51 protein-coding genes, 6 pseudogenes and 1 riboswitch are annotated in these 50,308 nt (G+C 58.1%); of the genes and pseudogenes, 29 read left to right on the forward strand and 28 right to left on the reverse strand.

Annotation, left to right across the window (positions count from 1 at the left end; genetic code table 11):
- Positions 1-44 precede the first annotated feature (44 nt).
- Positions 45-269: riboswitch (cobalamin riboswitch) on the forward strand.
- A gap of 122 nt (positions 270-391) precedes the next feature.
- A pseudogene (locus tag NKH03_RS35035) lies at positions 392-565 on the forward strand (hypothetical protein); the annotation flags it as partial.
- A gap of 250 nt (positions 566-815) precedes the next feature.
- Here NKH03_RS35035 and NKH03_RS17785 read toward each other — a convergent pair.
- Genes NKH03_RS17785 through NKH03_RS17845 form a run of 13 tightly spaced genes read right to left on the reverse strand, consistent with a single transcriptional unit; the run spans position 816 to position 13,797 of the window.
- A complete protein-coding gene (locus tag NKH03_RS17785) occupies positions 816-2,957 on the reverse strand; it encodes a type IV secretory system conjugative DNA transfer family protein (protein WP_352969542.1) in 2,142 nt (713 codons plus the stop codon).
- A complete protein-coding gene (virB11, locus tag NKH03_RS17790; protein ID WP_352695708.1) occupies positions 2,954-3,970 on the reverse strand; it encodes a P-type DNA transfer ATPase VirB11 in 1,017 nt (338 codons plus the stop codon). Before virB11 ends, NKH03_RS17785 begins: the two co-directional genes overlap by 4 nt.
- Positions 3,951-5,177: a type IV secretion system protein VirB10 gene (virB10, locus tag NKH03_RS17795; protein ID WP_352607707.1), complete on the reverse strand. Its 1,227-nt coding sequence runs from the start codon at positions 5,175-5,177 to the stop codon at positions 3,951-3,953. Before virB10 ends, virB11 begins: the two co-directional genes overlap by 20 nt.
- A complete protein-coding gene (locus NKH03_RS17800; protein ID WP_352607705.1) occupies positions 5,177-5,986 on the reverse strand; it encodes a TrbG/VirB9 family P-type conjugative transfer protein in 810 nt (269 codons plus the stop codon). Before NKH03_RS17800 ends, virB10 begins: the two co-directional genes overlap by 1 nt.
- Positions 5,983-6,675, reverse strand: a complete 693-nt coding sequence (locus NKH03_RS17805; RefSeq protein WP_352607702.1) for a VirB8 family type IV secretion system protein — start codon at positions 6,673-6,675, stop codon at positions 5,983-5,985. The genes NKH03_RS17800 and NKH03_RS17805 overlap by 4 nt, the downstream gene beginning before the upstream one ends.
- 38 nt (positions 6,676-6,713) lie before the next feature.
- Complete coding sequence (locus tag NKH03_RS17810; RefSeq protein WP_352607699.1) at positions 6,714-7,745, reverse strand: TrbL/VirB6 family protein; 1,032 nt, start codon at positions 7,743-7,745, stop codon at positions 6,714-6,716.
- Between the two features lie 15 nt (positions 7,746-7,760).
- Positions 7,761-7,985 (reverse strand): hypothetical protein, encoded by a 225-nt coding sequence (locus NKH03_RS17815; protein ID WP_502899630.1) that lies wholly within the window; start codon positions 7,983-7,985, stop codon positions 7,761-7,763.
- Positions 7,975-8,679 (reverse strand): type IV secretion system protein, encoded by a 705-nt coding sequence (locus NKH03_RS17820; RefSeq protein WP_352607697.1) that lies wholly within the window; start codon positions 8,677-8,679, stop codon positions 7,975-7,977. The genes NKH03_RS17815 and NKH03_RS17820 overlap by 11 nt, the downstream gene beginning before the upstream one ends.
- Before the next feature lie 11 nt (positions 8,680-8,690).
- Positions 8,691-9,716 carry a lytic transglycosylase domain-containing protein gene (locus NKH03_RS17825; RefSeq protein ID WP_352607719.1) on the reverse strand — a complete coding sequence of 342 codons (1,026 nt, stop codon included), beginning with the start codon at positions 9,714-9,716 and terminating at the stop codon, positions 8,691-8,693.
- A gap of 56 nt (positions 9,717-9,772) precedes the next feature.
- On the reverse strand, positions 9,773-12,184 hold the full coding sequence (locus tag NKH03_RS17830; RefSeq protein WP_352607695.1) for a VirB4 family type IV secretion/conjugal transfer ATPase: 2,412 nt from the start codon (positions 12,182-12,184) through the stop codon (positions 9,773-9,775).
- Positions 12,185-12,187: 3 nt separating this feature from the next.
- A complete protein-coding gene (locus NKH03_RS17835; RefSeq protein ID WP_182574566.1) occupies positions 12,188-12,487 on the reverse strand; it encodes a VirB3 family type IV secretion system protein in 300 nt (99 codons plus the stop codon).
- A 2-nt stretch (positions 12,488-12,489) separates the two neighbouring features.
- Positions 12,490-12,834 carry a TrbC/VirB2 family type IV secretion system protein gene (locus tag NKH03_RS17840; protein WP_352607692.1) on the reverse strand — a complete coding sequence of 115 codons (345 nt, stop codon included), beginning with the start codon at positions 12,832-12,834 and terminating at the stop codon, positions 12,490-12,492.
- 12 nt (positions 12,835-12,846) lie between these two features.
- Entirely contained in the window at positions 12,847-13,797 is a 951-nt protein-coding gene (locus tag NKH03_RS17845) for a lytic transglycosylase domain-containing protein (protein WP_352607690.1), read from the reverse strand.
- 155 nt (positions 13,798-13,952) lie between these two features.
- On the opposite strand from NKH03_RS17845, the gene NKH03_RS17850 reads away from it, so the two are divergent.
- The 6 genes from NKH03_RS17850 (at position 13,953) to NKH03_RS17875 (ending at position 17,075) form a co-directional block, all read left to right on the forward strand.
- Positions 13,953-14,561: a hypothetical protein gene (locus NKH03_RS17850; RefSeq protein ID WP_292191178.1), complete on the forward strand. Its 609-nt coding sequence runs from the start codon at positions 13,953-13,955 to the stop codon at positions 14,559-14,561.
- 20 nt (positions 14,562-14,581) lie between these two features.
- The gene (locus NKH03_RS17855) at positions 14,582-15,103 is read left to right on the forward strand and encodes a thermonuclease family protein (RefSeq protein WP_502899629.1); all 522 of its coding nucleotides are present in this window, start codon (positions 14,582-14,584) and stop codon (positions 15,101-15,103) included.
- The gene (locus tag NKH03_RS17860) at positions 15,100-15,801 is read left to right on the forward strand and encodes a thermonuclease family protein (RefSeq protein ID WP_352607686.1); all 702 of its coding nucleotides are present in this window, start codon (positions 15,100-15,102) and stop codon (positions 15,799-15,801) included. Before NKH03_RS17855 ends, NKH03_RS17860 begins: the two co-directional genes overlap by 4 nt.
- Positions 15,802-15,909: 108 nt before the next feature.
- The gene (locus NKH03_RS17865) at positions 15,910-16,449 is read left to right on the forward strand and encodes a hypothetical protein (protein ID WP_352607684.1); all 540 of its coding nucleotides are present in this window, start codon (positions 15,910-15,912) and stop codon (positions 16,447-16,449) included.
- An 11-nt stretch (positions 16,450-16,460) separates the two neighbouring features.
- Entirely contained in the window at positions 16,461-16,877 is a 417-nt protein-coding gene (locus NKH03_RS17870) for a hypothetical protein (RefSeq protein WP_352969547.1), read from the forward strand.
- A 24-nt stretch (positions 16,878-16,901) separates the two neighbouring features.
- Positions 16,902-17,075 (forward strand): hypothetical protein, encoded by a 174-nt coding sequence (locus tag NKH03_RS17875; RefSeq protein ID WP_352607680.1) that lies wholly within the window; start codon positions 16,902-16,904, stop codon positions 17,073-17,075.
- 254 nt (positions 17,076-17,329) lie between these two features.
- On the opposite strand, the gene NKH03_RS17880 is transcribed toward NKH03_RS17875, so the two are convergent.
- Positions 17,330-17,641, reverse strand: a complete 312-nt coding sequence (locus NKH03_RS17880; protein WP_352607678.1) for a hypothetical protein — start codon at positions 17,639-17,641, stop codon at positions 17,330-17,332.
- A 112-nt stretch (positions 17,642-17,753) separates the two neighbouring features.
- Between NKH03_RS17880 and NKH03_RS17885 the strand changes: the two genes are divergently transcribed.
- On the forward strand, positions 17,754-19,367 hold the full coding sequence (locus tag NKH03_RS17885) for an RcgA family putative transporter (RefSeq protein WP_352969549.1): 1,614 nt from the start codon (positions 17,754-17,756) through the stop codon (positions 19,365-19,367).
- Positions 19,357-20,364 carry an RcgR family putative quorum lactone hydrolase gene (locus NKH03_RS17890; protein ID WP_352607674.1) on the forward strand — a complete coding sequence of 336 codons (1,008 nt, stop codon included), beginning with the start codon at positions 19,357-19,359 and terminating at the stop codon, positions 20,362-20,364. The genes NKH03_RS17885 and NKH03_RS17890 overlap by 11 nt, the downstream gene beginning before the upstream one ends.
- Positions 20,365-20,768: 404 nt before the next feature.
- On the opposite strand, the gene NKH03_RS17895 is transcribed toward NKH03_RS17890, so the two are convergent.
- Both NKH03_RS17895 and NKH03_RS17900 read right to left on the reverse strand, forming a co-directional pair.
- Positions 20,769-21,083: a hypothetical protein gene (locus NKH03_RS17895; protein WP_352607672.1), complete on the reverse strand. Its 315-nt coding sequence runs from the start codon at positions 21,081-21,083 to the stop codon at positions 20,769-20,771.
- Between the two features lie 129 nt (positions 21,084-21,212).
- Positions 21,213-21,491 carry a Y4lK-related protein gene (locus NKH03_RS17900; protein ID WP_352607670.1) on the reverse strand — a complete coding sequence of 93 codons (279 nt, stop codon included), beginning with the start codon at positions 21,489-21,491 and terminating at the stop codon, positions 21,213-21,215.
- Positions 21,492-22,412: 921 nt separating this feature from the next.
- Between NKH03_RS17900 and NKH03_RS17905 the strand changes: the two genes are divergently transcribed.
- The 3 genes from NKH03_RS17905 to NKH03_RS17915 are packed head-to-tail and all read left to right on the forward strand — an operon-like array spanning position 22,413 to position 23,806.
- A complete protein-coding gene (locus tag NKH03_RS17905; protein WP_352969552.1) occupies positions 22,413-22,862 on the forward strand; it encodes a DUF3846 domain-containing protein in 450 nt (149 codons plus the stop codon).
- A complete protein-coding gene (locus tag NKH03_RS17910) occupies positions 22,862-23,650 on the forward strand; it encodes a hypothetical protein (protein ID WP_352695704.1) in 789 nt (262 codons plus the stop codon). Before NKH03_RS17905 ends, NKH03_RS17910 begins: the two co-directional genes overlap by 1 nt.
- Positions 23,651-23,806 carry a DUF8626 domain-containing protein gene (locus tag NKH03_RS17915; RefSeq protein WP_352608088.1) on the forward strand — a complete coding sequence of 52 codons (156 nt, stop codon included), beginning with the start codon at positions 23,651-23,653 and terminating at the stop codon, positions 23,804-23,806. It abuts the gene before it with no gap.
- 150 nt (positions 23,807-23,956) lie between these two features.
- Here the strand turns inward: NKH03_RS17915 and NKH03_RS17920 are convergent, their stop codons facing one another.
- The 3 genes from NKH03_RS17920 to NKH03_RS17930 all read right to left on the reverse strand — a co-directional run bounded on the left by NKH03_RS17920 (position 23,957) and on the right by NKH03_RS17930 (position 28,207).
- Positions 23,957-24,637, reverse strand: coding sequence for a hypothetical protein (locus NKH03_RS17920; RefSeq protein ID WP_352608090.1), 681 nt, complete (start codon positions 24,635-24,637; stop codon positions 23,957-23,959).
- Entirely contained in the window at positions 24,634-27,933 is a 3,300-nt protein-coding gene (locus NKH03_RS17925; RefSeq protein ID WP_352969554.1) for an Eco57I restriction-modification methylase domain-containing protein, read from the reverse strand. The genes NKH03_RS17920 and NKH03_RS17925 overlap by 4 nt, the downstream gene beginning before the upstream one ends.
- A gap of 64 nt (positions 27,934-27,997) precedes the next feature.
- A complete protein-coding gene (locus NKH03_RS17930; RefSeq protein ID WP_352608094.1) occupies positions 27,998-28,207 on the reverse strand; it encodes a hypothetical protein in 210 nt (69 codons plus the stop codon).
- A 276-nt stretch (positions 28,208-28,483) separates the two neighbouring features.
- On the opposite strand from NKH03_RS17930, the gene NKH03_RS17935 reads away from it, so the two are divergent.
- From NKH03_RS17935 to NKH03_RS17985, 11 genes and pseudogenes are all read left to right on the forward strand, one after another.
- The gene (locus NKH03_RS17935) at positions 28,484-29,140 is read left to right on the forward strand and encodes a Fe(II)-2OG oxygenase family protein (RefSeq protein WP_352608096.1); all 657 of its coding nucleotides are present in this window, start codon (positions 28,484-28,486) and stop codon (positions 29,138-29,140) included.
- The gene (locus NKH03_RS17940) at positions 29,137-30,096 is read left to right on the forward strand and encodes a hypothetical protein (protein WP_352608098.1); all 960 of its coding nucleotides are present in this window, start codon (positions 29,137-29,139) and stop codon (positions 30,094-30,096) included. The genes NKH03_RS17935 and NKH03_RS17940 overlap by 4 nt, the downstream gene beginning before the upstream one ends.
- Before the next feature lie 454 nt (positions 30,097-30,550).
- Complete coding sequence (locus NKH03_RS17945) at positions 30,551-30,742, forward strand: Y4oE-related protein (RefSeq protein ID WP_502899639.1); 192 nt, start codon at positions 30,551-30,553, stop codon at positions 30,740-30,742.
- Between the two features lie 529 nt (positions 30,743-31,271).
- Positions 31,272-33,206, forward strand: coding sequence for a ParB/RepB/Spo0J family partition protein (locus NKH03_RS17950; RefSeq protein ID WP_352608102.1), 1,935 nt, complete (start codon positions 31,272-31,274; stop codon positions 33,204-33,206).
- A gap of 666 nt (positions 33,207-33,872) precedes the next feature.
- Positions 33,873-35,153, forward strand: coding sequence for a plasmid replication protein RepC (repC, locus tag NKH03_RS17955; RefSeq protein ID WP_352969557.1), 1,281 nt, complete (start codon positions 33,873-33,875; stop codon positions 35,151-35,153).
- 34 nt (positions 35,154-35,187) lie between these two features.
- Positions 35,188-35,667 (forward strand): thermonuclease family protein, encoded by a 480-nt coding sequence (locus tag NKH03_RS17960; RefSeq protein ID WP_352969559.1) that lies wholly within the window; start codon positions 35,188-35,190, stop codon positions 35,665-35,667.
- 397 nt (positions 35,668-36,064) lie between these two features.
- Entirely contained in the window at positions 36,065-36,397 is a 333-nt protein-coding gene (locus NKH03_RS17965) for a DUF736 family protein (protein WP_352608108.1), read from the forward strand.
- 119 nt (positions 36,398-36,516) lie between these two features.
- Positions 36,517-36,723: an antitoxin VbhA family protein gene (locus NKH03_RS17970; RefSeq protein ID WP_107652809.1), complete on the forward strand. Its 207-nt coding sequence runs from the start codon at positions 36,517-36,519 to the stop codon at positions 36,721-36,723.
- Between the two features lie 69 nt (positions 36,724-36,792).
- A complete protein-coding gene (locus NKH03_RS17975; protein ID WP_352608111.1) occupies positions 36,793-37,845 on the forward strand; it encodes a Fic/DOC family protein in 1,053 nt (350 codons plus the stop codon).
- 224 nt (positions 37,846-38,069) lie between these two features.
- Complete coding sequence (locus NKH03_RS17980; RefSeq protein ID WP_352608113.1) at positions 38,070-38,957, forward strand: ArdC family protein; 888 nt, start codon at positions 38,070-38,072, stop codon at positions 38,955-38,957.
- 267 nt (positions 38,958-39,224) lie between these two features.
- Positions 39,225-39,404: pseudogene (locus tag NKH03_RS17985) on the forward strand (plasmid partitioning protein RepA); the annotation flags it as partial.
- Between the two features lie 56 nt (positions 39,405-39,460).
- On the opposite strand, the gene NKH03_RS17990 reads toward NKH03_RS17985, so the two are convergent.
- From NKH03_RS17990 to NKH03_RS18010, 5 genes and pseudogenes are all read right to left on the reverse strand, one after another.
- A complete protein-coding gene (locus NKH03_RS17990; RefSeq protein ID WP_352969561.1) occupies positions 39,461-40,444 on the reverse strand; it encodes an IS5 family transposase in 984 nt (327 codons plus the stop codon).
- A 217-nt stretch (positions 40,445-40,661) separates the two neighbouring features.
- Positions 40,662-41,477 carry an AfsR/SARP family transcriptional regulator gene (locus tag NKH03_RS17995; RefSeq protein WP_352969563.1) on the reverse strand — a complete coding sequence of 272 codons (816 nt, stop codon included), beginning with the start codon at positions 41,475-41,477 and terminating at the stop codon, positions 40,662-40,664.
- A 40-nt stretch (positions 41,478-41,517) separates the two neighbouring features.
- On the reverse strand, positions 41,518-42,273 hold the full coding sequence (locus NKH03_RS18000) for an acyl-homoserine-lactone synthase (protein ID WP_352608220.1): 756 nt from the start codon (positions 42,271-42,273) through the stop codon (positions 41,518-41,520).
- Positions 42,274-42,375: 102 nt separating this feature from the next.
- A complete protein-coding gene (locus tag NKH03_RS18005) occupies positions 42,376-42,720 on the reverse strand; it encodes a hypothetical protein (RefSeq protein ID WP_352608222.1) in 345 nt (114 codons plus the stop codon).
- Positions 42,720-42,848 (reverse strand): annotated as a pseudogene (locus tag NKH03_RS18010) (IS5/IS1182 family transposase); the annotation flags it as partial. The pseudogene NKH03_RS18010 and the gene NKH03_RS18005, both read right to left, overlap by 1 nt.
- Positions 42,849-42,926: 78 nt before the next feature.
- On the opposite strand from NKH03_RS18010, the gene NKH03_RS18015 reads away from it, so the two are divergent.
- The 3 genes from NKH03_RS18015 (at position 42,927) to tnpC (ending at position 45,371) form a co-directional block, all read left to right on the forward strand.
- Complete coding sequence (locus tag NKH03_RS18015) at positions 42,927-43,313, forward strand: transposase (RefSeq protein ID WP_352969565.1); 387 nt, start codon at positions 42,927-42,929, stop codon at positions 43,311-43,313.
- The gene (tnpB, locus tag NKH03_RS18020; protein ID WP_023693549.1) at positions 43,310-43,654 is read left to right on the forward strand and encodes an IS66 family insertion sequence element accessory protein TnpB; all 345 of its coding nucleotides are present in this window, start codon (positions 43,310-43,312) and stop codon (positions 43,652-43,654) included. Before NKH03_RS18015 ends, tnpB begins: the two co-directional genes overlap by 4 nt.
- 76 nt (positions 43,655-43,730) lie before the next feature.
- The gene (gene tnpC / locus NKH03_RS18025) at positions 43,731-45,371 is read left to right on the forward strand and encodes an IS66 family transposase (protein ID WP_352969567.1); all 1,641 of its coding nucleotides are present in this window, start codon (positions 43,731-43,733) and stop codon (positions 45,369-45,371) included.
- Positions 45,372-45,538: 167 nt separating this feature from the next.
- Here the strand turns inward: tnpC and NKH03_RS18030 are convergent, their stop codons facing one another.
- Positions 45,539-46,171, reverse strand: a complete 633-nt coding sequence (locus tag NKH03_RS18030) for a 4'-phosphopantetheinyl transferase family protein (RefSeq protein ID WP_352608226.1) — start codon at positions 46,169-46,171, stop codon at positions 45,539-45,541.
- Between the two features lies 1 nt (position 46,172).
- Complete coding sequence (locus NKH03_RS18035) at positions 46,173-46,493, reverse strand: hypothetical protein (RefSeq protein ID WP_352608232.1); 321 nt, start codon at positions 46,491-46,493, stop codon at positions 46,173-46,175.
- Here NKH03_RS18035 and NKH03_RS18040 point away from each other — a divergent pair.
- Positions 46,476-47,171 (forward strand): annotated as a pseudogene (locus tag NKH03_RS18040) (IS6 family transposase). The gene NKH03_RS18035 and the pseudogene NKH03_RS18040 overlap by 18 nt on opposite strands.
- Before the next feature lie 637 nt (positions 47,172-47,808).
- On the opposite strand, the gene NKH03_RS18045 reads toward NKH03_RS18040, so the two are convergent.
- The gene (locus NKH03_RS18045) at positions 47,809-48,054 is read right to left on the reverse strand and encodes a phasin family protein (protein WP_352608230.1); all 246 of its coding nucleotides are present in this window, start codon (positions 48,052-48,054) and stop codon (positions 47,809-47,811) included.
- A 74-nt stretch (positions 48,055-48,128) separates the two neighbouring features.
- Between NKH03_RS18045 and NKH03_RS18050 the strand changes: the two are divergent.
- Positions 48,129-48,766: pseudogene (locus tag NKH03_RS18050) on the forward strand (IS6 family transposase); the annotation flags it as partial.
- A 44-nt stretch (positions 48,767-48,810) separates the two neighbouring features.
- Positions 48,811-48,948 (forward strand): annotated as a pseudogene (locus tag NKH03_RS18055) (ATP-binding protein); the annotation flags it as partial.
- A gap of 187 nt (positions 48,949-49,135) precedes the next feature.
- Here NKH03_RS18055 and NKH03_RS18060 read toward each other — a convergent pair.
- The coding region (locus tag NKH03_RS18060) for a thioesterase domain-containing protein (protein WP_352969569.1) at positions 49,136-50,308 on the reverse strand (1,173 nt) is incomplete at its 5' end.

Below are 50,308 nucleotides of genomic sequence, written 5' to 3' on the forward strand. Positions count from 1 at the left end.
AAACATCTCTTTATATCTTTCTTGACTTTGACTCTCGGATTGGCGGACCATGCAGCCGTCGTGGTTCTCTGGTGCTATCTCGAGAAGATGCCAGAGCTAAGAGGGAATCCGGTGAGCCAGGCCAGTGGTCATGGCGATACCGGAGCTGCCCCCGCAACTGTGAGCGGCGAGCCGCTGTCCAACAGGTCACTGAGGCGTTCTGCCTTGGGAAGACGGGCAGGAGCGACGACCCGCGAGCCAGGAGACCTGCCTCGACAAGCTGAAACGTCCACGGGCGGGGTGTCCCGGTGGTAGCTGCAATTGAGCCGCGTTGCGGCTTTCCATTGCACGCGTCCGCTTGACCCATGCCCCCAACCAAATGGGGTATGCCATGTCTATTGTTACAGTCCCGATCGCCACGCTTGGTGTTCCACGCATCGGCCGTCGTCGTGAGCTCAAGTCCGCGCTGGAAAGTTATTGGTCAGGCACGAGTTCGGCCGCTGACCTCCTCGATTCTGCCAAGAGGCTGCGTGCAGCCAGCTGGATTGAACAGCGCGATCGCGGCATGATGACGACGGCATCGAATTCATCGACGCCGAGACGAAGTCTGGTTCATTGTCTGAGCGTATCGCGGCGGCCGACCAGCACGACTCAATTGCGCGAACGGCGGTTCTGGAGAAGCGCCAGGAAGGTCAGCAAATGGCGCTTGCTCGTCCGATGGACGGGCTGAAACGGAGCTTTTCACGCTTGCGAAATTCCCTCCGCCGCTGGCATTGCCTTTCTGAGCGCTACACTTCGTTCGTGAATTCGCATAAAGCCCCGCAAATCGCGGCTCTTTATGCTGGGGCTTCCACGGCCTCCAAGCCGAGTTCGACGGGGTCGGGGACCGTCGTTGCGAAAATATCGAGATAGTTTCGCCGTTTCGTCGGCGACACTTGGCCGAGCTTTTCGACTTTCTGAGAAACCGTTTCCTTGAGGCGTTCAGCGCTAGGTTTCAGGCTTTCTTCGGCAAACTTAATCTGCGCGTCGATAGCCGCTACGTCCGGTGTCGCCTCCGCTTCGTTTCCAGATCCACCACTCGAAGCCGCTTTAGCGCGTTTCGGTTTCGGCAGGCTAACTTTGCGATTCACGGAGCGAGCTGCGGACTCCTTTGTTGCCGGCGGCGGTTTCACGGTCGCAGCGATAGTTGGGATTGCCTCAGCGCCATTAACTGGTGATGACATTCTCTTTTCGAAATCAGCCATCCCGGTAGTCGGGGCACCGACATCTTCGGCGGGCTGGCCTGCCCGGTTGTAATCGTCGGTCAAAGCCGGAACCGGCTGTACCGGGAGATATTCGATCGGTGGCACATCCGGCATGTGAGTCTGCGAAAAGGCTTCAGCTGACTTGAATGGCTGTGTCTCGAAATATCGCAGCTTGTCGCCGAAGATCGGGCGCTGGCCTTCAACAAGCAGTACCATCTTTCTCTCCGGCATCTGCCGGATTTCCTGCGGCATCATCAGGTCACGCTCGCGAATCTGTTCGACCTTGGTGCGCCTTGGCAGGCCGAAGAGCTCGATCGTGCGGGATTCCGACTGGTAGCGGATGGTCCGCTTGCCGAGCGCACGGGATGCATAGTCGGCGGTCGCCTGATCATTCGCGCCTAGAATGAGCTGATAACCACAATTGCCGAGCAGCGAATGCCGGGAGGTTTCGCCGTAAATCTCGTCGAGATTCTTCAAGTCCTGGATGATGATGGCGAGCTTGATATTATACCCTGCCACGTAGGGCAGTTTGGTCATGATTTCGTCCATCTTCTTCAACTGCCGAAATTCGTCGAGCAGGAAGTAGACCGGTAGTGAATTCGGATCGTGCTCGAGGGTAAGAATGTCCATTGTCTGTTGCACGAACAGCGTCAGGAGCGGCTTGAGCAGCGTGATATCCGTGATGTTGGGCGCGAGGTAGACGGAGATCGCCCGACGCTTCATCGCACGGAGATCCATGTCGGTGACGTTCGTCGCGGCAACGACACGCTCGTTCTTGAACGGGCGCATCGCCTTCTGGATGTCGAGCAAGGCTGAAGCGGCCGCGCGCTCGGAAAGGGCCAGATAAGCGTTGAAGCTTTCCAACGTGAATTTGGACAGGTACGGCTCTTTTGCCTTGATCAATTTCATCAAGGCCTGCAGGTCGACGCCGCTATTGAAGAACGAGTTGACCTCCCCGAGATTGCGCCGGCCGTTATAAAACGGGCTTTCCAGCACATAGCTGATAGCGCCTGCCATGACCTGTTGAGCGGTCGCCTGCCACACCGAGTTTTCAGATTCGGTGTTTTCGGGAACGAGAATACTCGCAGTGTTCTGGATATCGGTCGTGCGATTTCCACGTTCCTGGCGAATGAAGTCGAGAGGGTTGTAGCGGTTCGTCCGCTCCGCGCCTGGCGCGAAAAGGAAGACCTGGCTGCCGCTGCGTCGGCGATGTCCGGCCGTCGCCTTGAAAATCTCTCCCTTGAGGTCGGTAACAATCATCGACCCTTCATGCATCAGAGCATTGGGAACGACATAGCCGGCGCCTTTGCCCGATCGTGTCGGCCCGATGATCAGATGATGGCGATCATCCTTGGTGCGCAGGATTTTGCGGCCAATGCGGCCAAAGATATGACCGGACTTGCGAAACCACTTACCGCGGCGGAGAGCGGCGATGTCCTGAAAGGCCGCGTCACCGAGTGGGCTGCCTTGCGGCCGAAGGCCGAGCAATGCAGCTAGGCCGCCGGCAAGGAGGGCAGGGACGAGCGCCCCGATCGCGACCATCTGCAATGTGGTGTTGCTCTTGTAGAGCCAGAATTGTTGCAATGGGGCGAATGGATTGGTGGTGATCGTCGCTTCGAGAATGCGGCCGTCACGGAAAAAAATCTGGAGGCCAAGGCCATAGCCGAGAATCCAGACTGCAAAGACGATTCCGGTGCAGAAGAGCAGGTAAAAGGCCCTATAGCCCTGGCTCATGATTCATCCCGGGCAAAGAAGATTTCTGACACGCCGCGCTTGCCGCCGTCGCGGCGGAGCTGGATGACGATCGGGATGACCATCTGAATGTAGGACATCAGATCGGCCTTGGAATAACCTGACGACATGCCAGCCTGTTGCATCATCATGGCCAGTTGCTCGTAGGCACCCATCGGCGTGTCGGCATGGACAGTAGACATGCTGCCGGGGTGGCCGGTGTTGATCGCGCGGAGGAACGAGAAAGCTTCGGCGCCGCGGATTTCGCCGACAAACAGGCGGTCGGGGCGCATGCGAAGCGATGCTTCGAGCAGGCTTTGAATCGTCACGTCAGCAGTGCCCTGATCGCCCTTTGAGGCGAGGAGGTGCACCTTGTTGGCTTGGGGCGGTAACAGTTCGCGTGTATCTTCGAGCGTCAGTATGCGCTCATTGGCATCGATGCTTTTCAAACATGCGTTGAGAAACGTCGTTTTGCCGGAGGAAGTGCCGCCGCTGATCAGGATCGATACCCGTTTCGTGATGGCCGTATGGATGAAGTCATAGATACGGCCGCCGCGCAGATGGGCAATCAAGTCGCGATCGATGTCACTTAGGCCGCCGACGGCGACCGATACTCTGTCTAGCGAGCCGCTGTCGCGATACTGCTCGAGCGTGAAGTTGTTGACCACCTGCTTGCGGATCGAGATTGAGCCGCCTTCGGGAGCGGCCGGCGGCAGGACGACCTGAATGCGTTCGCCTGTCGGCAGCGCGGCGCTGAGAATAGGCTTGGAGTGGCTAATAAACTGACTTGTCGCGCCGGCGACGCGCTCACCGATGTTCTGGATTTCGGCGGCCGTCAGCTCATGAATCTCGTGGTGCTCCATATGGTCGGAGCCGAGACGTTCGACATAGATATGGCCGGGCTTGTTGATCGAAATTTCGACGACGCGCGGGTCTTCCAGGAATGGTTTCAGCGGCGCCAGCGCGCGATCGAGAAAATGATAAGGGTTGGGGGCTCTACCTACGGCGACGTTCACGTTGAATTTCCTTCATCGCCTCGGTGACGGGATCGTCGTACATGGCGCTGAAATCGAGATCCTGTCGGACATAAACAAAGATGCGCTCGCCTTGGCCAACGCTGATGGTCGGGGGGATGCGGAGATTTTCGCTTAAAGCCTGGTTGGCCATGTCGCTGAAGGTTTGAGCGATCGTGTCGCGCGCCAGCTCCTCGCCGCGTTTGGCATCGTCGTTGTTTTTGCCGGACGCTTGGTCGCTTCCGAAGCCGGTTAGGTAGCTGGCGCCGGCGCCGACGATGGAAAGGACGATGGCCGACCCGAAACGTTCGCGCCATTTGTTGTCGACATGACCGGTGAGACCGGAACGGCCGAGACTGTCGCTTCCGATCGAGTTCAGCCGGACACTCACGCCATCATCACGGATAAGCCGCGTCCAGATGACGAAGATACGTTTTTGTCCCCTGGTCACATCGGACTGATACTCACCGATCAGTCGCGTTCCCGTCGGGATGAGGATACGCCGGCCATCGAACGAATAAACATCCTGAGACGTGATCGCCCGAATCTGCCCCGGTAAGTCGCTGTTGATCGCCGTTTCGAGGATGCCGGGAATGAGAGTGCCTTCCGGGATCAAGGCATCAATGCGCTTGAGTTGGGTGGCTTTCGCACCACGGTCGGCCAGGCTCGATGCAGCAGCAAGGTACTTGCTGTTGCGGTCTTCGCCAGCGACTTTAGGGCCGCTGCCATTGGCGCCGCCGAGCCCGCCGGCGCCGTCCTCAGCCTTGGCCTGGTCAAGCGAGATCAGCCCTGATTTGTAGCGTTGCGGAAATTCTTCCGGTAGCGGTTCGTCCGCCGGGGGTGGCGCGACGGCCGGCTCAGCAACCGGGGGAGGCGGCGGTGGTACGTTGAATCCCGTCGTATCGACCTTGGGTTCAACCGGTTCGGGCGGTGGCGGAATATTGATGATCGCCGGGTCGGGTTGCGGCTCCGGCTTATCCTGCTCACGCACGAATGACGGGGGACGGAACGTCGTGGTCCGAAACTCCTCGTCGCCCTGGGTGATGTCATGAGAGGTTTCCTTGGCGGGCAAGAGGACGAAATAGGCGGCGACGACGCCACCGATTAGCAGCGCAGCACCGCCGAGCAGCTGATTGCGTTTGGCATTCTTGTTGGCGATGGCCGTATCGTCGCCGGCAAGCATGGCCTCTAGTTCTGGAGATTGCTTCATCAGTTGCCGCTCCTCCAGCGCTTCTTAGCCTGGCGGTCGGGAGCCGGGCCGAGGATGTCGGGGTCTGGGGTCCCGAAGTCGGGCTTTCGAAGGTTGAAAATGCACGTCCACTGATCGCCGTCGCGCAGCGTGTATTGAGTGGCGACGCCATCGACGACGAGATAGTCGCCCTCTTTGCGGAAATTGCGCAGCGTCTCGGAAAAATCCGATTGAACGGCAAAGATCGCCGGCACGCGGCCGTTGAATTTGAAGAAGGTCTTCTTGCCGTCATCGAAGACCATCGACGGTTTCAGGGCCGCGTCGCCTGAGAACGAGTAGTCAATGTTGACGTTGGCCTTGTCGATGTTCGAGACGTTGGGGTTTGCCGCTCTATATTCCGCCTCCTTGCGCAAGGCGGCGTTCAGATCCTTCTCTGGATAGACGAAGCGCACGCCAAAGACCTTGTGGCCTGCCTCAGGCGCATAGTCGTGCAGCTCGATGAAATAAATTCGTTTCGTCGTCACCACGTTCATATTGGTGGTGACGTTCTTGGCGACTGGTTTGACGAACAGGATGTTGCCCTTCTCGGAAGGCGCTACCTGCCAGCTTTCCGTATCACCGAGCGAGATCGTTTCGAATTTCTCGTCTTCGTCGAAAATGATCATGGTCGAAATGCCGTAGGTAGCATTGACCGTGACCACGTTGTTCGGCTGATACACGACACTGGTAACGCGCCCGTCGAGGTTGCCCGGACGAGGCGTTTGCGCACCATGGGCGTGAGTCAGGATGGCGACGGAAAACGCCGCCGAAAACAGCAGGCGCTTCATCATCCCTCGTCCCCCGGCGTAACCGTTTCCTGGTCGCGACGGTAGTTGTAGACTTGGAATCCGAGGGGGTTTTCAAACCGCCATTCATTCGTTTCCGGCGTGTCCGTGTAGCGGTAGCGCACAACCGAAATGTAGTGCCGGACGATCGAATCCGTGTCGGACTTTTCCGTTGTCGAGAACCGGACCAGCGCCGTGCTGGCATTCGAGAACGTCACGGACTTGACGTCGACCAGCACGCGCTTGTTTTTGCCGTAGACTTTGGTCGGATTGTTCGGATTGGCTGCGCTGTACTGCTCTGCCAACTCGCGTGCCGCATCCCCGGTTGACAGCAGAGCGGCAACGCCGAAAGTTTCTTCGATGGCGAACGGGTCATAGCCCTCGCGGTGGCGGATATAGCGCACCACATTGGCTTGCGTGATGGCTTGCGTCTCTGTCAGGGTCAACGGCTTGGTCAGGCCTGTCTTGACCTCGATATAGCCGGTGTTCTTGTCGACCTCGACGATATACGGCTCGAAGCTTTTCAGCGGGACCAAGAGAACGAGTGCTGCGAGCGCCAGCAACGTGATCGCGCCGAAAAGCAGCGCCATGAACCATGCAAGCGACCGGGAGCGCTTCGCCTTCTTGACGATCTCGTTTTCCCATCGATCGCCGTCCTGAAAATAGCTCCTCAGCGCACCTTCGTTGTCTGCCATATTGATCCAGCCCTTACTTTGCCTACCAGCGAGCCGCCTCAGCGAGGCATGCTGTTGTTGGAGATTCTGTTCTGCATGGCAGCGCGCTCATTGGCCGCGCGAATGTTGGCAACCATGCCGGATTGGATACGATCGCGTGCACGCATACCGGCATCTCCGACCACGCCTGCCGTGCCGCGCGCAACGTCGAGTGCCTTCGTTGGTGCCGTCATGCCGGAGTATTGCGCAACAGCTCTCGCGACGTTGCCGATGCCCGCCGAGACGCCGCCGACGATGCTTTGCGCCAACACCTGGATATGGAAAAGTACGAACGCCCCTGCGCAGCACAGCAGCAGGAAAGCCGACACGTCGCTGAGCTGCAGCCGGCGTTGGTTCGCTGCATTCGTAACCTTGGTTAGTTCGGGATCCATGGCGGCGATGAGGAAGGCGGCAACCACATAGATGAACAGCGGTATCAGCGCGTAGAGAAGGACCTGTTGGAACCAGGACACGCCGAGGCGTCGCGTCTGCTCGAACAGCATGCAGGCTATGAAGATCGGGGCCGTTCCGATGAGCACCCACATCATCACCTTCGCCAGCAACAGGATCGCCAGCGCGACGGCGATAAAGACTGCCACGCAAAGCATGATGAGAAAGCCGATCATCGACGGCAGAATGGCGAAGTAGCCCGACTGTTCCGCAAACGCCGCCGCTGCTTCATTGGCGGTCTTCCAGATCATCGACAGGCCATTTGTCGGTTCGGTGATGCCGGTTCCCGTGGCCGTCAGGATCGCGCGCCCGACATCCTCGGGCGTGTTGTTCAGCCAACTGTAAAACAGCGTGTCGAAATTGCTCCATTCTCTGACGATCAGTAAAATGACCACCATCCGGGCGACACGGCCGATGACTTCGGCAAGGCTGACCCTGGACGTTCCCATGAAGAGCTGCAGCCCGTAATAGGCGACGTAGGCCAGGAACAGGACATTGAGCAGCGGCGTGATTTCGCTGGCTACAATTCCATATGCCCTTTCCGAGAAGGTTCTCCCTGTGTCCTCAATTCGGTCGAGGATGTTGCCTAAGAAATCTTCCATTGCCGCCGATCGTCCTTACTGAGCTGCCATCGCCTCTATCGCGGCCATGGCCGTGGCCGGGTCGCCGTTGACGTACGACATCGGGCCGCATTCCTGGCGAGGATCGGCAGCGTAGGACGTCAGATTTGCGGGTCGCTTGCAGGGGGCCGTTTTCTCTCTGACCGTGCCGCAGCCGGCAACGCCGGTCGCGATCACGACGAGGAACAAGGCCCTGACTATGTGAGCAGGCTTAGTTACCACCGTAGGTCAACGCCTTCTTCGAGTTGGAAATGTCGGTGAGGCGGCGCTGGTTGTCGGCCTGCAGAGAACCGACAGCACCGTTCATCACGCCGATCAGCTCGTTGATGGTGAGGCCGGCCTGGACCTGCAACTGGGTGTTCTGATCGATCGACCCCTTGATGTCCTGAGCCTGGCCGATGCTCTGCCCGGCTTGCTCAAGGGCGCTCCGGCGTGTCGTCACGGCCTGCTGCGATCCGGTCACGAGGGCCGAAACGCCAAGGACCGTGTTCATCAGCTCTTCATAGGACTTGTCGCTGGAAAAGCCGCTGTTTGACTTGCCAGAGAGGCTTTTCACAAGCTGCAGGCCATTGATGAAGGTGGTCGCGATCTTGCTGATGTCGCCACCCATGCCGCCGAAGTTTGGCACACCGCCTGACATGATGCTGTCGAAGGACGGCATGGAGGACACGCTGAAACCGTTGCCAATCGCCAGATTCTGCATCTGGTTGGCATCACCGCCGCGATCGCCGGTGACGGCCTTCAACGTGTCTTCGACGGTCGAGAGGATGTCCTTGTTCGTGTTCAGGATCTTGTCGGTGGTCATGGCCGTTTCCTTGGCCACCTTGAGATTGGCACCGTCGATGACTGGTACGCCTGATGCCCATGCCGCGGAAGCAAAGAGAACCGAGCACGCAGTGAGAATAGAGCGCTTCATAGAGGGTGTCCTTATTGAGGTTTGAGTTGCAGGTTGAGGGTGGATTCACGCTCGCGCTTCTGGACACAGGCCTTGTCCGCCGGGCTCCATTCGAGCCCTTCGCGCGGGTCGCAAAGACCAGTGGCTTCGCGCGGCATTTCGCCTTTGTTTTTGTATCCAGATGACTGAGATGAGCCTGACGTTTCAGTCAGCTGCATCGTGTTTCTTGAATTGAACAGGTCTGCCATTGTCGTCCCGAGCAGGATGACCTGGTTCATCATTTCGAGATTGGCGTTTCGCGCACCGGAATTGTGGTCCCAACTGTCCTGAATGGTTCCAGTGGTCAGGCCGCCGAGCTGCTGCAGCCATGACGCAACGTTGGCGCCGCTCTCCTGCGTGGCTTGCGACGTCGCCATGGCGTTGATCGTCGAATCCCGCATGCCAGTGTACGATGTGCTGCCGCCGCCATAGTTGATCGGGATGTTCGCCCCATTCGCCCCACCGAGGGCTGGCAGCCACTGCTGCGTGATCTTTTTGACGTAACCCTGTGTTTCCTTAAACGGCGGGATGCCACCGTATTTCTGGACGTTGCCGTGACCAGAATTGTAGGCGGCAAGTGCCAGATTCACGTTGCCGCCGAACCGCTTGAGCTGCTGTTTCAGATAGCGGGCGCCGCCCCGCAAATTGGACTCGATATTGTAGCGATTGACGCCGAGATCGTTGGCCGTCCCCGGCATCAGCTGTGTGAGGCCATATGCGCCGGCGCCGGATTGGGCGCATGGATTGAAACGGCTTTCCTGGTAGACGAGAGCCATAAAAAGGTTCTCATCGACGCCTTCTTCCCTTGCGACCCTTTTGACCAGGCCGACGATTTCGGGGTTGGCTTGCGCGGCAGCGATCGGATCGTCCTTGCGACCTTCCCTGAAGACGGAGCAGGTCACGCCTTTGTTGATCGAAAACCGGTCTTTGTCGGTCTTGTCGATTTCGCCGGTCTTGTCCTTCCGATCCGTTTTTGTACCGAGGTTCGCTCCGTCGATGACGGGAACACCGGACGCCATTGCCGGAACGGGGGTGGCCAGGGTTGTCACCAGCAAACCAAGGGCCAGACGATTTCTCATTGAGCCACCTCCCATCCGCAAAATTCAGCCAGCCACTTTTGCGGCTCATCGCCGTATTGTTCCCGAAGTGCTGCGCACTCCTCGATCGTCTTCTTTCGGCCCGACAGGACCTTGACCATATCGGGCATCGACGACAGATCGAGCCGGGCAATGACCGAGTCATTCCCGTGCTTGACGAGAAAAGTGCGCTTCTCAGGCGGGGTGTTTTTGATGAAGTTGAATTCTTTGGCCGTCAGGCCAAAGCGGGTGATGTAGCTTTCCTCGTCCGCGCGCGGATTAGGGAAGTGGATGTTCGTTGCCGACTGCTCGATCAGCGTGTGGGATACGCGGGCCTTGGCGATGTCGGCCGCCGACTGCGTTCCGAAACCGACAATGCCGTTGAGCTTGCGGATGGTTTTCATCTTGTCGACGATGAACGCCGAAAAGGTCTCGTCCTGGAGCAGCTGCCAGCCTTCATCCATGAAAAACATGACAGGATCGCCATTCAGCAGCTCATCCAGCCGATGGTAGAGGTACATCAGCGCCGGTGTGCGCAACTCCTCATTTGCGAGGATGTTGGTCATGTCGAAGCCGAAGACACGATGCCCTGAGAACGACAGAACGTCGTGCTGAGCGTTGAACAGCCATGCCTTTTCGCCGTCGATCCATGGCCGCAGCCGTGCATGAAGGTCGTTGGCGTCTGCGCGAGAACGACCGACGAGCAGGGTCGACAGGTTCGCCAAGTTGCGCTCAGCCGCGGGCTCTTGCATGAGCCGAGCCAAGGCCTTTTCGAGTGTGTCTTCGTCTTCCTGGCCAAAGTCGCGACCATCGTTGGCGCGAAGCATTGCCTTTAGCAGCCGCAGGAGAAAATCGCGGTTCGCTCCGGTGTTCTCGAGCTGGAGAGGGTTGAAGCCGGTGGGTGTTTCCGGTGACAGCACCTCGTAGGTGCCGCCAACCGCCCGAATGAAGATCTCCGCACCGCGATCCTTGTCAAAGAAAACTGCCTTGGGAGCGGGATTGATACGCATAGCCTGGGCAAGCATGAACGTCAGGCAGACCGTTTTGCCCGAGCCGGTCGGACCCGTGACGAGGAAATGACCAATGTCGCGTTGGTGAAAGTTGAACCAGTACGGCGTTTGCGACGTCGTTTCGAGGATCGTGATCGGCAGGCCCCAATGCGCGCCGTCGGATTGCCCCGTCGCGAAATTGTGCATCGACGACAAACCGGCGAAATTGCCGCTCGACAGCAACGCCTTGCGGGCGATGTAACTGTGATTGCCCGGCAATTGCGCCCAAAAGGCTGCTTCGAGGTTCATATCCTCGCGCAGCCAGTTGATGTTCATGTCGGTAAGGCATGCCCCAAGCTCGGAGACCGCCTTGCTCACGCCCTCCAGATCGCGCGACAGGCACAACAGTGTCAGATGGTGGAAGCCGAAAACGGCTTCCTGGTTCATCAGGCTGTTAACGGCGAAATCGATGTCGTGTTCGACCGAGCTACCCGCTTCATCCGAGGCCTGGATTTGACGCTGCAGGCGGGTAATTCGCTCTTGAGCAATGGGCTTGTCCGCGATCGTGAACGATTGCGTCAGAATGAACTCGTGATTGACTTGCAACAGGCCGTCGAGCATTCCCGGCCCTGTGAAGGGGGGATATTCTTTTACCGACAGAAGCGCGCCGAAACGGCTGTCCTCGTCGACAGCGGCTTGTGCCTGCATGGTCCGCTTGCTGAAATGTAGGCGAGACGTGCCGACATAGTTGCTGATGCCCATGCGCGGGAGCCGCATCTTACGTGGCACGCCGCAGGTCAGGATTGTGTTGAAGAACTCGCAGGGTTCGGAATATGGCTCGCCGTCGCGGCGAACGATGCCGAGCGCACGCGCGCCGTATTTCTCGAGCTCGCGCGTGATGTTGGTAACCAGCTCCTCCAGTTCCGTCACGTCCTCGCGTGACTGCTGAGAGCGGCCGTCGTGGCTGGCGTTGTTGAGTATCCGTTTAAGGGTGTCACCGATGCCGAGCGCACCCCTCATGCCTGACCTTACGATGGTCAGGTAGATCTCGTTCGTGAACATGCGCTTGTGGCGCAACTGTTCCATGTAACGCTTGTTGAGCAGGTCGCAGAACGGATCATCAAAAGCGCCTCCGATCTCGGTCTCAACCGCGCGGCGAATGACCGTCGACCACAGCGAAAACCGGCTGGAACCGAGCGCACGGATCATTGTGTTCTGCACGACGGAGCGCATGTTTAGCGTGGCCTGGTCCTCAGTCTGGAAGAACAGGCCATCGAGCTTGATGGCGCTGATCAAGGCGCCATTTTCCAAGCCGATCACCGTATCGGAGACATGGCGCAAATACGGGATATGAGTCGACATAGGCCGCTCGTTTTGAGCGGCCTTGCCAAACCCAAGTTCTTCTGTGACGACTTTCAGCATCGGCTATGGTCCGTATGAATTGGCGCCCCAAAAACTCTTGTTGCGCGTGCGGGGCGTCTTGCGCGACGCAACCTGCATTACGTCGAGGATCTTGCTGTCCCAGGTGCACAGCGTGAAAAGGACGAGGTAGGCGACTGGTGCGGTCAGCAGTGCCCACAGGGAGTTGGAGCCCAACCAACCGATGATCGTACAACCGACGACGATAACGACGGCCATGTAGGGCACGCCCCAAAGCGTCGGTGAACGGGTCAAGCCGATCACCAACGGTGTCAGGGCGGGCTTTTCGTCCTCGAACTCAGCCATCGCTATTTGCCGACAGCGGCAATCATTTCATCGACAATGGTCGGCGCGCCGAAGACCAGGCCAATGCCGACGATGACGGCGCCTGCCGTGAACCACGACAGCCGACCGGCGAAGGCAAGGAAACCGAGGCCGATCACCGCAATGATCGCTAGCAGCCGGCCGAACGGGCCGGTGATGAAATCCACGATCATTTGAACGGCCGTCTGCAGTGGCGCGAAGGCGCCGCCACCACCACTTTGTGCCAAGGCTAGATCGACGCCGGCCATGTGCACGGCCGCAGCCAATCCAAGAACGGCTGCCAGCTTCCATGCGCCGACCCTCGGTCCCACAATTGCATTGCACTTCATGTGTTCTCTCCTTCAAAAGTGCATCACTCCACCGACAAACTTGCCGGTCTTCTTCACGGCGATGACACCGACGTCGCCGTGCTCGCCACCGTCTGCGATTGTTGTGGTCCCGGAGACCTTGGGCTTTGCCTTCGCCGCCGGCATGGGCAATCCGAGCTGGTAATTGACCACCTTGGCGACATAGCCGACGGTCTCCCGAAACGGCGGGATGCCGCCGTACGCGTAGATGCGTTGCTCGCCGCTGTTGTAGGCAGCGGCGACAAGCAGAGGATTTTGGAACTCGTCGAGCAGGACCCGCAGGTACTTCATGCCGCCTTCTATGTTCTGCTGCGGATCGCAAATGTCCTCGACCTTGAACCGTTCGGCGATGGCAGGCATGAGCTGCATGGGGCCGCGTGCGCCCTTGTCCGAATTGCGAGTTTGGTCGAAGCCGCTTTCCGCCCAGGCAATCGCCGTGGCGAAAACCTCGTCGACCTTGTGACGCCGCGCCGCATCGACGACTAATTTCTTGATTTCCGAAGGGCTTAGCGGTGACGGACCGCAAGCCTGCACGCCTGCCGTGCTGTCTTGAGCCGGGTTTTCTAAGCCATTTTGGGTAATCTGTTCTGTCGGTATCTTACCCACAATGGTATTTTCCGGAGTGTCGTCTTCCGTCGTGTAAGCCCCCTTCAGTGTACCAATATGGGTGTCTGCCTGGCGCCCCTTTTTGGCTGTCTTCTCTGGCGTGACAACGCCGTCCTCGCTGACGACGTAATGACCGCCGCTCAGGCTCCATCTAGAATCGAAAATTCTACTGATCGCAGCATCATTGACGCTTTCAGTTTGCGCGAAAATATTCACAAATTTGGCGGAGTTCTGCGCTTCCTGGGCCGTTGCGGCGCCAGTGGCGAGCACATTCAGCAGGGTCGAGCAAATCAGAGCCCCGCTGCCTGCAATGCTGCTCGTTCCAGCCCTTTTTGTCATCGCGACCCGCCCCATTTGCGGTGTTGAGATTGTGGTGAAAACCGATTAAGTTCGCCGTTGTATGAACCGATTTGGTGTAGCGATACAAGTTTTTGCGCCACACTTAAACCCCAAAAGTGGGAGTCGGCATGAACCAATATGGTAAAGGGCTGGAAATGAAACGGACCATCCTTGCTGCATTCGCAGGTTGCGTTATCGCAACGCCGGCCTGGTCGGTGGACAACGTCAACAAGGACTACATCAAGTCGCTGGCGGCACCGGGCAAGACGGTGCTGGTCGTCGAATACTACGACGGCAGCGGCAAAGCCGTGGACCGCAAGGGCTACGCGTCAGCATCCGGATATGTGGCGGTATCGCCCACGGATTTCCGGGTCGATGGCAAGACCAATCTTCACCTTTACGGCCTCCAGCCGTGCCAAGGTGAAGTGGTCAACCGGAAGGAAGGCTTTGCCGGCACTTGCGCCGACTTCGCGCAACAGCAGCTGCAAATCATGCTGAAAAGCCCGAAGGTCATCTTCTGCCGGGCCTTCGTCAGCGAGCAGTCGTCACCGACGCAGAATGCCACCTGCTATGGCTACTACAATTATCCCGGCAGCCTCGATTCCGTTGATATGTTCGAGGAGCAGCTTTTGTCCCTTGGCGCGTTGCGCCTGACAAAAAAGCCCGATGGCTCCTATGACCGGCCGGACCTCGCGCAGGCCGAAGATGTCGGCAAAGAAGGGTCCTACGGCATGTGGGCCGATCCGCGAGTGAAGGCCCAATGAAGAGGTGTTCACTCGTCCTTATGCTCACCGTGGCCGGTGTTGCAATGGCACTTGGTGCGCCGGATGGCTATTTCGACCTGGAGCCAGGCATAACACTGGAAACCGGCGACACCTGGGTTGCAGAGGGGCAACGCTATCGCCTCTTTGGCGTTCAATCCTGCCTTCGCGGCACCAACTACACCGACTTGAAGGGGCAAAAGCGCGATTGTGGCGATGCATCCCTGGCAATGTTTGCTGCCTATATCAAGGACACCAAGCCGGTTTGCGCGCCGGTCGCCAAGACCGCGGCCGTAACCTACGTCATCTGCTATGCCACCGTTGGCAAGGATCGCCTCGACCTCGCCACCATGATGATTTCTAGCGGCTACGCCTTCGCTTCGCTCGATGATCAGGGCATGCCCCTTCATCCGCCGTACTCCGTGGCCGAGCTGGACGCCCGCCAACGCAAGGCGGGTCTCTGGCAGTTCCCCGATGTTGTGCACCCGGCAGTTCTGTTGGCCAAGACAGCCAACGAGCGCGCCACGAGGGAGGGGAAGCAATGAAAGCCCAACTCCTCCTGTCGGCAGCAATGCTTGCTCTAACCGCTCAGGTCGTCGAAGCGGCTGATGTCATCAGGAATGAGCCTGTTCGCAAGGTCTACCGGCCAGCCGCAGAAGCATCCGCCCGGGGGCTTCCTGTTCTAGGGGGACGGGTCGCTGTCATGGACGGGCGAACGCTCTGGTACCCTCAGTACGCAACGAGAGTCCAACTGGCCGACATCGACGCGTGCGAGCTGCCGCAATGGGCACTCGATCCCAAGTGGGAAGACCGCGAGCGCCTGAAGGCCCCTCCACCCGTTCCGTGCGGACCGTTTGCCAAGGCATGGCTTAAACGGACGGTCGGCAACAAGTCGGTGACCTGCAACGTCGTCTCCTACAGAGTAGACGGTACGGCGATCGCGCGCTGCACCACCGGCGCTCGAGACCTTGCCCTGGAAATGCTTCGTGTCGGTTGGGCGCGAGTTGCCTCGCCCTATCTCGTCAATGGCCAATATGCCGCCTATCAGCGTTACGCCATGGCCGCGCGCTACGGCATGTGGGCAACCTACGTGCTCGACATGAATGAATGGCGCCGCAAGGCGGTCGACAAGACGCCAGATCGCCGGCCGATCGCTGATTTCAATCTGCTGGCCGAACGCGAGAGTGAAATATCCCCGCCTTTTGCCGATGCCCGCAAGCGACCGTTGAGGACAGACCGATAGCTGCCGGACTTCGTCTACATGGCAGACGCTTCGAAGCGAACCGCTCCACCCAACGACACACCGTCTGTCGCCTGGGCGACGCCCGCAATAATCAGAGGACCGCCTGACATGAGACACCTGATTTACGCCGCCGGCGTCGCCGGCGCCGCGCTCCTTCCAGCCACAGCGGCCAAGGCACAAGACGCATCCTGGGGCTGCCAAGTCCTGCTTTGCGCAGCCTCGCAAAACCCTTCCTGGCATGGCGTGGAATACTGCGTCCCGCCGATGATCAAACTTATAGCTGCCATGTCGAAGCCTGGCTTCTCGTGGCCCATCTGCAACGAAGCAAAGACCGGTGCACCGGGTCGTGAGGAATATGCCGATTGCCCCGAAGGGACCAAGATCGGCTATAGCCAATATGGCCGGGACGGAAATCGCAGCGCACCGGATCGTTGCGTCAAGACCCTCAACACCTGTCAAACGCACCCCGGTCTAAACGGTCCCGCCCATCAAGCCGGCGTGATCTTGAACCGCCGTGCCCGTGACGGAGAAAACTCTTGCATCAAGCAGATTTCCTCGCAGCGGCCGAGGCGCGCTGACCCCTGGTACTTCGACATTCCGAATGATCAGGGCGTCAAGCAACGCCACTGGTTCAATCTGAATCTCTAGTGGTCAGAGCGATGAACAATGCCGTCCTACTCGCCATAACAGCCGGCGTCGGCCGTGCGGCCGGCGCCGGCGGAACCTGGCTGGCAATTCCACACCAGACTGTCGAGGCAAGGACCATTGCCAAGGCCGAGCTCACGGCGGCGATAGCCGCTGATCCCTCACTGTGTCCTCTGCCAGTCGTGGAGAAACCGTCAGAGGGTGAGGCCCTGGCTGCCTATCAGAACGCGCGATCCAACTCACCGTTGGTCTGGGATCGCAACGACCTGCCGAAGATCTCGCTTGCCCTTGGCCAGTGCGACAAAAACAACAACGGCCCCGGCGTTTCGTGCATGACCACGGTCAAGATGTCGCCCAAGGCACAGCCTCTCAACCGTGTTGTGGGCTTCGCAAAGGCAGCCGACGGCGGATGGGTTGCCACAATCTTCTAGGCCGATACGGGAAAGGTGTTCGTTATGGAAGATCAATTTCTCGACTACGTGACGGTCCTTGCAACAGCGCTGGTTTGCTTCGTCATCTCACTCTGCTTCGGCTGGAACTTGCTGGCTGCGTTGCTTTTTGGAATCGTCACCGGCGCGGTACAGGCCGGACTCATCCGCCTGGTGCATGGAAGGCCTGACTTGCTGTGACAGGCCATCAAGGAAACGTCTGCGCTACAAAAGAGCCCGCCTGGGCGGTGGGCCTTTTCCCTTGATGTTGTGCCATCAATCAGCACATGAATTTTTTGGCTAGAACTGTCCCGAATGACCGGAGTCGACCCGTTGCTGTCGTCGAAGATACGTCCCTCTAAAGACTGCTTCGCCCTACCAGAGCTTTAAGCATCTGTGGCATGCAAAAGCCCGCTTTTCAGCGGGCTTTTGCATGCCCATGATGGCTGATCACCTCACCCAAACGGCGCCGCCATCTCCATAACCGTCGCCATTTCCCTTTCCTCGAGACTCTCCCGCCTCGCGATCAAATATGCCGCGATGTATACCAGCTTCCCGATGGATTCCCGGTGATCGGTGGGCTGATACCCAATCACGTCGCGCCGCGCCGCGGCCTCGTCCAAGGCGATCACGTCGCTAGCCCCGGGCCCCTTCTCAGCCTCTCGGAACGCTTTGGCCGCTAATTGAGCTGCGACATGTCGTTCGGTTATGTCGGCCAGCCGCGCATAGCGTTCATCGACATCCCACAAACCCGCCTGTCCCTTCATTCGATCCTCTCCCGTGCGGCCAAATCGAGTCGATAAAAACGTTGATCAAGGACGAGAGCACGATAGGATACGAAGGCTAGCGAAACGAAACGAAAGCAGCGCCTGTAAGCCATTGATTAAGAATGAAAAAATATTTCTCCCTCCGCCGGGAGACGAAAGTGATTTCAAAGAATTATTCAAGCGGTTGGCCGCGGCGGGTGCTGGTCGGCCATTGGGCAAGGACGGGTTTCCTGCAGGCCCATGGACGCCCGAGCTTCTCGCAGAGGCGATTTCACAGATCGATTCCAACCGGATTGGGGTCGATCTACGAACGGTGCAGCTTTGGTTTCAAGAGAACGGGAAGGGAATTAGCACTGCCAACATTCGTTGGCTGGCGAGGGTATTGGGGTGCGATGATCCGGTGGCAACCAGCGAATGGCAGATGGAGCTTAGTGCGGCGCAATCGCGGTTTTCGGCCAAGAGACGAGAATGGAAGAGAGCCGGAAGCAGCGTTGCACAGGAGATTCCAGATACAGCACTGGCTGCGACCTTCGATGACGACACAGCGTCTCCGGCAGAGCTAAAACGGGATACTGACGCCAAGGGGCCGAGGCGGCGTTTTAGTTTGGCGAGGAAATCGGAAGCGTTTTTTAGTCACGGATCTCCCCTGAATTTACCGGCGTCGGTGTTTGCGGGTGTCACCGCTCTTGGGTTTTTGTCGTATATTACGGGGATTCACAGCGTGACATATGGCCGGGCGGATGGCGTCGTCAAGCAGGTTGGGTTTCTTTGGACAGCGAATTGGACATTGGTCTTCATGGTATTTTTGCCACTGTTTTTTGCCTTCGTGATCGAGCTAGTGACCTTTTGGAAAGATGAAGGCCGCCCAAAGCTTGTAGCGCAGGGCGACAAGATGGAAAGCGACGATGCCTGGGCGCGCAGCGTAGAAGCTTCTTCGTATTCATATTGGGCGGTTTTTTTGATTTGTGTGCTGTTCGCCGGTCTTTTTCAGTGGATCGGCGTGTCATTGATCCCGTTGATGAAAGGTGGTGGCAACTATGCGACGGATTGGGGCTCGTTAGCGATTGTGCGCCCTGAGGTCATATCGGTGCCGGAAGCGGTCGTATTCACCGGACTCGCTTACCTATACATGTGCCTGTGCTTTTATCTGTTCTTCGTAGGTCTCATTTTGCTCTATACGGTGATCCATGATCTTTGGAGAATTGGAGAAGCAGCGAGTAATCGGCCGGAAGTGGATTATCAACACGAGCACTACGAAGCCAGCCTCAGAGTGATGCGTGGAATTTTTCGGTGTACTGTTTTGGGGGTTCTGATCGCCATAGTCATGAAGGTCCAGAGCGCTTACCTGACATCGCGTGGAGAGAATATTGTGGCTTGGTTGGTCAGCGATATGTCTTCCCCATTCTATGGGCGCAATGATGTGAGCGCCGGGATCAGCTATCGTAGGCCGACCCATTACAGTAGCCTTCTTATCGCTATTTCGACCTGTGTTGTATTTCTGTACGGCTCCATCCGTTTAGGTGTCGAACGCCGGTTTTGTATGCCTTTGTGGAGGATGTCAGCGATCGTAGCGTTACTCGTTGCCGGCTACTTGCTGATCGATGCATTTGCTGGCTTTTCGATCCTTCTGGGCGTTGGAGTGCTGCTCGCAATGTACGGCCTGTTTGATCCAGGGTTGGGGCGACGGCGAGCGAGTAAGTTAGGAAACAATCAGAGTGTATCATAGTTGGCTTGACCATTGGGATGAGCGGCGGGCGCGACGCGGTGAGGAAGGGAAGAAACCAACGGATTTCGTCCTTGACGCGGAACGCGCCTTTCCAGGTGCGAAGAAGATAACAAGTATCGAGGAATTCTGTGCCCTTGCGGACCAAGCCGTGGCTGATCCAGCCTTTTTCGATGAGCCGAGTGTGAGTGATCAGGGCTTTGAAAGGCTAGACGGGTGGCTCAAATTTCCATCGGACATTTCTACTGATATCGAACAGAACAATGTCGTTTCGGCGAAAATCACAGAAAGCGGGTCGTTCGATCAGGCGATGGTGATTTTTCACCATTGGAATGCAAGCGCCCGGAATCGTCAGATTGCTAACTTTTTCTCGCAGCGTGGCATCACGGTTGTCGAGATTGCTATGCCTTATCACTTCGAACGCAGCCGTCCCGGCTCTGTGCACGCCGACTATATGCTTAGCCCTAATCTCGGTCGAACGATACAATCTATAAGGCAGGCAGTGTTGGATGGGCGAAAACTCATACGTTGGTTGAAAAGCGAAGGCTATCAAGAGATTTCGGTTCTCGGAATGAGCTTAGGTTCCTGGGTAGCGGCCATAGTCGCGGCACACGACTTGGCTGTGTCAAAAGCCTCGTTGTTTTTGACGGCGGGGAGTCTAGCGGATATGGTTTGGACGGGCCGCGCGACACGATCGATACGCGATAGCCTTGAGCCTGAGATTGAGCTGACCGATCTCAGAAGGGCCTGGGGTCCACTTAACTTGGAGAATTACGCGCATAGTTTGGCACGGCCTGATCTCGATCTTCAGGTTGTGTTGGCTAAGAGAGACAAAGTGGTGTTGCCAGAGCTATCGGAGAGGTTGATGCAGAGGCTGAAGGACGCCGGGGCTAGGCCAAATATTTTGGAATTAAACTGTGGTCACTATTCGCTCGCCATGCCGCCTTACATTTTGTTGGCCGGTTTGAGCTTGAAGCGGTTACTAAGGCGCGGCCGTTGAGCGGTTTCTGTCGTCTGCTGACAAGTCGGCCCGGCGAGCATGAGTTTAAATGATGCCTCCACGCCCATGTGGCACGTATCGTTGCACATGCAGGACGTGTTGTGTCGTGTTCGAACGCAGACGCCGAAGGTGCTACTGTTCACGGATATGCAGGCTTAAAGCATGCGATAAACGACACGCTGCAAGGTTAGTGGCTGCTGGGCACGTCGAGCGGCAGATGCACGTATGTTTTAGCATGGGGCACAGTGCGCGATTGGTGACACCCTTCACATTGTGTCAGTGAACGCGACGACGTGCGGTGTGGGTACCCTGTGAGTGGTACAGGGTACAAATCGGGGGTGACCTGTTGCACAAACGACAACGCCCCCGCATTGAGCGAGGGCGCCGGGGTCGAAGGGTGGGGGTTATTGTCCCGCCGCATTCATGATCTTATCGAAGAATGGCGCGGCATCGGCGGCTATGTTGTCGCACCATTTGTCGTCATCGACGGCGGCGGCAAAGTCATCACGAGCTTGTGTAGCGGCCATCATGCTCGGATGAAGCGTCGCCAAGCTCATGATGTATGGTGGGATGGTTCTGCTATCACCGCATGACGCTATGCCTGCGACATCGTACATAAGACGTTCGTATGGCGTGTACGATGAAACTGGAACGCCTTCGGCGTGCGCCACTGTGGCAAGTGTCATAAGGGCGAGGGTTAGAATAAGGGTACGTTTCATTTCAGTTGTTCCAGTTTTGTTCTACCTAGTTCAAATATGGGTAGTGGGTTTAATTCTGCCAACAGAGCCAAGCCGAGTTAGCTTTCCCAAAGATTTGGAAGTCCACATCCGGTCCATTTCCCCGCGCGATCATTGGCGAGTTTTCGTATTCGCCGACCAGTGCTTCGCTGACGAACCGACCTCGAGATAGCGGCCAATCGAGCGCAAATAGGCGGCGATCTCTCGTATCAAGAAATCTCGATCGCCGAAGGTCTGTTCGATCCGCTCCAGCTCCGGCAATGCAAATTTCAATTCACTCGGCGATAGGTCGGCGTCCCCGAAGACGTATTTATCCTGGCCGACAGCGCAGATATCGCAGCCCGCCTTGATCACCTCATCAACGAACGCTGGTATTTCGCTTGTCTTCATGAGCCTTCTGTTTCTTGCCCTCATAACTGCACTCTCCCTTTCCGATGTTGCCAGACGCGTCGAAGGTTGGCGCTGATCTCCTTTTCGATGTCTACGCTGAGCGTGAGATTGCCGAACGGAGCTTTGCGATAGGCCGGCTTGTCGAAGTGAGGATCCCGGACCTCGCGCAAGCCAAGCTGATCTATCCAGTCGTCGAATGATGGCCCTGCCATATCCCGTGCCAATTGGCCCCTTGTCCAATATAATCTGTTCAACCTCATGTAGCCGAAATGGGTAAGCAGTTGCCTTTCTGAAATTGGTATCTGGTGCGGTAGTGTCGAGCACGCCGCTTCGTGGCCGCGCTCTATGCCTAGCGGCACGGAGCCCGGTTTTCAACCGGTCTCCGCCCATTCGGGTAACGATCGCTCGTGCAGGCTGCTTCCCATCCGGATCGTCATCATCAGTGAACCAAATTGGCGGTATCAGCGTTTACAGCTCGGAGCAAATTCAGCATAGTGCGCCCCGCACGATTGAGTTGGTGATGGCAAGTCGAGCCCCTTCTTGTCATACACCGCGGGGAGCCGTCCTGGCGTAAGCCGGCGACGGCTCCCTTCAGTTCAGAATGACGGCCGCGATTGCGGCCGACATTGATTAGCTGAGAGAGGGAAAGAGGGCTCCGCCCTCTCTCCCTCGCAAGCGAAAAAGCGGTCTCCCCGTCCTTCCTCCGCGCGGCCAATGCCGCGCTCCGTGCAGGATCCACGCGGATCCGCATGCGCGGATCAGCGTAGACCCTCCGGCTTCGCCTGCGGGCGGGCGAACCCCCTCCACTTTTTCCCTTGCCTCCCTCTCTCCCGCTGTTCCGCACGAGCTCGGGAGCAGGAGCGGGGCTCCTGCCCCCTCGGGCAAGAGCAAGACCGTTTTGGGAAAAGAAAGGGCTAGACCATGAAACAGACCGGTTACCTATTGGACCCCGAAACGTCGATCTTTCGCGCGGTCGAGTTTCCGGCCGGGAACAGCTACAAACCGCTGTATGACCTGATCGGCTGCCGAATGATCGAGGTTGTGCGCTTCGATGAACGGCATTCCCTGTTCGTCGACGAGGAAGGGCTGCGCGACGGGCTGAGCGCCTTCACCATTCTTGAAATCTATCCGCAGCCATTGGCCGGGAAAATCGTTCTCGTCGACGGCGATGGAAGCGAACCCTACGCCTCCCCCCTGATCAGCCTTGAAGATGCGGCGGCCTGCTTCAAGTGCTGTCGCCCGGTAGTGGACCCTGTGTTTGCGACCGGCGACGAAGTGACGGCGGGAGGGCTGGTCATCGCAGGCGTGTTGATGGGCTTGCAAGTTCGCATCGAGCGCCGCGCTCCTACCATTGTGGAAGGAGAGGCGTGATGACAGTCGCCATTGTCGAAAACGGGACGCTCGTCGTCTCGGTTGGAGGCTTCGCCGCAAGCATCGCGGCGAAGTCCATCGAACACCAGTTCGACGCCCTCACCCATTTTCCGGACCGTCGCGCAAACATCGAGCTCGACGAGCTTGCAGCGCGTCTCAATGACTTTGAGGCCTATGTCGAGGACCTGGCCGACAAGGGCGATATTGCACCCGAGTTTAATGGCGTTGCCGAGGTCGAGGCGTTCGCGCGGCGTCATACTGATTTGGCTCGGCGGTTTTGGGCGGCGGAAGGACGGTGCATGAATTGGTTCATCACCGGCCCCGCACGCTTTCCCGTTGCCCGCAACGAAAAGCGCATGAAGGTCGCAGACGCCCGCCGTGCCGATCTGGGCGCGCATCCGGTCGCAGCCCGCAAGGCCGTTAAGCGGAAAGCCTTACCGCATGGGGCGGATGACGAGCCGATCCGCTCGGGAGATCCCGCTGCCGTCGAGAAGATCAAGGCCAAGATCGAGGCGCTGGCGCTCTCCATCGACAAGGCCAAGGCGGCGAATGCGATCATCCGGCGCATGGAGAAGGACGGCGCGGACGATGCCGCCATGATCAAGGCTGTGGTCGCGCAAACGGGCATGTCGGCCGCGATCGCCGTGCGCGGCGTCGTGCTGGCCGACTGCCAATGGAAACGCGGTTTCGACACGTCGGGCAACCGGGCCGAAATCCGCCGCCTGCACTCGCGACTGGAATCACTGGCGAGGATGCAGGAGCGGGGAAACGGCGGGAAGATCATCTGAATGCGCGCGCCCGACGAGGCAACAAGGCGGGCGCTGAAAGCCAACGGCTTTCGCTGGTCGCCGTCGCAAGGCGCTTGGCAGCGCCATCTTAATGAGGCCGGACGATGGGCGGCCCAACGGGTGATGAAAGCCGTCACCGCCGAGGGCGCCGCGTGAGCGGCGCCCCATGATCCAAGCGAAGACGGTTCTCCGCATCTGTCAGGTCGGCGGTGGCATGTTCGCACCGCCTCCTCGTGACCCCACCACGACCAGCCTATTCCGCTGGACCGCACGATGGCATCCGGCGCGCCAGGCAAAGCCCAGTAATCAAGGCTGCACCCGAAGATCGATCCAGAAATGATGCAGCCTGATCGGCGAAACTTCGAAGCTTCGCCCAAAAGCATGTTCAAGTCGGGTCGTCCCTCCGGCCACCCAGGCACTTGCAGGCGTAAGGTCCGGGAACGACTTGCTGCGACATTCGGTGTTGACGGCGACGAGTATCGCGGGCGGCGTCATGGTCTGCACATATCCGATCATCGCCCCACTTTCCGCACGCTTCGCATAAGCCCAGTCCGGATGCCTGAAGCGCGCAATACCGTGTTCGATGTAGTTTAGATTTAAGACCCAATCAGCTCTCGGCGGATCACCAAGACGCTTGCATTCAACCACGAACTGTTTGCTGCTACGGTGTGGATCGGACTCATATCGATCAAGATAAATCCACTGAAAGTCCGGACGCTTTTGCTCACGGCGCGCACGCGCCCCGTCATCCGGGTCCGGTTGATTGCAGCACTCGGTGATAGGTGCGACTTCATCATCCGGATACAGATCGCGACTGGCAGCGATCAGACAAAAATAGAATTCGCGGTTGAGTTCGATTTCGGACTCAGGGAACGACTCGTGCTGCCGGAAAATAACAAGCGCCCGGGCGATGATGGCCAGGCACTTGGCCTCGCGGGTACGCCACAGCTGATTGGATCGTATGCGCGGGACGCCTGCATGCATCATGCGACATCCGCGGCAGCTTCAGAATTCATCAGGAACGTCAGTGCTGACTCTGCATCTTCAAGCGCTGCCGTACGGCTCCAGAACCGGCGCTCGTTTCGCTTGATGAAAAGGATTTCAGTGTCGCTCACGTAGCGAAAGAAACTGTCCACGAAGATTTTAGACCGAATGATCGGATTTAGCGACACGCGGTCCAGCGTCGCCAGCACCTCGCGCCAATCCTGCGCTCCGTCATCGTTTGATGGCGAGACAGGATCGCTTTTGTAGTGAGCAGTAAAGGAAACGGCAATGAGCGGCGCTCCGGACGGCGGCGACAAAACACGCCAATGGAATTCAGAGTCGGAATCGAGCTCTGCATTCCAAATCTTCAGGAACGTGCGCAGGTAAGATGCCAATCCGTCATCCGCTTGCGTGAGAGTGGCAATGGTCCCAGCATTTTGCTTTGGTCCAAGGACCGTGCGCAGAGCCTTGCTGTTCTCTTTGCGGTAGAACAGGTCGAGCCCCATGTTGCACATCTCACGGATGAGGTCCCTATCACCGGGCGAGAGGTTGTAGAGATCGAACACGGCATCGTCGAGCTGTCGTTCCAGCCCCTGCAATTGAGCGAGAGCTTGGGCCGCACCGAGCGGGAAACTGTCCGGGCCGATATCGAGGCTTTGAAGCTGCGTGACAATCTTGACGATCCGCTCGCGCAGTTCGGTGTTCTCAGGAAACGATATCGGCATGCTTTGAACATGCTCGAGATGAATTTCATCGTGCCAAAAGCCCCACGACCCGATCGTCGTGAAATAGTAATAGCGAGCGAGCGATGACCAGAAGACCGCCGTGATAACAGCCTCCTGCCAAGCTTCTAGTCCCTTCAGTCGGACACCGTGAATTGAGTTCCTGAAGCAGTATTTTTGGGTGTCAAAGCGGGAAGTGATAAATCCGTCGGCTTTGATTCCGCGTCCTACCAGCAAGCGGTGTCCGTTGTAGACCTCTTCCACCCCGCGTCTCTCGACCTTATGAGGCACCGGTAGGAGCTGGTTCGTGTCAGTCGGACCGTAGCGCTCAAGCGCTTGCGGTCGGAGCTCTTTGTAATTTTGAAGCCAGTCAGCGTTCAATTTTCGATTTGCTTCCTGGAACCCACGACCGAACAGAACTTCGGTGCGAGGAAGGTAGTTGGGCAAATCTGCCAGCGTTGGATATCGGTCAATCGCGTGCACCAATCGTTCGTCACGATGGCCACCCCACCAATAAATCTTCCAGAGCCTTTCGTTTTCGAGACAATCGCGTTGCGAAAGCCAGTGCATATCACCCTGGCTTAGGACGACAGCTTGTGTGTTGGCGACCACAGCCGTGCGTTTCGCGGACCAGTACGGGAAACGGACATCCTCGCGTTTCAGATCGACCTTCGTTTTCTCGAAGACGACGGATACGAAGGGAGAAATGCCCTGAGCTTCGCGTTGGACACCCGAGAAAAATATGTGTCTGACATGCGCGAAATTAACGACATGCTTGAGCTTTGCAGATTCCAGCCAGACGCGGCGGAATTGACGGCTATTGTCATGATGCTTGAAGAAGACGCCGGAAGACACGAGTAGTCCGGCTTTGCCGCCGGAGCGCAACAGGGCCAGCGTCAAATGGATAAAAGCTTGCGACAGCTCCTTGTCGCCCAGCGGACGGCCTTCTTTTGCCAGGCACCAAGCCGTCGTAGCCGTCATTGCTTTGCGGCCTTCTTCGTCTTCCTTCTTCGGATAGCCCCACGGTGGATTTCCAACCACGACCGATGCCGACCCACTGCCAAATCGCTTTGTCACCTCGGACGGATATTTGCCCGCGATCACGTCGAAGGAATTGGCATCCAGCAGAATGTCGAAGAACTGGGCATCCGGGTTCTTCTTCTCGCGCTTCTTGCGTTCGGCTTCAGCAACCCATTTAAGATAGGGCAATCTGCGCTCAACGTTGATCTCACGCGGCGATTGATAGTGCAGGAACGCCAGATAGAGGCTGAACGCAGCAATGCGCACTGCCTCCTCATTGATATCCATGCCGGCAATCTGCTCGCGCAGAATCTTACGCAACTGCGGACGGCTGACCCGGCGTCCGGCTTGCTCGGCGCACAGATGCCGGACAATGCGTCTGAACGATTCTACAAGGAAGATTCCCGATCCGCACGCCGGATCGATTACGCGCGGCCTTTGCGCAAGCACATCTGGCGTCAGCGTCTGGGCAAGAACGAACTCGACCAGCGCAGGTGGCGTGTAGTGCGAGCCTTGGTTGCGGTCCTTGCCTTCGCGCTCATTGTAGAACTCTTCGTAGATCGTACTTATCAATTCGATAGGGATGACCTCGAAGCGATAAGCGAAGAAAAAGAGTTCCTGCTGGCTGGTCGTATTGCCAAGCAGGAATCCTCTGAGCTGATCCAGGTGATCCTGCTGAATGCGTTCGCGCTCATCGTCATCAATCGGAAAGGTGTCGCCGTTGAAGTCAATCGCCATCTGGTCGAATAGTGCATATGCGAAATCCTTGCTCTGCAAGACCCTCAGAAAGCGGTTTTCGGCCAATCGAGGCTCGATGGCCGGGGCCGTAGGCGCTTGCGCAAGCAGCCTGACCCACTCCTTGCGGCGAGCGGCCACGTTCTCGAAATAGACAGGCGTGAGAATTTCACGATCTTCGAGATAGCGGATGAAAATGGCTCTTCCAATCAACGAATGTAGATCGCGCAGGGCGGGCTTTTCGAAGCCTCGGCGCGTGGTTACGGCGGTCAGCTGCTGCCGCACGGTTTTGAGGTCACGGATGAGCGCGCGGTCGGACCTGTTCAACGAATTTGAAAAACGCTCCTCGCCGAACAACGCACCCGTCTCGACACGTTCACGATGATACTTCGAGAGCTTAGCTTGTACCTCGGCAATGGATCGCGCCACCGCGATCAGGCGGGATTGGTCATTGATCGATTCATCCGGCTTTGGCGGTGCTTTGGTAAGGTCGAGGACGAGCAGCTCACCCGGACAGGCGAGAAACAGCAGCTGCGGTCTGGACATGCACCAGATGCGTTCATAGAACGCCCGCAAGGCCTTAGGCGTTGTATCCGCTGTCTTAGCGAACACTACCACCGGTTCGCGGTCGACAAAGAAAACCTTCTCCGCGCCAACCTGTGCGGCCAGCGTTTGCCAATCACCTTTATCGACCCACTCTCGCAACGCGGAGAGCTGCGGTTCGGCAGTGGCGGGCAGCAATGCACCTTGGTCGAAACCAAGCTGCTCGTAAGCAGCCGCGAGTAGGTCTGCTGGGGCGGCTTTTTCGATTGCAGGGGCCACTTGTTAAAACCCGCAGGCCGCACGCGCCCTTTGGACGACTGGAGCGTATCGCTGAAATCTGCGCTCAGTCATTTCTGGCCTTCAAAGCGGCAAACGCTTCGTACAGAAGCTGGTTCAATTTCTTATTGTGCTGAGCTGCGTAGGTTTTGAATTCACGGCGGAAATCGAGGGGCACCTTGAAATTGAGGGGCGTGCTACCGGACGACGGAGCCTCGCTGCGTTTCGACCTGAGCTGCTCGCCGGGTTGATCCAAGCTCACCTGCGCCTTTGCCATCGAGTGCCCCTTTCCTCAAATCGGCACGCTAGGACGAAATCCGACTCACGTCGCCAGAATAGAACGAAAGCACGAAAACACGCAATCACTCTTAACCGCGTTGCTCGTGCTGCCAAGTGGATGGGTGCGGGTGAGTGAGTTCCCGCGCGATCCAGGGGCGCCGACAAGAGCGCGGTTCCCGAAGCTCCACGCCATCCCTATTCTTGCGGAAGGACAGGGGTTTGGCATACCAACCCGGTGATTGAACAGAGGAAACCAACAGGCTATTCTTGCCTGATGACCTTTTTCGAAGAACTACAAGAACACGGATACCTATTCTTGGAGGGTTTCTATGCTGATCATGAACACCTAGATGCAGTCTCGGTGATCGGAAAACCGCAGGCTCTAGGTTCCGGTCTTGCTTTGCATGTTTTGACTCCGACAGATCCCAATCGAGCCACGCCCAACACTTATAGTGGAATGTTCGGTCGTGGGATTTTTCCATTTCATACCGACCTCGCTCATTGGCGTCGGCCACCACGCTATATGCTGCTACGCTGTGACATTGGGTTTGAGGATGTTCCCACTCTTGTAGTCGATGGAAGGGAAGTTGTAGCCAAGGCGGGTCGCGACCTTATCTCACGAGCGCTTGTTCAACCCAGGCGACCAATCAGGGGTAAATTGCCCTTGCTGAAGTTAATGCAGAGCATCGATGATCACGATCTAATCCGCTGGGATGAGATTTTTATAAAGCCCGCCAGCGACAATGGGAAGGCTGGCATGACAGCATTTAAAACAGCTTTAGAGATGTGCCGCCCGAAGGCCATTTGCCTGGTTAGCCGCGGCGACACGCTCGTTCTGGATAACTGGCGCATGTTGCACGCCCGTGCGCCAGTAGGAAATGAACACGCATCGCGGCGCATCCTCCGCTCCTACTTGGAGGACCTGCATTGAAGAAGACACTTGAACCAGCTGAAACTCCCGCCAACTGGGATGCTGAAGCGCTCTTTTCAAAGGCTCAGCGATACGTAGAGAAAATGCAGGCGGAAGAGAGCACGACTTGGGAACACGCACTGTGGTCAAGCCTTGCTCTCGAATTCCTGGCGCGAGCGGCCCTCGCCAACGTTAGCCCCGCTCTTTTGGCGGACGTCAGCGAGAGAAACTGGAGTAGTCTGTTTCACTCCTTGGGCTTCAGTCCGAAGGACAAGCAATTTTCCGCAAAATCCATTACGACGTCGGCAGTTTTGCAGAGGCTGGGCGAAATTCTCCCTGAGTTTGACAGCGAGGTTGAAAAACTCTGCAAGTCGCAAGTCGCCCAACGAAACAAGGAGCTGCATTCTGGAGACACGCCCTTTGACGGTCTCTCCGCCGCATCATGGCACGCCGGTTTCTACAAGGCGGCCAAGATTCTATTGGCCTCAATGGGTGTCGAGCTCAAGGAGCTACTCGGTGCCGAGATGGCAGCTACCGCTGAGAAGATTATTGCCGCAGCGGCTGACGAGAAGGCGAAGGCAGTAAAAGGTGATGTGGCTAAACATGCGAAGGCATGGGGAGACAAAGACAAAGAAGAGCGGGAGAAGCTATCACGCGCGGCGGAAGTGTGGGCAACCAAGCAGGCAGGACATCGTGTAGCGTGTCCGGCGTGCGGCTCACAAGCATTGGTTTATGGAGAACCGATCGCGGCTCCTACACAGGAATTGAAGGACGATACGATCATCGAAAAGCAGGAATACTTGCCCGCTCAGTTTGAATGTATCGCATGCGAGCTAAAGGTAGGCGGGTACTCGAAGCTGAGCGTGATCGGCTTGGGTGATCGGTTCATACACACTGAATTCCATGATGCTGCGGACTACTACGCACCGCAGGATGAACATTATGGATACGAAGAAGACAACAACGAAAGATTCTAGCCCGGTTCAATCCAAGCGGTGAATAGCGCGGGTCAGCGTCAACAGGTGATTTTGGTGGAGGATCCGGACCGTGCGAATGGCGGACATGCGGCGCAAAGCAGTCGTTCATGAGGCCTGGCGGGAACGACCGATAGGTCACGATTTGCCCTTGAAGTTTCCGTCCGGAGCGAGAGTTGAAGGGCGTCGGAAATGCTCTCTACGCTGGCCGACTGATGCCCAGCGCCGCCTCACTTTTCGATAAACGGTGGGGCGGCCAAGACTCAGTTGCCTTGCAGCTTCAGCCGGCGACCCTTGAGCGTTGATCAGTTTGATCGCGACCTGGATGTTCGTACTGATCGGCCTTCATCACGATTGGCGTGACCTCTCGAAATGCAGACATGACGCAGGACAGCCCAAGCATTACGTTTCCCTGGACAGGTTTGAGGAGGTCACCGTGAGAACTCATGACAGCGTCATTAGAGGATGGGAGTTCTTGGCCGAGGACGAGGCGATTGACGCTGCGATCGACAAATACGGCAAAGGCCCAACGACGTCGGTCGCGTATTGTGCGTTCGAGGCGCTTGGCGATCGAGGTGGACCCGAGTATCGGTTTTGGTTCGACCTGTTTCTAAAGCTCGCAAAATCGGATCACGTGGGTTGGGCGTAGGGCTCAGCATGCGTCGCCACTAACCCCTGGCCCGCGCCACTGATGGAATACGAACTTGGAAGCGTGGATCCGCCGAAGCGCACCCATCGCGGGTATGAAGCTGATCAGCTAGGGCACTCCCTGTCGCGATTAATTAGCAAGAGTAGCAGCCCGTATAAGGAACCAGCTGTCGTGACCGAAGGCGCCGCGCCTGTTTCCACAGGGCGCGGCCCACAGCCGAGCCAGGGTTATTCCTGAAAGAGGGGGAAAGGCGGCTCTGCCCCCTCTCCCCTGCAAGGCGAAAATCGGTCTCCCCGTCCTTCCTCCGCGCGGCCAGGGCCGCGCTCCGTGCAGGATCGACGCGGATCCGCATGCGCGGATCGGCGCCGACCCTCGGCTTCGCCTTCGGGCGGGTGATCCCCCTCCGATTTGTCCCCTTGCCCCCCTCTCCCCCGCTGTTCCGCACGAGCTCGGGAGCAGGAGCGGGGCTCCTGCCCCTTCGGGCAGGATTTCCGCTTCGCGGGAAAAGGGAAAACAGGAGAGAAAACCCATGACCGAGACAATCACCATCCCCCTAAACAAGCTGGATTTGGACCCGAAGAACGTCCGCAAAACCTACAGCGCCGAGGGTATCGCAGCGCTGGCAGCGAGCATCAGGGCCGATGGCTACAGGCTGTTGCAAAACCTTGTCGTCAGGAAGGGCGACAAGAAGGGCCGCTATTTCGTGACCGCTGGCGGGCGACGCCGCGCGGCGCTCAATCTGCTGGCCGAAAAGGGAGAGATCGCGAAGGATTTCCCCGTCGAATGCAAGGAGCGAGCGGCAGAAGACGCTAAGGCGACCAGTCTTGCCGAAAACGTCCTGCGCGAGGATATGCATCCGGTCGACCAGTACGAGGCGTTCCGCGATCTGGCGGACGAAGGCAAGTCGGTCCCCGATATTGCCGCACGGTTCGGCACGACCGAGACGATTGTGCGCCGCCGCCTTGCCCTTGGTCGCGTGTCACCGCGCCTCTTGGAGGCTTACCGCAACGAGGATATGACGTTTGAGCAGCTTTCGGCCTTCACGATCAGCGACGATCACGAGGCGCAGGTCCGGGTATGGGATGAACTGCCCTCGTGGAACCGCTACGCACCAGCCATTCGTTCCGCACTTGCTGGCGAGAGCCTTCGGGCAAGCGACAAGCGGGTCAAATTCCTTGGCGGGCTGGACGCCTACGAGGCAGCAGGCGGAACCGTCAAGCGCGACCTGTTCGATGACAAGGAAGGCGGTTTTGCGGTCGATGTCTTGAAGCTGGATGCCCTTGTCGCAGCCAAGCTTGAAAGCGCAGCCAAGGCCGTGAAGGCGGAGGGCTGGAAATGGGTCGGGATCATGCCCGATGTATCTTATGACACCTTCCAAGCCTACGGACGGCGCTATCCCGAACAGGTGCCGTTGTCCGAGGCCGAACAAGCCGAACTTGACCAGCTCACCGCAGAATATGACGAGCTGGCGGAGTTGATCGAGGCCGAGGCCGCCGATGAAGGGGCTGACGCGAAGATCGAGGAAATCGACAAGCGGATCACCGCGCTGCAGGATCGCGCAGAAGTCTATGCGCCGGAAGTTTTCGAGATCAGCGGCGCGATCGTCACGCTGACGAACTACGGCGATGTGCGAATCGAGCGTGGTCTTGTGCTGCCCGAGGATGGCCGGGATGAGGAGGCCGATGGCGACGACAAGGGCGGCAACGGCGTTGAAAAACCACAGGAAGTGGGACAGCCGAGGGTGACGCATTCGGCGGCGCTCATAGAGGACCTGACCGCTCAAAAGACGGCGGCGCTACGGGTCGAACTCGCGAACAATCACGATATAGCCTTGGCCGCCGTGGTTCACGCGATGCTGTTGAGTGTGGTCTATGATTACTGCTCGAACGTAGATAGCGCGCTGCAAATCAGGCTGACACATGAGCATATCGAAACCGGGATGAAGCGGCGCGACGCCTGCCGAGCCGTGGCGGAGTTTGAAAGCCTTCGCCAGACATGGGGCGATCATATCCCCGGCAACCCTGCCGATCTGTGGGAATGGTGCTTGCAACAGAACCGCGACGAACTGTTGTCGCTTCTGGCTTTTGCGGCGGCTCATTCCGTCAACGCGGTGCGGAAACCTCACTGCCATGACAGGAAAGGCGCTTTCGAGCACGCAGACCGGCTTGGACAGGCTCTTGCGGTGAACATGACGAAATGGTTCGAGCCGACCGGCGATAGCTATTTCTCGCATATCAACCGCCAGAGCATCGAGGCCGTCATTCGTGAAGTGAAGGGCGCTCAGGCCGGGCTTGCCGTTAAGGCGGCGGGCAAGAAGTCGGAAGCCGTTACCATTGCAGAGCGGATGGTCACGGATAGCGGCTGGCTTCCTGAGCCTGTGCGGATTTCCGTTCCTGCTGCCGAGACGAAGCGCGACGACGCCGATTTCGATGAAGAAATACCCCATCCCGTAGCGGCTGAATAATCATCAGCCGCTTGCCGGTCGCGCTTTCTCCGGCGCGATCGGACCGCGCCTGCCTGCTGCAAGCTTAATGAATGAATGCCTATGTCGAGAACCCGCACATGTCGACATCAGGACCCGCTTACCGTGGCGCTTGAAGCCTTCGACCTTCCGGGAACGTTCATCGACGGCCGCTGATGCGATCGGGGCCGGATCGACCGGCCCCGATCGCATTGAGGGGAGGCTCCCTCCCCTCAAACTCCCCTTCCCGCCCCAGAAAAACCGGCTTGGAAACCAGGCCGGTTTTGCTGCATTCATATATCCGAGAAGGTATAGCAGATAAAGCGCGCGCCGGAGAGTGTCTGGCTATGAAGTGCCTGAAAGCCTTGGGAGAGTGTTTTGTTTGCTACCGGTGGTAGCGCAATTGTTGCGCCAAAATGGATATTCGAGTTATGGTTCTGCAAATCACCGGAATCATGGTTCCGAGTCACGCGAACTAGCGCCTACGACGGAGAAGACGAACCGACCAGAAAAAGAAAACCGCCCCCGAAACGAATCCCGGAAGCGGTTTGCGAATAATCAATTTAGCCAAAATCTTTTTTGCAAACCTCCCTTCCTCTGTCAACCTGAAAAACACCGTTTCGGTGAACGGGATTGTTTTGTCTGGTCTCCACGACAAAGGAGACGAGAATGGGAGAACCTATGCCACCGAAGCGGCCCATCGGCCGCCGAATGACACCGCAACGCGCCGAATATCGGCGACTGGCGCAGTCCGCCGAGATCGGAGCGGTGACGCGCGGTCAGCTCGCCGTGCTCGCGCACAACCTGCCCTGCACAGGCTTGATCAACGCGACCGAAAGCCATCTTCTGGTCACGCTGATCAACACTGCGCCGGGCGAGGCCTTCGAGAAAGCCGGGAGGGCGATCATCTTCAAGTCCAACCAGCAGCTCGCCTTCGAAATCAATCGTTCGGTCGGCCGGGTGAGCCGGATGCTGTCGAACCTCTTCGACACCGGCCTTGTCACCATGCAGGATAGTGGCAACTACAAGCGCTATCCGGTGCGCAGTGCCAGCGGCTCGATTGTCGATGGTTGCGGTATCGACCTGCGTATTCTTATCGTCCGCTACCGCGAACTCGACGATCTGGTGCGACAGGCGAAGGCGGAGAAGGCGACCGCCCGCGCGGCGTTGCGGCGCTATCGTGGCGCCCTGCGCAATCTCCGGTACGCTTTGGCGACCGTTACCGACCTTTCAGAGCGCGCCCGAGCACGGCAAGAGGCGCGCCTTGAACGGGTCGTTGCCCTGGTCGGCACAGCCGCAAAAGCCTCGAGCGACGTGTTGCGCCGCGCAACGGCGCTTGTCGAGTGGTTCATCGAACGGGTCTTGCAGCTTCCACGTCGCCCGCAAGTCGCATCGGAAGCGAAAGAGTCGACATGCACGTATGCCGAAAACGACATGCACAAACAGACTACAACCCCTGATCCCATTGTAAATAGTAATGAGAATCGGCGTTCGGCTGCCGCCGAACAACTCAATCTGTTAGAGGCTGGCTCCGCCAGCCAATGGGCTTATGAAACAAGCCTGGGGCGAGGTTCATACCAAGTCAACCAGCCGAAGCGCCTGCCGCATGTTGTTGTGGCGTTGCAGGACGTTTTAAGGGCGGTACCGGCGTTGAGAACTTACGGGTTTGCCCTGCCCCGGACCTGGGCAGATTTGGCTCGGCTCGTGCCCCAAATGTGCTGTATTACCGGCATTTCCGACGATGCACGGCGCTGCGCTGTCGCCCAAATGGGCGAGCAGCAGGCGGCCGTTGCAATTGCGGTGACGTTGCAGAAATTCGACCGGCAGGAAGTTTCGTCGCCGGGCGGCTACTTACGGGCGATGACGGATCGCGCCGCGGCCGGCGAGCTTCATCTTGCCCGCTCAGTTTTCGGGCTTGCGGCCCGCAATCTTATGGAGACGATAAATTGATGTATCTCGTGCGTTATTTTCTCGCGGCCGTTGTTTGCGTCGGCGTCGGCGGGCCGATGCCGATCCGGCTATCTGGTCTGGCACGGCCCGCGTGATCGATGGAGACACGATCAGCGTGCGCCAGCAGCGCATTCGGATCGCGGCGATCGACGCTTGCGAACTCGACCAGACAGGCCTTCGCGACGAGGAGGTCTGGCAATGCGGCCTTGCAGGTCGGGCCTTCCTTCGGCGACTGATCGCTGGGAAACACGTCCGTTGCCGGATCATCGACCGCGATCAATATCGGCGCCTGGTCGGACAGTGTTTCTACGATGAAACCGATATCGGCCTGGCAATGGTCAGCGCCGGCCTTGCCGAATCCATGCTCCGATATCTGCCGTCGTCCCATGCGATCAACCTGGTCGAGTATGGCGAGGCCGAGAACAGCGCCCGAGACAGAAGGCTTGGCATCTGGTCTGCCGAGATCGAAAGTCCGCATGTCTACCGGCGCGGCAAGTCGTCCCCGAAGCCTTAACCAGACATAGCCAACTTGGCGCTACAAATTGGCAGAAGCAATGAACCAATTTGCTTCTTGATTCTTGCGGTTAGCGGTAAAAAGTGGTTGCCAGGACGAGATTTGTAAATAAATATGGCATCGTTTTTGTCGCCCTAGGCCGTGCGCGAACCGGTACCATATAGCCAATGATGTTCATACCTCACCCCTCCAAGGCGGTTGCTTTTGACGCTCGTTCGCACGCCGACGCGGTTTGCGCAAAGCCGAACTCCGCAAAAATTTCCCCGCCTGCAGCTTCCTCGCGCAGCAAATTTTTCCGGCCTCCCGGCTTCCTCCGCTGTGCTTCGGCCTGCGGTGCGCACCACTTTCCGCCGTGCCCGTGAACGATCATTGCAACCACCAAAGAGGAGTGACTGACATGTCCACCACCAACTTCATCCAGTTCGACACCGACGACCTGGACGCCGCCAAGGGCAACGGCCTTGTCTCCACCATCGATCGCGACCTGGACATCCACGTTGTCCCGTTCAACTCGAGCAACGAGAAAGCCCCGACGCATCGCGTCTATGCCAAGTCACCGCGCGGGTATGACATCGAGGTCGGCGGCATCTGGAAGAAGACCAGCGAGGCGAAAAAGCCCTACTATACGCTTTCGATCAAGCGCCTCGGCTTCAACGCCAATCTCGGCCGCTACCCCGGCCAGGACGATCCCACCCTACAGGCGATCATCGAATGGGATCCCCGGGATTGATTGACGTGGAGCGCCCGGCTTCGAGCCGGGCGCATCCCTCACAAGGCCGATAAATGCCGCAAACCGCTCGATTTTCGGCGGTTTTTCTGCTAGTGTTTATCGCCATTGGAGATCTGCGGATGAATATCCATTCGACCCGTCCGGACCGCTCGCCGGAAGCCGTCGCCCGGCGCCGCAAGGCGACGGATCAGGCCCGTGCGGCCAATATCCGGCAGGGCTACACCCACGATCCGGTGCTGGAGGAAGCAACGGCGGCCTACGTCGCCGGCGACATCACCCGCGAAGAGTATCGCCTGCGTGTCGTGCGGCCGGCGAAACGGGCATAGCCGAAACACCAACTGTCAAAGGCGAAAGGCCGCCTGCCCTACGCAGGCGGTTTTTTGTTGGCCCCGCCGATGTCCGAGAGCCCTGCCAAAGGTTCCTATTTCTACCCGAACACGTCGGACGATCCCGATCGTGCCGATGTGCTGCGCAACAGGTTCGGCATCGAGACTCATTCCGAGTTGCGGATCGAAGAATACCGCGCCACGGCCTTCCGCATGGCGGAAATTGCCGAAGGCGATGGCCCGCAAGGAAAATTCGACAAGGCGCATATTAAGGCAATTCACAACCACATCTTTCAGGATGTCTACGAATGGGCCGGCCGCACGCGCAACGAAAGCCCGATCGTCGACGGGCGGCGCGTAGAGCCAATCGGTGGGCTCTCCAAAGGCGGCACCGCATTCCTGCACGGCTCCCGCATCGAGCTGGGGCTCGACGAGGCGTTGAGGGCTATCCGTGATCCCGATGTCTTACGCGGCTCGACGCCAGAGCAGTTCGCCGAGCGTGCGGGCCAGGTCATGGCCGAGCTCAATTATGTACATCCCTTTCGCGAGGGCAACGGACGCACCCAGGAGGCGTTCATCGCCGAGCTTGGCCGTCACTACGGCCATGAGGTCGATTTCACGATCATCTCCAAACCGCGCATGATCGAGGCCTCGATCCAAACCACGAACGACCCGTCAAGTGCGGCCATGAAACATGTGCTCGAGGACGCGGTAGACCCGAACCGCCGCCAAGCCCTTCGCTCCGCATATTCCGATCTTGAGGCGCGCGGCGAGAATCCGTTTGAACACAACATTCGCACAGCCCGCCCAGGCGAAGAAGTGACCGGCCAGGTGCTCGGGCACGACGACCGTGTCGCCAGCATCGTCTCGGACGAACGTATCATCGCCGTCGATCGCGCGGACCTCCCGGAGCGACTGCCCGATGATGAAGCGGAAATCACCTTCACCGCCCGATCCAACTTTTCCCGCCTTGGCCGTGAGCCACAGGCCATCGAGGCGCCCGTGCAGGCCGAAAGAGCCGAAGCGACCCTGCAAGGCACGCCGCCTGCCGACCTGGCCATCGAGACGGATATCGCGGCGCAGCGAGCGCGTGAGCGCGATAGCGATGACCGCGAACGGTGACAGCGTCCGCAGGCGGCAAGTTGCTCAGCGACCGTAGTTGACCGCCGGCGCGTTCGATGCGGCCGGCCGTCTCCATCCGTTGGGTGATTTGACGGACAAGCTACGACAGCCCCTCCCCCATGCAACCGCTGGCGCGGTCCTCCTCTCCGTTGCGGCCCTACGGGTGCATGGGCTCGTTTCGGCTATCTCCGGTCTTTGCCGTCAACCAACGGATGGAGACGGTCATGCAGAGCATCAAGGACACCTACCAGCGCATCACGGACACCATTGTCGAGCAGCTTGAAGCCGGTACCAAGCCGTGGATCCGCCCGTGGCGCGGCAATGCCCGCCGCAACGCGATCATTCCGCGGCGCGCTACCGGCGAAGCCTACCGCGGAATCAACGTCATCATGCTGTGGGTCGCGGGCCAGACGTTCGGCTATGAGGAAAACACCTGGATGACCTACCGGCAGGCCCAGGATTTCGGCGGTCAGGTCCGCAAGGGCGAAAAAGGAACCCTTGTCGTCAAGTACGGCACGTTCACTCCGAAGGATCACGAAGACGACGAAGACCGCGCGATTCCGTATCTGAAGGGCTACCCCGTCTTCAATATTGAGCAGATCGAGAACATGCCGGATCGGTTCTTCAGCCCGGTCGAGGAGTTGCCGGGCAATCCGGTTCCGCACATCGAGACCGTCGAGAGCTTCGTCCAGAACACCGGCGCAAGCGTCAACTACGGTGGCACCAAAGCTTGCTACCGGCCCAGCATCGACGACATCCTTATGCCGGACCGCGGGCGTTTCGACAGCGAGGTTCACCTTTACTCGACTTTGCTGCACGAGGTTTCGCATTGGTCAGGCGCAAAGCATCGCCTGGACCGCGATCTGACGGGCAGGTTCGGCAGTGAAGGCTATGCCGTCGAGGAGCTCGTTGCGGAGCTCGCAGCATCGTTCCTGTGTGCCGACCTGGGCGTGGCCCATGATCCGCGTGACAACACAGCCGCCTATCTGGCGAACTGGCTCGAGGTCCTTAAGAATGACAAGAGGGCCATCATCACGGCCGCTGCCAAGGCGCAGGCCGTCGCTGAGTATCTCACCGCCCTGCAGCCGGGCGCCGCACAGGGAACCGCCTAAGAAGAAGCGGTTATCCGAATGGCGGCGGGGGACTTCGGCGCTGTTCCGAATCCTTCGTCGTTTCACGTGACTTGCATTTGGTTGTCCGCGGACAACCACTGCTCGGTCTGAAGGTGTTCTCCTGCATTCGCTGTGAGTTGTCCGCGGACAACTAAGCTCGAAACGGCATCAGGGTTAAGCGTTTGTAAATTCGTAACGAATCGGGTCTTATTGTAACTGCGCAGTTTATCGCATCTTAGCATTAATTGCGCAGTTCGAGGGCTCAGGATGTTACAGACTTCCATTCAAAGCGGTGTACAGGAGCATCTGCCGTCCATGTTGTCGGCGGATTCGCTCGAACTGTCACGTCAGTTGCAGTTGCACCAGCAGAAGATTTTTCCTCCGAATTCTCAGAAGGCGATTCGTAATTTCAGCCCGGCCGAGGCCTCCTACTACATAGGCATCGGATAGGCGTTGGTGCGCGGATATGAAATCGAACGCATTTCGATCATTAATGTAGTTGGTTATGCCTGCGTGACTTGACGCCGGATAGACTCCGGGCGTGCCCATGCCAGCATGCGGTTGAGAACGATGCAACCGATGGCAACCTCGGTCTGTTGAGCCGGAAGAGAGCGTGCTCGCAGGCGCCGTCCGATCAGCCCCTTGTATCGTCCGATGGCTGTTTCGCTCAGCGCCCGCTTGCCGTAGCCGGTGGCTGCCTGCCATTTCAGCCGACCGTCGCTTGCGATTGCGGCAATGTGCTTGTCCCTTTGACCAGGCGGTCCGGTATCACGGCTTTCCACCGCCGTGGAACGCGGTGGAATGACGATGTTGGCGGTTGCGCTGTGCTGCAGGATAGACCGATAGGTTGGCTTGCCGTCATAGGCTCCGTCGGCTGTGAACTGGTCGATCTCGCCGTCGATCTGATCGAGCAGCGGTGCCACCTGGGAAGGATCATCCGCGTCCTGATCTGTCAGCCTTTGGGCAATGATCGCGCCACTTTTGGCATCCACTGCCAGATGCAGCTTGCGCCAGTTGCGACGTGATCTGGCGCCATGTTTCTGCTCCAGCCATTGCCCGGCGCCGTAGACTTTCAATCCCGTGCTATCGACAAGCACATGCAGCGGGCCGTCCGGCAGCGGCGGGTTTCGTCGGGCTGATGGCTCCCATTTGTGTGCCCGACGGCTCAGCGTCGTATGATCTGGAACTGGGACTTTCAGCCCCATGAGATCCAGCAGCGAGTGGAGCAATCCCTCGGTCTGGTGCAGCCGCATTGCGAAGACGCAACCCAGCGTCAGCGCTGTCTCAATGGCGAGATCGGAATACCGGGCTTGGCCGCCGCGGGTCTTGCGTCGCGGAGCGCGCCATCCCGCAAGTGCCTCCGGCCTTACCCATAAGGTCAGGCTACCACGCCGGCGCAGACCTGCTTCGTAGTCACGCCAATTCGTCACCCTGAATTTCATCTTTCCCACGTGATGACGACGATCTGCGTTGTGTTTGTACGGCATGGCACTCGCATCAAGCTGATTTTGATCCTGCCTGCCTATCGCCAAACCGTTGACAAAGGATCCATGCACCAACGCTATGCACCAACGCTCCACTAATGCTTACACGAGAGCGTCAGAAGACACAGCCGACCACGTCGGCGCTGGTATCAGTACCGTGGAAGCCAAAAAAATCAACAAAATCAACGAAAATGCTTTCCGCGCAGAGGTCTCATAAGTTCTACCAAGATCCATTATTCCTGTTCACCGGGAAAAGTACCTGCCGAATTTCATCAATCTCTGCGGGACTCTGGCAAATTCTAATTTGTTGTCCGACTCTTGCCGTTTTTGGCATCGGATCGACACCGATCTCCGTGCGGAGCGCCTTCTTCCACTTCTCATAGAATATTATTGCACTGGCTCGTTGTTCGTTCAGAAAAAGCAGGGCAATTAGAATCTGAATGAACAATTCATGGAATGGGTCAAACATCAATACTTTTCGACAAATAGAAATAGCGTCAGAATAGGCAGACACTGAGGCATACCGTTCTAAGGCGATGCTAGATAGTGTTACAAAGCAGCTGTGAATACGGTCGCGTTCTGCAACAAAGTGCTCGCAACCCTCTTTCTCCAGAAATTGTCCATGATACAAGTCGATCGCTGATCTCATGGAATTTAGGCATGGAATTTGAGAGAGTTCGATCTGATTTCCGACTTGATTTGCTGTGTTGGCGAGAACACAAGAGTCGACCTCAAGCCATGGCTGAGGTTCGAGGACAATGTCCGAGCCAATAGACCGGAGGTTTTGCCCCCGGTTGCTTGACGGATCGAGACAAAGAATTTGTCTCAAACGCCAAAGGGCGGAGTTAAGGGCGGCCCGTGACCTCTCGGGATCGAGTTCTGGCCAGCAGAGATCCGCAATTCGCTCCCGGCGGTAGATTCGTCCCGGGAAGGCAAAAAGCAGTGCGGCCATCCTCTGGCCGCTTCGCCCCAAATCAGAGCGAATACGGCGGTCGTCTACCGATATCCCAAATTCGCCGAGTAGAGTAATGCGCATTGTGGTCCGATCTCTTTTTGTTTGTTCGGAATTGTTCCTTTCATGATTCACAACGAGAAAGGGGCGTGAAGGAGCTGCCTCTCAACGCTGCGCGTTCACCGAGCGCTTCACTCCATGATTGCTTCGTTTCCCGGACAATGTTGCCCACCTGCTGGAGGCTGACGGCCGCCTGAACGAAAGGCCTCCTCGGACCCCGCCTAACGAGAAGCGAAGCGTCGATCCCAAGCAAGCGGCGAACGTTTTTGAGGGCTTCGTCATTAACCTGAATGTAAGCCACAACGCAGGTGTCGCCGTCGATATCCCGCGCGAGACCGAGCGGCGTGACCTGCCATTTGAGAACTCGGTGGTGCGACATGAAAGACGTTTCCTGGATGCCTCCGACCGCCGAGATCCCTTCTTCGAGAGCAAATTCCATTACTGCGCAACACAACTTGGCCAGAGTGCCGCGGCGAGATGCGCTGCGCTTAGCAGGGACAACATAGGTCCGGGTCCATTCCGCCCAATCAGGCCGGCTGGGAACTCCAGTGCGCTCGCACATCTGTGGAAAAATCCTAGAAACCAGATGCGGCTGACTAGTGGGTATCAGCCTGGCCGACGTGACTACGTCGCCATCCTCCAGTCCAAGGATGTAGGTCGCCGCGTCCGTATCGAACTCGTCGATCTCCCGACCATCTGGGCTTTCTGGGCGCCAGTTCTTTTGTCTGACGAAAATATCATGTCGTCGGCGCAGGAATTGTTCGAATTCTAACTCATAGAGATGCCTGTTGTCGCTCGTAACAACGTGCGCTTGTATCATCGCCGCTCTCCTGCCTGTTCGCAATAGAACGTTACGCATCAAACCCCAGTCGTCACCCGCGGGAAGTACGGGATTGACAGTTCTAACAGGCTGTTGAAGAATTCAGGCTCTTTCGCAAACGAAGCCTGAATCGTCGGCGTTGTGGATGTAGAAGTGGCCGACGAGGCGGCCTGCAGTGCCAAAGACAGCCCAGCCGCGGCCAGAGGCTGGGTCTTTCTCATCATGCCCCTCCCACGAGAATTCCGCGCATGCTGAGCCATCGCGGGTGCCATATCGGACATCGAGGAAGCCCTTGAGTGCGCCGAAGGCGATCTCGCCATCCGCCGAGCCTTTGAATGTCAGATGCGCTTCCTCGACGAGATCGAGGGAGTCGTTATCCCAAACATCCATCTCGACGATGCGCCAGCGGCCGGCAAAGGCCTTGGCGAAGCCGGGAACCTTGGCCATCAGCCGGTCTCCGCCATGAGCTTTGGCAGTCGCACCAGATTGTAGGCAGCGGCTGCGAAGGTGAAGGCCCATCCGACACGGTCGCGGCCGCGGAACCTCGTCTTGTGCTGGCCGGCCACGACCTTGATCGTAAGCGCGTAGGCATCCCCACGTAGCGTGCAGGCGGTTGATCGCTCATTTTCAGCATGAATCATGCGGAGAATCCTGTGAGCGACAGTATGAGCCATCATCGAACATTCGAGATTTTGACGGCGGAGCCTGTGCCGTCCCGACGCAAGCCGCGCCATCGGTCGGACGAAGAGAAGGCACGGCTTGTCGCCGAAGCCTTCTCGCCAGGGGGTAATGTGTCGGCAGTTGCGCGTTCCGAGGGGCTGGACCCCTCGCAGCTCTATGCATGGCGCCGCAAGGCGCTTTCGTCGGGCATGGTTGCGCCACTGACGGAGGGAGCGAGCAAGCCGGCGAAGTTCACGGGCTTTGAAGCAATGGGCAGCGACATGGTGGAAATCGTCATTGGCGATGCCGTGGTGCGCGCCGGCGGCGATGTTGATCCCGATCGCCTGGCGAGAATCATCCGCGCGGTTCGCAAGGCATGATCGCTTCCGGTGTGGTGGTTTACGTGTCGTGCCAGCCTGTCGACTTCCGCAAGGGCGCGGCATCTTTGATGGCGCTGGTCAGGGATGGCGGCCTGGACCCGTTCTCGGGGGCGCTTCACGTGTTCCGCTCGAAGCGTGCGGACCGGGTTCGCATCGTGTGGTGGGACGGCAGCGGGGTTTGTCTTTATTCGAAGACTCTGGAAGATCACAGCTTCTGCTGGTCTGCGATATCGGCCGCGCGCATGCGTCTCGACCACGCCCAGCTGATGGCGCTTCTGGCCGGGTTAGACTGGAAAAAGATCCGTCCGGCCAGGGTCAGGCGGCCGTTATCGACGGGCTGAAACCGGCCTGCGGCAAGATGAATCATGCGGCTGGAACGGTTGGGAAAGCGGCTGTTTTTGTGCTCTGTTGCTTGCCATGGTTCTACCGGGTCTTGCTCTTCCCGACGACGTTGATGCGCTGAAGGCGATGATCCTTTCCATGGCTCGCGAGCAGGCTGCGAGTCAGGCCCGGATCGCAGTCGCCGAAGCTCGGATCGCAGCATCCGAGGCGGAGGTCGCCCGGCTGAAGGCCGTCGAGAGGAGCGCCAACGAGCGGATCGCCAATCTCACGTCGATCCTGAAAGTTTTACAGCGCACACAACATGGCACGCGTTCCGAGCGGCTACGCCTGGCCATCGACGACGAGCAGGCCTCCTTTGCCTTCGAAGAGGTCGAGACCGGCCTTTCTGAAATCCGGAGCGAACTCGACCGCGCGGTCGGAAACAAGCCGAAGCGCGCCCCGCGTCCGCGCAAGGGTTTTGCTGCCCACCTCGAACGCATCGAGGAAGTTATCGAGCCGGAAATCCCTGGCGACTGCGAGGGGCTGGAAAAGGTTCTGATCGGTGAGGACCGATCCGAGCGGCTGGACGTCGTGCCGCCGAAGTTCCGGGTCATCGTCACGCGCCGTCCCAAATACGCTTTCCGGGGCCGTGACGGCGTGGTCCAGGCTCTGGCGTCGGCGCACATCGTTGAAAGCGGCCTGCCGACGGAGCGGCTGCTCGCCTACATCGCCGTGTCGAAATACGCCGACGGCCTTCCGCTTTACCGGCAGGAGACGATCTATCTGCGCGACGGTGTCGAGATCAGCCGGTCGCTGATGGCGCAGTGGATGGGGCATCTGGGCTTCGAGTTGCAGATGCTCGCCGATTACATCCTCGAGCGCGTCAAGGAGGGCGAAAGGGTCTTCGCCGACGAGACGACCTTGCCCACCCTTGCCCCCGGTTCCGGGAAAACCACGAAAGCCTGGCTATGGGCCTACGCACGGGATGATCGACCCTATGGCGGAACCAGTCCGCCAATGGTTGCCTATCGTTTTGAGGACAGCAGAGGCGCAGATTGCGTGGCGCGCCACCTCGCCGGGTTCAGCGGTATCCTGCAAGTGGATGGCTACTCGGCCTATACCAACCTGGTCAAGGCACGGGCCAAAGCCGGCAGCAATGAATCAATCCGGCTCGCCGGGTGCTGGGCTCACCTGCGGCGCAAATTCTACGACCTGCATATTAGCGGGATCTCGCAGGCCGCGACGGTAACGATCATCGCCATGACCGAATTGTGGAAGGTCGAGGACGAGGTTCGCGGCAAGGATGCCGGAAGCCGCGCCGCGCTCCGTCAGGAAAAATCCGTGGCCATGGTCGCGAGCCTCTTCGATCTATGGGAAGCGGAACTGGGGAAGGTCTCCGGAAAATCCAAGACCGCCGAGGCGATCCGCTACGCGCTCACCCGGCGGGAGGCGCTGGAACGCTTTCTGATGGACGGTCGCATCGAAATCGACTCCAATATCGTCGAGCGTGCAATCAGGCCCCAGACGATCACGCGAAAGAATAGTCTATTCGCCGGCAGCCAAGGCGGTGGACGAACCTGGGCGACGGTAGCCACCTTGCTGCAAACCTGCAAAATGAACAGCGTCGATCCGCTCGACTGGCTCTCGCAGACCTTGACCCGCATCGCTCAAGGATGGCCGGCATCCGAGATCGAAATGCTCATGCCTTGGAACTTTAGGCCTGACGTTATCGGCTGACCGCTTACGATCAATCGGGCGCTGCTGTCGAATGCCCCCGTCCACATCCCGGAATTGCGACAGAGCCCCTCATGTTCCTTCAAAAATTCCGATGATCTGCTCTTCAGAAAGGCGGCTACGTTTCATGTCCTGGTCCTCTCGATGGGCCAGAACGAACGTCAACCGGATTAGATCAGCGGGGCAAGGTCACCGCACGTCGGCCGTGAATACGCCAACCCGATTACATTGTTGGAAATAAGTAACTCGAGCGAAAACGTGCAATTTGCCTTCGACACGTACCCTAATCGCGCAGAGATATCAATTTCCACGTCCTGGAATTCGATGAAATGATTGTACAGTGGAAAAAGCGCCTTATATACCGCCTCCTTCAAAACGAAGAGGTCCCGCCGCTTGAGCAGATGTAGATCGTACATGCGTTGCTCGTTAGGGGTGGCAATCAATTCGATCAGGTTCTCCGGCAGTGGCTCATTAGGCTCAATGTCGATGCCGAGAGCCGCAATCCTTTTCGTCCCTGCAATGGCGGCGGCTGCTACGATATCGTGGTGCGCCAAAGATCCGACGACGCCGGGTGGCCAGATCGGAACACCAGAGCGCGTCTTTAAGATCGGCAGTGGTGGGAATCCCAGTTGGCCAAGGAGTGTTCTGGCGACTACTCTTGCAGCACCGCTTTGGCGGCGAACTTTGGTAACAGCGCGTCCCAACGAGGTAACTTCGGAAGCGTACAAGGTGGAGTCGTCGGCCGGTTGTATTGGACGGATGCCGACGAGGATGTTCTGTTGATCAATGGTGATAGTCTCCATTCTATCTGGTCCCTTTGAGCTTTTCGAATGAGAAGCTCAGCCAATGCAGCTTGGCCTTGGAGTTGATCGACTCGGGCGTCGATAAGCAGCGGCGGCGGACCGCATACAAAGTGCTTCCTATCTTTGGATCACCAAGCCAGGGCTTTCCGACATTTGGGGTATTGTCGGACTCTCGAGAATGAACCTGGGCGGAGTGCCAGAACCTTCCGAGCAGTTCGTTGGGGATCTTTTTCGGTTCTGTCGCAAAACTTTTCGGAAAGGTCATTTGCTGAATGATGCTTGCTCTTTTTTCCGGGAGTTTGTCATGTTCAAAGGCCGCCATTTTGATCGATCCGTGATCCTGCTGTGCGTTCGCTGGTATCTTGCCTACAATCTCAGCCTGCGCGATCTGGAAGAGATGATGGCCGAGCGCGGCATTCACGTCGACCATTCCACTGTCCACCGCTGGGTCGTGCACTTCTCGCTTGAGCTGCTGGACCGATTCAACCGGCGCAAGCGGAACGTCACTGGAAAATGGCACATGGACGAAACCTACATCAAGGTTCGAGGCCAATGGATGTATCTCTATCGTGCTATCGACAGCCTCGGCGATACGGTCGAATTCTTTTTCAGCGAGAACCGTGACCTGCCGGCGGCCAAAAGCTTCTTACGGAAGGCGCTGCAGCGCCATGGCAGGCCGGAACGTATCGCCATCGACGGCAGCCAGACCAATCACGAGGCCATCCGACCTTGCGATCTTGAATCGCCTGCGGCATCGATCGCGACGAGCACTGAAGTCGATCAGCATCCGCAAGAGCCAGTATTTCAACAACCGCATCGAACAGGATCATAGGCGCATCAAGGGCCGCGTCCGGTCCATGCTCGGCTTCAAGTCAACCACAACCGCCGAAACTATCCTCTCGGGCATCGAGATGGTTCATATGATGCGCAAACGACAGGCCAGGTTTGCCAACAATCCCACGCCCTCATTGCCAAGCAGTTCGAAATGCTCGCCGCATGAGCGCCGCGTGACGCTCAACCTGCCCTTGCGACCTCAGCTGGAGTTTGCGACGGAACCAGTTTTCTTAACTCCATCGTCGCAGCGTACGACCCCTTGCCACAGACCATCTTTGCCGATCAGGCGGGCCAGGAATTCCTGGAATTAACGTCACTTAAGCAAATGCAATGCCAACTCAAAAAAGTGTCGTATTATCCGCATCTTGGACGTGCGGCTCGGTTCTATCTGTTTGCTTCGACGCAATTTGTCAGATATTCGACAATGGAGCAGCCAAGGGGGCAATTCGGCGATACGGCAGGAAGTGATCAAGCCGCTCTTCGATGACCTGCACGAGTGTGGGTGCTCCGCGAGCGCGGTGCCGTCGCCCCAGATCGTAGCGCGATTGTCGAGACGGCGACCTTCCCCGACTTGCCGTGCACCACCTCATTGCGTGAACAAATCGCGCGGCTTGTCCGCTACAGCGGGGAGAATCGCGACTGATGCACCGGACCTAGAGGCCAAGACGCGCGGAAAACCGTGAGGACGACATCACTGCGATGCGGTCGGGCAGACAAAGCCGTCCGACCAAATGGAAGAAGACCAGCGCCAGGTGCCCCCGTGGACAAGGTACTGACTTTGGGTCTCGGGTTGCCTTAAGGAATCAGACCGCTTTGCGTACCTTCGAGGTCTTCTCAAAGGCATCCTTGATTGGCTTGGACATGTCCTCGCTAGCTCTCAACATCAATGCCTGGAGGGCCTTGGACTGTTGGGCGGACTTCTCGATCTGTTTGCGCAGGAATACGGTCTGCAGTTCGAGAAACTCGGACGGCGACTTCACGGCGACCAGGGCTTCGGGATCTGTTGCAAGCTCTTCGGTAATGAAATCGAGGGCATGGAGGCTCTTCAGTTTCCGAGGAGCTTGTCATGTTCAAGGGCCGTCATTTCGACCAGTCGGTGATCCTGCTGTGCGTGCGCTAGTACCTGGCCTACAATCTCAGCCTGCGCAATCTGGAAGAGATGATGGCCGAACGCGGCCTGAGCGTCGATCATTCCACAGTGCATCGCTGGGTCGTCCGCTTCTCGCCGCAACTGCTGGAGCGCTTCAACCGGCGCAGCGGACCGTCACCGGCAAGTGGCATATGGACGAGACGTACATCAAGGTTCGCGGGCAATGGATGTATCTCTACCGTGCAATCGATAGCGTCGGCGACACGGTAGAGTTCTTCTTCAGCGAACATCGTGACCTGGTGGCTGCCAAACGCTTTCTGCGCAAGGCGTTTCAGCGTCATGGCCGCCCCGAGCGCATCGTCATCGACCGCAGCCAAACCAATCGCGAGGCGATCCGTTCCTGTGACGCGGAAAGCCGGCTGCGGGATCGCTCGCGGCGGCAGCTCAAGCCGATCCGGATCTGAAAGAGCCAGTATCTCAACAACCGGATCGAACAGGATCACCGGCGCATCAAGCGCCGCATCCGCTGCATGCTCGGCTTCAAGTCTCATGCGAGCGCCCCCATCATCCTTGTCCGGCATCGAGATGATCCACATGATGCGCAAGCGACAGGCAAGTATGCCTACAATCCCAGTCCGTCGATCGCCGAGCAGTTCGCCATCCTCGCTGCCTCAACGCCGACTGCAACGGACCAGGCGATCAAGGAAAGGTGCATCATGAAGCATTCGCGAACCCAACCCTCGCCGATGCCATCCTGGACCGCCTCGTTCACAACGCCTATCGCATCGAACTCTCCGGCGAAAGCATGCGCAAACACAGGGTCCTGCCAGTCGCAGACGCAACTGCCGCTTGACCGGAAACGACTTCGTCGACAAATATCAAAAATGACCCTGAGGCGCTCTAAGCCGTCCGGCTTCGCCTCGGAATCGCGTCCGGTATTTAATCGGAATAAGCGTCCGGTTTCGTTTCGGAATCACTGTCCGGTTTCATTGGAATACGCAGCATGAGGGCCGCCTGACGCTCAACCTGCCTTGGCGACCTCAGCTGGAGTTTGCGACGGAACCCCCCGGTGTTCTACGTGAATTGATTAATGCCATCGAAATGGCTCGAGCCAAAACCCGACGGTTTTCTGGAATGGTCACCATGGTCAGGTGGTCGCCAGGAATCGGCACGGTATAAATAGGCGCCGCACTTAAGATCCGGTCCCACCCCCGCATGGGCGAAGTTGCGTTTGGATCTATTGAACTCTTGGCGCGTGCGCCACGAAGGGGGCGAATTTCAGTGGCATAAAACTGATGTATTCCAACTGGCAGGGAAGGAGGTTGGTACCGCTGCAGCGCCCCGTGGAACCGAGCGATTTTTTCATACATTATCACTTCGTCTCGGAGATCGCCTTTTGAAGGGATCGCTCCAATTTGCTGCGCCTTTTCAAGCAGCTGAGCAATCGAGCTTTGTTCAGCGAAGCGTTCAAGCTCTGCGAAGCACTCATCTTCCAACGATTCGAGGCGTTCCAGAACCAGTTCGTTGACCACCTGGATGGGCGATATGCTCGAGCCATTTGCAGGTAGCGTAACATCGATGAACGCCATGAATGAAACAGCTTCGCGTAGCCTCAACAGGTGCTGCGCAATTGCGTAAGCCAAGATCCCGCCTGATGAGTATCCCGCGAGGCGATAAGCCCCCAACGGCTGGATCTCTTTCATCACTTCGATTGCCTGCGCGGCTATTTCTTCGAGAGTTGGTGGATAAAGTTCATCGAAATCCGGCCATGGCAGCGCATAGACAGGACAGTCTATGTCCATTTCGCTCGCCAATTTGACGGCATAGGAACAGTCTCCCAACCCTGTCGGAAAAAAGAAGAGCGGCAACTGCGATCCCGCCGGACGAATGGAAATCACTCCCGGATTACTTGGTTGTGGTTCCCAATTGAGCTTCGATGCAAGCTCCTTCAGAATGGGTGTCCGGAAGAGATCGCTGGCGCTAAACTTCAGCCCGAGGTTTGAAGCTCGACTTAGCAGCTGCACGGCCAACAGCGAGTGGCCGCCGAGCTCGAAGAAGTTGTCGTGGCGCCCGATGCGCTCGAGGCCGAGCAGCTCTTGCCAGATCCCGGCCAGCAGCGTCTCGACCGCGCCCTGCGGCGCTTCATAGGCGGTGCGCGCATAGGCCTCGTCGTCGGGGGCCGGCAGCGCCTGGCGGTCGAGCTTGCCGTTCGG

It is taken from the genome of Mesorhizobium sp. M1406 (genome assembly GCF_040317555.1).
GTDB lineage: Bacteria > Pseudomonadota > Alphaproteobacteria > Rhizobiales > Rhizobiaceae > Mesorhizobium.

What these genes read in the sequence shown, in the direction of transcription:
- NKH03_RS18000 (WP_352608220.1), bottom strand. Translation starts at nt 42,273, where the DNA reads ATGATACAAGCGCACGTTGTTACGAGCGACAACAGGCATCTCTATGAG.
- NKH03_RS17935 (WP_352608096.1), top strand. Translation starts at nt 28,484, where the DNA reads ATGACCTTTTTCGAAGAACTACAAGAACACGGATACCTATTCTTGGAG.
- NKH03_RS17910 (WP_352695704.1), top strand. Translation starts at nt 22,862, where the DNA reads ATGACAGTCGCCATTGTCGAAAACGGGACGCTCGTCGTCTCGGTTGGA.
- NKH03_RS17975 (WP_352608111.1), top strand. Translation starts at nt 36,793, where the DNA reads ATGTCCGAGAGCCCTGCCAAAGGTTCCTATTTCTACCCGAACACGTCG.
- tnpB (WP_023693549.1), top strand. Translation starts at nt 43,310, where the DNA reads ATGATCGCTTCCGGTGTGGTGGTTTACGTGTCGTGCCAGCCTGTCGAC.
- NKH03_RS17830 (WP_352607695.1), bottom strand. Translation starts at nt 12,184, where the DNA reads ATGCTGAAAGTCGTCACAGAAGAACTTGGGTTTGGCAAGGCCGCTCAA.
- NKH03_RS18005 (WP_352608222.1), bottom strand. Translation starts at nt 42,720, where the DNA reads ATGGCCAAGGTTCCCGGCTTCGCCAAGGCCTTTGCCGGCCGCTGGCGC.
- NKH03_RS17990 (WP_352969561.1), bottom strand. Translation starts at nt 40,444, where the DNA reads ATGCCGTACAAACACAACGCAGATCGTCGTCATCACGTGGGAAAGATG.
- NKH03_RS17870 (WP_352969547.1), top strand. Translation starts at nt 16,461, where the DNA reads ATGAACAATGCCGTCCTACTCGCCATAACAGCCGGCGTCGGCCGTGCG.
- NKH03_RS17835 (WP_182574566.1), bottom strand. Translation starts at nt 12,487, where the DNA reads ATGGCTGAGTTCGAGGACGAAAAGCCCGCCCTGACACCGTTGGTGATC.
- NKH03_RS17810 (WP_352607699.1), bottom strand. Translation starts at nt 7,745, where the DNA reads ATGGAAGATTTCTTAGGCAACATCCTCGACCGAATTGAGGACACAGGG.
- NKH03_RS17980 (WP_352608113.1), top strand. Translation starts at nt 38,070, where the DNA reads ATGCAGAGCATCAAGGACACCTACCAGCGCATCACGGACACCATTGTC.
- NKH03_RS17825 (WP_352607719.1), bottom strand. Translation starts at nt 9,716, where the DNA reads ATGGCGTCCGGTGTTCCCGTCATCGACGGAGCGAACCTCGGTACAAAA.
- NKH03_RS17840 (WP_352607692.1), bottom strand. Translation starts at nt 12,834, where the DNA reads ATGAAGTGCAATGCAATTGTGGGACCGAGGGTCGGCGCATGGAAGCTG.
- NKH03_RS17800 (WP_352607705.1), bottom strand. Translation starts at nt 5,986, where the DNA reads ATGATGAAGCGCCTGCTGTTTTCGGCGGCGTTTTCCGTCGCCATCCTG.
- NKH03_RS17900 (WP_352607670.1), bottom strand. Translation starts at nt 21,491, where the DNA reads ATGAAGACAAGCGAAATACCAGCGTTCGTTGATGAGGTGATCAAGGCG.
- NKH03_RS17850 (WP_292191178.1), top strand. Translation starts at nt 13,953, where the DNA reads ATGAAACGGACCATCCTTGCTGCATTCGCAGGTTGCGTTATCGCAACG.
- virB10 (WP_352607707.1), bottom strand. Translation starts at nt 5,177, where the DNA reads ATGAAGCAATCTCCAGAACTAGAGGCCATGCTTGCCGGCGACGATACG.
- NKH03_RS17860 (WP_352607686.1), top strand. Translation starts at nt 15,100, where the DNA reads ATGAAAGCCCAACTCCTCCTGTCGGCAGCAATGCTTGCTCTAACCGCT.
- NKH03_RS17875 (WP_352607680.1), top strand. Translation starts at nt 16,902, where the DNA reads ATGGAAGATCAATTTCTCGACTACGTGACGGTCCTTGCAACAGCGCTG.
- NKH03_RS18030 (WP_352608226.1), bottom strand. Translation starts at nt 46,171, where the DNA reads ATGGAGACTATCACCATTGATCAACAGAACATCCTCGTCGGCATCCGT.
- NKH03_RS17965 (WP_352608108.1), top strand. Translation starts at nt 36,065, where the DNA reads ATGTCCACCACCAACTTCATCCAGTTCGACACCGACGACCTGGACGCC.
- NKH03_RS17880 (WP_352607678.1), bottom strand. Translation starts at nt 17,641, where the DNA reads ATGAAGGGACAGGCGGGTTTGTGGGATGTCGATGAACGCTATGCGCGG.
- NKH03_RS17785 (WP_352969542.1), bottom strand. Translation starts at nt 2,957, where the DNA reads ATGAGCCAGGGCTATAGGGCCTTTTACCTGCTCTTCTGCACCGGAATC.
- NKH03_RS17995 (WP_352969563.1), bottom strand. Translation starts at nt 41,477, where the DNA reads ATGCGCATTACTCTACTCGGCGAATTTGGGATATCGGTAGACGACCGC.
- NKH03_RS17970 (WP_107652809.1), top strand. Translation starts at nt 36,517, where the DNA reads ATGAATATCCATTCGACCCGTCCGGACCGCTCGCCGGAAGCCGTCGCC.
- NKH03_RS17930 (WP_352608094.1), bottom strand. Translation starts at nt 28,207, where the DNA reads ATGGCAAAGGCGCAGGTGAGCTTGGATCAACCCGGCGAGCAGCTCAGG.
- tnpC (WP_352969567.1), top strand. Translation starts at nt 43,731, where the DNA reads ATGGTTCTACCGGGTCTTGCTCTTCCCGACGACGTTGATGCGCTGAAG.
- NKH03_RS17820 (WP_352607697.1), bottom strand. Translation starts at nt 8,679, where the DNA reads ATGAAGCGCTCTATTCTCACTGCGTGCTCGGTTCTCTTTGCTTCCGCG.
- repC (WP_352969557.1), top strand. Translation starts at nt 33,873, where the DNA reads ATGGGAGAACCTATGCCACCGAAGCGGCCCATCGGCCGCCGAATGACA.
- NKH03_RS17805 (WP_352607702.1), bottom strand. Translation starts at nt 6,675, where the DNA reads ATGGCAGACAACGAAGGTGCGCTGAGGAGCTATTTTCAGGACGGCGAT.
- NKH03_RS17855 (WP_502899629.1), top strand. Translation starts at nt 14,582, where the DNA reads ATGCTCACCGTGGCCGGTGTTGCAATGGCACTTGGTGCGCCGGATGGC.
- NKH03_RS17895 (WP_352607672.1), bottom strand. Translation starts at nt 21,083, where the DNA reads ATGAAACGTACCCTTATTCTAACCCTCGCCCTTATGACACTTGCCACA.
- NKH03_RS17915 (WP_352608088.1), top strand. Translation starts at nt 23,651, where the DNA reads ATGCGCGCGCCCGACGAGGCAACAAGGCGGGCGCTGAAAGCCAACGGC.
- NKH03_RS17950 (WP_352608102.1), top strand. Translation starts at nt 31,272, where the DNA reads ATGACCGAGACAATCACCATCCCCCTAAACAAGCTGGATTTGGACCCG.
- NKH03_RS17845 (WP_352607690.1), bottom strand. Translation starts at nt 13,797, where the DNA reads ATGACAAAAAGGGCTGGAACGAGCAGCATTGCAGGCAGCGGGGCTCTG.
- NKH03_RS17865 (WP_352607684.1), top strand. Translation starts at nt 15,910, where the DNA reads ATGAGACACCTGATTTACGCCGCCGGCGTCGCCGGCGCCGCGCTCCTT.
- NKH03_RS17920 (WP_352608090.1), bottom strand. Translation starts at nt 24,637, where the DNA reads ATGATGCATGCAGGCGTCCCGCGCATACGATCCAATCAGCTGTGGCGT.
- NKH03_RS17905 (WP_352969552.1), top strand. Translation starts at nt 22,413, where the DNA reads ATGAAACAGACCGGTTACCTATTGGACCCCGAAACGTCGATCTTTCGC.
- NKH03_RS18035 (WP_352608232.1), bottom strand. Translation starts at nt 46,493, where the DNA reads ATGGCGGCCTTTGAACATGACAAACTCCCGGAAAAAAGAGCAAGCATC.